Source organism: Rhizobium favelukesii (assembly GCF_000577275.2).
GTDB lineage: Bacteria > Pseudomonadota > Alphaproteobacteria > Rhizobiales > Rhizobiaceae > Rhizobium > Rhizobium favelukesii.
Genome location: NZ_HG916854.1, coordinates 565,656 through 623,326 on the forward strand (window position 1 = coordinate 565,656; position 57,671 = coordinate 623,326).

Genomic DNA, 57,671 nt, shown 5'->3' on the forward strand with positions numbered 1-57,671 from the left:
AACGAGTATGACAGTGGGCGGCGAGGGGACCTGGTCTGCGGCGCGGACGGTAAGGTCAATATCGACTGTGTATTGCCGTCGTTGACCAACACTTTCGCAACGATTCGCGAACCTCGTTTTGCACCTTTCTCGCGCGGTGCTCCGTCAGCGCAGGCGACTGCGCACCTTGCCGGAGCTCATTCATCAGCTGTTGGCATGCCCTTTGGCGTCTGGGGGTGCGGCTACTTTACCTCTCCCACGCGGATTCTCGATTGGGCCCAGCGCGGGGGTATGCTTCAACAGGACGGTCAATTGCCGGGGACCAGGCCGACCGAGGGTCCGGACTATGTGACGACAGTCAAGCGGACATTCGGCGCCTCGATCAGCGACCCGCTTCTGGATCGTGACTTGTCTCCTCTTTCGGGCTGGCGCGGAACTGCAACGTGGACAGAAACAACGGTCTGGAACGGATCATTGCCAGGCGGCGGAGAGATCGGAACGGGAACCGCTCACTCTAAGGGCATCGGCATCCTTTCTGGCTCGGTTACCACACCGTTGGGCACGCAAACAACATTGGCGCAAAATGTGGCGGCCGCGGCGACGGCCGTCAACCCGATCGTGCTGGAAAACCAGAAACCCGGCAATCCGGAGAGTGAGTGGGGCATTGACGGCGCCGGCAGCTCGAATATCGAGGGCTTCGCCACCGATATCAGCGTCAATCGCGGCCAGACCGTCAGCTTCAAAATCAATACGAATTCCAGCAACTATCGCGTCGACATCTATCGCCTCGGCTATTACGGCGGCATGGGAGCTCGCAAGGTTGCCACGATTCAGCATACGGGCGTCCAGAACCAGCCTACGCCGTTGCGTGACAGCACCACCGGTTTGGTCGACGCCGGCAACTGGTCGGTTTCAGCGTCCTGGGCAATTCCGGCCGACGCAGTGTCGGGGATCTACTTCGCCAAGCTCGTGCGCCAGGACGGAACCGCCGGCGCAAACCACATCCCGTTCATCGTGCGCGACGACAGCAGCCACAGCGACGTCCTCTTCCAAACCTCGGATGAGACCTGGCAGGCCTACAACCCCTGGGGCGGGGCCAATCTGTACCAGGGCAACGGGCCGGCGACAGACTCCGCCCCAGGGCGCGCATACGCGGTTAGCTACAATCGACCGATCACCACGAGGGGCGGCGGCCTCGCGGCCGGGCCGCAGGATTATATCTTCGGTGCCGAGTACCCGGCCATCCGGTGGCTGGAGAAGAACGGCTATGACGTTTCCTATATGGCCGGAATGGACTCCGATCGCCTCGGCAGCCTGATCCAGAACCACAAGATGTTCCTGAGCGTCGGCCACGACGAGTATTGGTCGGGACAACAGCGCAGCAACGTCGAGGCAGCGCGGGATGCTGGCGTGAATCTCTGCTTTTGGAGCGGCAACGAGGTCTATTGGGAGACCCGCTTTGCTCCCAGCATCAGTTCTGGCGCCCAGGCGTATCGCACCCTGGTGTGCTACAAGGAGACCAGGGCCGGCCCCATTGATCCGGATAACCAATGGACTGGAACCTACCGGGATCCGCGGTTCGTCTCGCCGACTGCGGTCGGGGGAGGGCGGCCGGAGAATGCGCTGACTGGCACCATGTTCCAGGTCGACTCGTACCGAAGCGATGCGATCACCGTCCCGTATGACGACGCCAATCTGCGCTTCTGGCGCGATACCAGCGTGGCAAACCTGCAGCCGGGCCAGACGGCCACCCTCGAGCAGAACTATCTCGGATATGAATGGGATGAGTCACCCGACAATGGCTTGCGTCCCGCCGGACTCATCGAGTTATCCTCGACAACCTTGCCCGTCAACGAATATCTGCTGGACTACGGCACCAAGACCGGGACGGCCACCGCGACTCACAATCTGACGCTTTACCGAGCTCCTAGCGGCGCCTTGGTGTTCGGCGCCGGCACAGTTTACTGGGCGTGGGGGCTCGATGAGAACCATGATCTCGAGGCCACCCCGGTCGACCCCCGGGTCAAGCAGGCTATGGTCAACCTGCTGGCCGACATGGGTATCCAGCCTGGCACCTTGGAGGCCGGACTGGTATCAGAAACCCAGTCGACGGATGCCACAAAGCCGGTGTCATCGATCACCGCGCCGAATGACGGGACCGCCCTGAAGGTAGGCAATGCCGTCACCGTCAGCGGAACCGCTTCCGATATCGGCGGCGTCATCGCTGCGGTCGAGGTCTCGACGGATGGCGGCACCACGTGGCACCGGGCGGTTGGAGACGAGACCTGGACATACAGCTGGGTCGCGCCGAGAGCCGGCACGTTCACCATCAAGACTCGGGCAGTGGACGACAGCCTCAATCTGGAGACACCCGGTAGCGGCCGCACTGTGACGGTGACCGGCAACAACTTCTTTCCCGCTTCGGCCATACCGCCCACCGTGCCGGATGCCGATGCCAACTCGATTGAAGTGGGAATGAAGTTCCAATCGTCAGTGGCCGGCACCGTAACGGGCGTACGGTACTACAAGAGCGACTTGAACATCGGGCCACATTCGGGCTCGCTGTGGTCGAGCACGGGAACCAGGCTGGCGACGGTCACCTTCACCAACGAGTCAGGGGTAGGCTGGCAGGCGGCGAGCTTTTCCAACCCGGTCGCGATCACCGCTGGCACGACATATGTGGTCTCGTATCACACCAACTACGGACACTATACCGCAACGGGAAACTATTTCGCGACCCCCGTGACAAATGGACCACTTACGGCGCCGACGAATGCCGGTGTCTACACCTACAATTCGGCCAGCGTCTTCCCGAGCAGCACCTTCAACGGCGAGAACTACTGGGTCGATGTTTTATTCAACCCGACGACCTCGGGCAACACGACGCCGACGGCGGTTGCCGACGTAGGGGACGCGACCGAGAAGGGCGGCGTCGCCAATGGCTCGGGCGGCGTGGCCGCCAGCGGCAACGTGCTCACCAACGACACCGATCCGGATGCCGGTGACACCAAGACCGTCACGGCGGTCAGCTTCGGCGCGACGGCCGGCACGCTCGGCTCGGCGCTGAACGGCACGTACGGCAGTCTCGTGCTCAATGCATCGGGCACCTACACCTATGCCGTCAACGAGAACAATGCCGCCGTGCAGGCGCTGCGGCAGTCCACCAACACGCTGAACGATGCCTTCAGCTACACCATGCGTGACACCGCCGGTGCCACCGCCACGGCAAGCCTCACCGTCACCATCCACGGCGCCAACGATGCGCCGGTGCTCGCGGCGCAGACTGCCACCCAGAACGCCACCGTCGGCACTGCTTTTTCGTTTGTGCTGCCGGCCAACACCTTCACCGATGTCGACAGCGGCGAAACCTTCACTTACGCGGCAACCGCCGCCGACGGTTCGTCGCTTCCGGCCTGGCTGAGCTTCAACGCCACGACGCGGACCTTCAGCGGCACGCCGACGACAGCCGGCACGTACGGCGTCAAGGTAACGGCAACCGACCTCGGCGGCCTGGCTGCCAACGAGACCTTCAACATCGCCGCGTCGACGACGCCGAACACGACGCCGACGGCGGTTGCCGACGCGGGGGATGCGACCGAGAAGGGCGGCGTCGCCAACGGCTCGGGCGGCGTGGCCGCCAGCGGCAACGTGCTCACCAACGACACCGATCCGGATGCCGGTGACACCAAGACCGTCACGGCGGTCAGCTTCGGCGCGACGGCCGGCACGCTCGGCTCGGCGCTGAACGGCACGTACGGCAGTCTCGTGCTCAATGCATCGGGCACCTATACCTATGCCGTCAACGAGAATAATGCCGCCGTGCAGGCGCTGCGGCAGTCCACCAACACGCTGAACGATGCCTTCAGCTACACCATGCGTGACACCGCCGGTGCCACCGCCACGGCAAGCCTCACCGTCACCATCCACGGCGCCAACGATGCGCCGGTGCTCGCGGCGCAGACTGCCACCCAGAACGCCACCGTCGGCACTGCTTTTTCGTTTGTGCTGCCGGCCAACACCTTCACCGATGTCGACAGCGGCGAAACCTTCACTTACGCGGCAACCGCCGCCGACGGTTCGTCGCTTCCGGCCTGGCTGAGCTTCAACGCCACGACGCGGACCTTCAGCGGCACGCCGACGACAGCCGGCACGTACGGCGTCCAAGTAACGGCGACCGACCTTGGCGGCCTGGCTGCCAACGAGACCTTCAACATCGCCGCGTCGACGGCCCCCACGACCTATAGCCTATTCAGCGCCTCCAACACGCCGGCCCAGACGAACCTCAACGATGGTCAGCAACTCGAGCTCGGCGTCAAGTTCCAGTCGAACGTTGTCGGTGATATTACGGGCATCAAGTTCTACCGCAGCGCCAACGACAACGGCCAGAACGTCGTCGACCTGTGGACCACCGCAGGCACCAAGCTCGCCACCGCCACCTTCACCAACACCTCGGCGAGTGGTTGGCAGACGGTGAACTTTGCGACGGCTGTCTCCATCGCCGCCAACACCACCTATATCGCGTCGTATCACACGACCGGTGCCTACGTGGCGACCGATGGCTTCTTCACCAGTCCCGTCACCAATGGCCCGCTGACGGCCCTGTCAAGCGCCGCCGCCGGTGGCAACGGCGTCTACCGCTATGGCGGATCCGCCACTACAGGCATTTTCCCGAATGCCACCTACAACGCTGCCAACTATTGGGCCGATGTGGTCTTCCGGCCGCAGCTCGCCGCGTGAAGCATGGCCTGCAGAGTGACGATCAGGACCGGCGGACGCTCATTGACCTCTTGGTCGACCAGATCGAATTTTGCCGATATTGTCGTGATCGACAAGATCTCGGATCGGACGCGACAGAGGGGATCCGCGCGGAAGTCCGCAAGGTGGAGACGGATTTCGGCAAGGTTCCTCTTGCAACCCTCCTCAATACCGCTCTCTTCAATGAAGCAAAAGCTGCCGCGCACCCGTTGTGGCACAAAGAACTGTACAACCCGGGCGCCCATGTTCCAGAGACAGAGGAATACGGGGCTCGAGCTTTGTCTATCGCACAAGGCGTCCCTTCGATCCGGTACGGTTTCGCGCATTTCTGGACGGGCCTTGGCCGGGGGTAATCCGTGCCAAGGGCCACTTCTGGCTTGCCAGGCGCCCGCGTCACGTGGGTCTAATGTCGGCTGCCGGGGTGCAACGGCACTGCGAACCCATGGGGCTTTGGTGGGCGGCCGTTCCCCGGCAAGATTGGCTGGGCCATCCGCAGTTTCGTCAGCATCCGTGCTGCGTTGGACGACTGTCTGGCCAGCTCGGATCCGCGGGACTGGTCGCTCTCGAAGATCCGTTTCCAGCCTGGTAGCATGCCGGCGGAGTTGTAATGTTTGCGACACGAATTCTCTGATGCGAGATAGCCGTCCGGCACCCGTCTACCTTGCGGCTTCGCGATAACGCAGAGGCGGTCTCTTCGCAGTTGATCGCGATCGAAGATGTTCATTTGGAATAATGCCGTTGGGAGGTGGGCGAGGGCACTTTCGTCGAGGTTCTCCCGAGTTGGTGGTGGGATTGGTTGCATTCGTCATCGAACTGTTTCGTGATGACGGGGCGGCTCTTCAAGGAACAAGCGAAAGCGGCGATTTGAGTTCACCCGCAGAACCGCGCTTGCGCTCTCATTCCGGCAAACCCTATTGTCATGAACTAGATATTCACACATTACCGGACGCAACATGACGGCCAACCGCCCGACGCCCGAAGAGACGGGTATCCTTGAATTTCTTTCCATCTGTAACAGCGTCTATTCGGACGATGCGGTATCGCAATCGATTGAAGCCCAGCGGGCCCAATATGACGCGCTTTGTGCCCGTTTCAGCCCGCCGATTCCCGCTGGCCTGACTTTCGCTGATAGTCCGATGCGGACTGTGCCGACAAGGCGCTACAGGCCACGGCATGTGACGAGCGAGACCTTGCTGCTCTATCTGCATGGCGGCGGTTTCGTCGTTGGCTCGCTTGAGAGCCACCACGCGATCTGTGCGGAAATCGCTGACTTTGCGGGTGCGGAACTGGTCGCCGTCGACTACCGGCTGGCACCAGAACATTGCTGGCCGGCGCAGACCGACGATGGCTTCGCTGTGCTTTCCGAGCTTGCCTCGAGCGGCCACAGGATCGTTCTCATCGGCGACAGTGCCGGCGGCAATCTCGCAGCGGGGCTTGCCATGCGGGCAAACCAGGCAGGCGTTTCCAACATCGCCGGTCAGGTTCTGATTTATCCGGCGCTGGGCGGTGATCTGACGGCCGGATCCTATGTCGAGATGAGCGAAGCGCCAGGACTGACGACGGCCGATGTGGCCTATTACCGGGGGATTCTGCAGGCACCGCAAGACGATCCGGTAGCAGCACCGCTCAAGTCTGTCTCTGTTGGTGGACTGCCTCCAGCCTTTATCACCGGCGCGGCCTTCGACCCCCTGCGGGATGACTCTCGACAGTATGCCGCTCGGCTGGCGCAAGCCGGTGTCGAAGTCTGGTTCCGCGAGGAACCGCAGATGGTGCACGCCTGGTTGCGCGCGCGCCATATGAGCGACGGCGCGGGTGCAGGTTTCCTCGCTGTCTGCGAGGCGGTGCGCCGTTTTGCAGCGGCGTGACGCTCACATCAGGTCGCGGGGGATGCGCTTCTCCACGAAAGCCTTCTCGAAAATCTGAACGTCGTCTTCATAGGCCGTTACCAGGGCATTGATGACCCAGTCGGTCTTCGTACAAGCGATCTTCGCCGTCGCAATGGTTCGCACGAACCAGCCGGGGCGGCGCATGTCGCAGGTCCAGGTGGAGTTGCCTGTCATCGATAGCGGATCGCCGGGTGAGATCGACCAGACCTCCTCGCGGAGTTGCCGCGTCGAAAGGCGGGTTTCAGGATGCTCGTAGAGGCCGGTATCCTCGTGGATGCGATAGTCCGTGCGATTGGCCGCAAGATCGCGCACGACCTGCCGCGTGGTCGCTGCAGGCGCATGTTCGATATATTTCGGCAGGGGATCGGGGTTGGCCGGTTCGGGAATATCGATTCGCTGATGCTCGCCGAGCATTGGTAGCGCCAGGCCAAGCGAGGCGATATCGATCTCCACGCCACGGTCTTCCGGCGGCGGCAGGATCATCGGCCAGTATGCAGTGGACAGCGACAAGCGGATGCGATGTCCCTTGCGGAAGCGGTAGCCACAGGCATCGAGCACGAGGCGGATCGAGATTTTTTCGCCGGGTGGAAGCGGAGCGGGTTCGGCGTTGCCGTGACGATGGGTGAGATTGATGACGCCGAAGGCGACGCGTGTCGCCGTTCCGTCCGGATGGATATCGACGAGGCGGGCGCAAAGATTGCCCGTGAGGGCTTCCGATCGGAGCGAAATAGTAAGGACCGGGCGGCCGAGATAGTCATGGTCTGCGGCAAGCGGCGTGGTATCGAACGTGAGCGAACCGGCGTCGTCGGCGCGTTGATCGATCGCCATCTCCGCATCGGGCTTCAGCGTGAAATATTCGCCCGATCCGGTGCCAGTATCCAACGGCGAACGCAGATAAGCTATGTGTTCTGGTGCCTGCGGTATCGGCATGCCCTCAGTCAGCTTGCCGAATTGCTCCACATAGAAACATTGCATTTCCGGCGGCTTCGAACCATCCTTGGCGACCCAGAAACCCGGATCGAACTCGCGCCGTGGAACCGGGCGGACGGCGTCAAGAATATAGGCACGGACCTGCGGCAGGTTTTCGATGCCGTTGTCCTCGCCAAGCAGCCACTTGTTCCACCAGGCGATTGCCTCACCGTGAAAGTCGGTCCGCGGCTTCGGCCAGGCGAAATGCGGGTATTTGTGAACCCACGGTCCGATCAGGGCTCTCGCTTTCTCCCCCAGCCCTTCGACGGCCATCAGAGGGGTATTGCGATAGCCGTCCGCCCAGCCGGCGATCACCAGCGCGGGAATCTTGACGTTCGAAAAGTCCTCTGAGATCGAGCCGTGGCGCCAGAACGCGTCTCGGCGCTGATGCGTCAGCCACTCTTCCATGAAGAAAGGTTCGTGCTCCAGCCGCTCCAGCCACATCTCTTTCCAGCGTTCGCCGACCAGAGCCGGGTCGGGCGAACGGGATTGATAGCCAAGCATGGTGGCTGCCCAGGAGAGTTGCGCGGAGAGATGGCAGCCATTCTTATAGTGGATATCGTCATTGTAGCGGTCGACGGTGGAGGCGATCGAGATGACGGCCTTCAGCGCAGGCGGCCGGAGCGCTGCCACCTGCAGGCTGTTGAAGCCGCCCCAGGAAATGCCCATCATGCCGACAGAGCGATTCGACCAGGGCTGGGCGGCAATCCAGGCGATCAGTTCGCAGGCGTTGGCAAGTTCCAGTTCTGTATATTCGCCGTCGATCACGCCATCGGATTCGCCGGAGCCGCGGATATCGACGCGGACGCCGGCAATGCCTGCAGCTGCGAAGACCGGATAGGTGGATTCGTCGCGAAGGCTTGTTCCGTCCCGCTTTCGATAGGGCAGGAATTCAAAGACGGCAGGCACGGGATCGTTCTGCGCACCATCCGGCATCCAGATACGGGCCGCAAGCCGCGTGCCGTCCTTAAGCGTGATCCATTGATTTTCGATGGTGATGAAGCCGCGCGAGGTCATGCCTGTTCCTTGATGCAATTGTCATGACGCGAGGCGGAGCCTGCCCACCTCGCGTTGTCTCAGTTACCGGCGCTTTCCATGCGCCGTGTTGCGAGTACGCACTCGAGCCAGCCGATCTCCATCTCCGGCACGGACTTGAGCAGCAGGTCGATATAGTCGTCAAACGGCGGTGACAGCGCCTTGGATTTCGGTCCGAACCGCACCAACTTACCGCGATGCATCACCGCGACGCTATCGGCAATCGCCCTGACGATTGCGAGATCGTGGGTGATGAAGATGTAAGAGAGCTGCTCCTCCTCCTGCAGACGCAGGAAAAGCTTGAGGATACCTTCGGCCACCAGCGGGTCGAGAGCCGAGGTCGGCTCGTCGCAGAGGATGAGCTCGGGCTTTGCCGCCAGCGCCCTTGCGATCGCCACGCGCTGCTTCTGGCCGCCTGAGAGTTCCGCCGGGTAGCGGTCGATGAAACCGTTGCCCATTTCGATCTGGTCCAGCAGTTCCTTCACCCGCGCCGTTTTCTGGGCACCCCTCAGGCCGTAGTAGAAGGTGAGAGGGCGGCCAATAATGTCGCGGATGGTTTGGCGCGGGTTCATAGCCGTGTCGGCCATCTGGAAAATCAGCTGGATACGACGTAGATCGTCGTTCGGCCGGTTTCTTAAGCTCGGCGTCAGCGCCTTGCCGCCAAACACCACACGGCCTTCGTTTGGCGGGAGCAGGCCGGTGATGACCCGGGCGAGCGTCGACTTTCCCGAACCTGACTCTCCGACGACCGCAAGCGTCTGTCCCTTCGGCACATGCAGAGAAACGTCGTGAAGGACCTTGAAGCCATTGGAATATTCGGCGCTGATGTTCTCGACCTTGAGAAGCGCGCCCGACTGATCGGGCGCCTCCTCGCGTGACGCTTGCCTGACATTCACCAGGGCACGCGTGTAGTCCTGTCGCGGTGCCTCGGTGATCTGCTGAACGCTGCCGTATTCTACTGTCTTGCCATGCCGAAGAACCATGATGTCGTCGGAAATCTGGGCGACCACCGCAAGATCATGGGTGATGTAGAGAGCAGCCGTATGCGTTGCCTCGATCGCGTGCTTGATCGCTGCCAGCACATCGATCTGGGTTGTGACGTCGAGCGCCGTCGTCGGTTCGTCGAAAACGATCAGCGACGGATTGGAGCAGAGTGCCATGGCGGTCATGGCGCGCTGAAGCTGTCCACCGGAGACCTGATGCGGGTAGCGGTCGCCGAATGTCTCCGGGCTCGGCAAACCGAGCACCTGGAAGAGGTAGAGCGCGCGCTTGCGGGCCTCCTCCTTGCTCATCAGTCCGTGCTTGACGGAGGCCTCGGTCACCTGGTCGCCGAGCTTGTGCGCCGGGTTGAAGGCGGCAGCCGCCGACTGCGCGACGTAGCAGACGCGGACGCCGCGTATCTGCCGGATGCCACCCTTGCCAAGCGTCAGGATGTCGGTGCCATCGAGGAGCACTTCGCCGCCGGTGATCTCGGCCCCGCCGCGGCCGTAAGCGAGGGCGGAGAGGCCGATGGTCGACTTGCCGGCGCCGGACTCGCCGATTAGACCGAGGACCTTGCCCTTCTGCAGGTCGAAGGAGACGCCATCGACGATCGTCACCCGCTTCGGCAGTTCGCCGGGCGGATAGCTGGTCGCTTCGATCTTGAGGTTGCGAACGGAAAGAAGCTCAGGCATCGCCGCGCCCTCCCTTGAGGCTGGATGTTCGTTTCAAAAGCCAGTCGACGACGAGATTGACGCAGACCGCGAGTGCGGCAATCGCCGAACCCGGCACCAGCGCCGCCGAGATGCCGAAGATGATCCCGTCCTTGTTGTCCTTCACCATGCCGCCCCAGTCGGCCGCCGGCGGCTGGATGCCGAGGCCGAGGAAGGACAGGGTAGAGAGGAACAAGATGGAGAAGGCAAAACGCAAGCCGAACTCGGCCAGCAATGGCGAGAGCGTATTTGGCAGGATCTCGCGGAAGATGATCCAGACCTTGCCTTCACCGCGCAGCTTGGCCGCCTCGACGAATTCCATGACTGCAACGTCGAGCGCCACGGCGCGGCCGAGGCGATAGACGCGGGTGGAATCGAGGATCGCCATGACGAGGATCAGGATGATGATGTTCTGCGGCAGGACCGCAAGAACGACCAGCGCGAAGATCAGCGTCGGGATCGACATCATCAGATCGTTAAAGCGGGAGAAGACCATATCGATGATGCCGCGCGAGACGGCGGCCGTGAAGCTGAGTAGAATGCCCAGCGAGAACGATATAAGCGTCGCGCCGAGCGCCACGAAGAGCGTCGTGCGGGCACCATAGATCAGCCGCGAAAGGATATCGCGGCCGAGGTTGTCGAGGCCGAAGAAATACTGATTGTCCGGTATCTGCCAGACATTGCCGACGACTTCGGTTTCGCCGTAGGGCGCAAGCCAAGGGGCAAAGATTGCGAAGATGAAGGCGATCGCGATGCCGATGATGCCCAACCAGGCAGTGATGGGGATATCTCTCAATCTCATCGCGGGTGCCTCAGTCTTGGATTGGCAACGATGGCCAGGATGTCGGCGATCATGTTCAGGAAGATGTAGACGGCGGCAAAGATCAGGCCGCAAGCCTGCACCACCGGCATGTCGCGCACCGTCACGGCATCCACCATGTATTGGCCCATGCCTGGATAGACGAAGACCACCTCGACGACGACGACACCGACGACGAGATAGGCGAGATTGAGCGCCACGACGTTGATGATCGGGGCGAGCGCGTTGGGTGCTGCATGCTTGACGATCGAGCGGAAGGCGCCGAGGCCCTTGAGCTCGGCCGTTTCCATATAGGCCGACGACATCACCGAGAGGATCGCTGCACGGGTCATGCGCATCATGTGGGCCAGAACGACAAGCACCAGCGTTGCCGTCGGTAGAGCGATCGCGTTGAGCCGCTCGGCAAAGCCCATGCTGCTGTAGACCGTTGCCGGAAAGGTCGCGACACCGAGTTTCACGGCAAAGACGAGGATGAGCAGGTAGCCGACGAAGAACTCGGGCAGGGAGATCGCTGCGAGCGAGATCACGTTGATGATCTTATCGGGCATGCGGTTCCTGAAATGCACCGACAGCATACCGAGGGCAATTGCCAGCGGGACCGAGATCAGCGCCGCGAAGCCGGCCAGAAAGAGCGAGTTTCCGAGACGTTTGCCGATCTGTTCGCTGACAGAATTCTTGCTCGCCCATGACGTTCCGAAATCGCCCTGGACGGCATTGCCGAGCCACTCTAAGTAGCGCGTCGTCACCGGCCTATTGAGGCCGAGATCCTCGCGGATATTGGCAACCGCCTGCGGCGTGGCCGACTGGCCGAGATAGGTCGTGGCAAAATCGCCCGGCAGGGCTTCGAGCCCGCCAAAGATCAGGATGGACACCGCAAAAAGCAGGACGAGCGAGAGCACGAAGCGCTCGATGATGAGGGCAAGCAGCGGAAAACGCTTTCTGAATCTCAGACCCGGCAATGGGGTGCCGGTCGATGGATTGGACATGGCGAAGCCTCGCGCTGAAACGTCAGGGGGACCGCAAGGCTTCATCTTGCGGTCCTGGTCCAGTCTGAGATGGCGGGGAGGTCCCCAACACCGTCAGGCATCAAGCCAGACGCGGGTCGCGACGTAGCCGTTCGACATGTCGTTGCCGATATCGTGGACATAGCCCTTCACCTGTTTGGTGCAGGCATTCACGAAGTCGTTGAACATCGGCAGGATGAGGCCGCCCTCGTCGCGCACCATCATCGCCATGGTCCGGTAGATGTCCTTGCGCTTAGTTTCGTCGAGTTCCGAGCGCGCTTCGAGCAGCAGCTTGTCGAAATCCGGACGCTTGAAGCGCGTGTCGTTCCAGTCGGCCGTCGAGAGATAGGCCGTGGAATACATCTGATCCTGCGTCGGACGCCCGCCCCAATAAGAGGTCGAGAAAGGCTGGACATTCCAGACATTGGACCAGTAGCCGTCGCCCGGCTCGCGCTTGACCTCGATCTCGATGCCGGCCTTCTTGCAGCTTTCCTGATAGAGAACCGCCGCATCGACGCCACCGGGGAAGGCGACTTCGGACGTACGCAGCAGCACAGAACCGCTATGGCCGGACTTCTTGTAATGGAAGGCGGCCTTGTCCGGATCGTAGTTGCGCTGCTCGATCCCTTCCGGGAAGAGCGCGTAGGTGTTGTTGATTGGGAAGTCGTTGCCGACCTTGCCGTAGCCGCCGAGGATCTTCTTGACCATCGTTTCGCGGTCCATGGCGTATTTCAGCGCGAGGCGAAGGTCGTTGTTGTCGAACGGCGCCTTGTCGCAATGCATGATGAAGACGTAGTGGCCGCGGCCAGAGGTCGAAAGGATTTCGACTGTCGGAGCGCGCTTGAGGAGATTGACGGTCTTCGGATCGACACGGTTGATGTAGTGAACCTGGCCGGAAGACAGCGCCGCGATTCGGGCCGTAGCGTCGTTCATGCCGATGATTTCGATCGAGTCGACGTAACCGCGGTCAGAACGCCAGTCGTCGGCATTCTTCTCGAAGGTTGCGCGTACACCGGCTTCGAAGCTTGTCAGCTTGTAGGGGCCGGTACCGATGGAGGCGAGGGGATCGTCATTGCCGCCGTTCGGCTGGATCACCAGGTGGTAGTCGGTGAGCAGCAGCGGCATGTCCGCATTGCCCTCGGTGAGCGTCAGCACGAGGTTGTCGCCGTCTGCCTTGATATCTTTGATCGACCCGAGAACCCCGAGCGCACCGGATTCCGACTTTTTGTCGGTGTGGCGCTTCAAGGTTGCGACCACGTCGTTGATGGTCAGTTCCTTGCCATCGTGGAACTTCACACCCTTACGGATCTTGAAGGTCCAGGTCGCAGCGTCCTTAGACGGCTCCCAGGATTCGGCGAGCGCCGGGACGGCGGCACCAGTCAGCGGATCGGATTCGACCAGCATGTCCCCCCAGCAACGGCCGACACAGAACATGAATTGCGACAGGAATTTTGCCGGGTCCTTGGAGTCGGTGGCAGCACCGCCTTCCAGGCCGAGCTTCAGATGACCACCGCGCTTGGGTTCGGCAGCCTCGGCACTTTCGGCGAAGAGTTTGTCGGCGACGGCGAGCGTCAGGCCCGCGGCCATCGCACGTCCCAGGAATTCGCGGCGGTTCAGGTCGCCTGCCGTCACGCGGCTTGCAAGATATTTCGTGTAGTCGTTCATTCCCCTGTTCCTTCTCGTTTCAATTGAAGAATAGGCAAGTGGACCGCAGAACCGGTTTCCTCTTCCGGTGCCAGGTCCGCGTTAATTCGGGAAAACGTCGCGGTTGCCGCCGCCTCTATCTTCCTTTCTCGATATGACGATGGTGCGTGAGCATTGGCCCGCTCTTTGCGGCGGGACGATTGGGAGCGCCGGCTGTTTTTATTGCCTGGCTGTTTTCAAGAAGGTAGAACGCGCGCACGGCGGCGGCCTTCAGAAGGTGCGGGCGAGAGTTTTCGCCAAGCCTCCGAAGGCATGCCGAGACCAGCTCTAAATTTGACCGGCGGAGTGAGGTCAACCCATGTGCGTTCAACTAGGCTACCTCCGCGTTTTGATCGCATAGCCGGCATCGGCTTCACGAACTTCGAAAATGGATGAATTAGTGGCCAATTTCCGCCGTCGCGGGGCCGGTGAAGCGACATCATCTACGTCGTATGCGACATATGGGTCGTCCTGCCGCAAACCGTGCGGCGTGGTAGGAATGGGCGGCTTGCCTACATCGCCGTGGCTGGAATGAATGGATGGTCTGCTTTCGATGGCTGGATGGATTGCTCCGCATCCCAGCCGCCGACGGCGCGCCGGTTCTCTGGAAGCCCTCGGCTGAGGTCGAGCAATTCTTGAGCCCATCATGCCGTCTCAACCCGCGGTTTTTGCCCAACATGGCGCCCGGCACCGTCCGGCAATGGCAGCGACGCGTGAGCTTCTATGATCGCCCGGGCCTTGGCCAAAACATCAGGTGCAGCTGGGCTCGATTTTCCCGCTTTCGAATCCACATGAAGCAGCATCTGCTCGGCGGTCGCGAGCGTCTCGCCGCTTATGGCGTCAGACATCGTGTGGAAGATATGAAGCCGTTTGTCATCGACTGACAGCAGCTGACAAGCTGAAGAAATCGCCTGCCCAAGCTTGGCTTCGCCCAGATGGCGGATATGGGTTTCGACGGTGTAATAGCTGTGCCCCGCCTCGACATAAGCGAGATCGGCACCGATCAGCCGCAACAGGGCGTCCGTCGTGTCGCCGAAGACCTGCAAGTATCGATGCTCGGTCATGTGGCCGTTATAGTCGACCCAGGCCGGGCTGACCCTGGCTTCCACGAGCTTCAGCGGTACCGCATGATCGGCGGGTGCGGTTTGCTTGGCGCCGGCCCAAAGCGAGTGTTCGAAATCCTTGAGCAGCTCGCCTGCGCCCCAGCCCTGGCCGCCATTGCCGGCTTTAAGAGCCTGAAGGATGCCGGCCAGGTTTTCGTCGCGGATGCGCTCGAGATCGCGGATGGAAAGGCCGTCGGCCTGTTCGTCGGATTGCTGGCCAATCTTTTCGACTAGCGCATCGTCAAGATCGACGACGTCGGTGAGCTTCGTCCAGGGCCAGGCGAGACAGGGGCCGAACTGTGCCAGAAAATGGCGCATTCCCGCTTCGCCGCCAGCGATGCGATAGGTCTGGAACAACCCCATCTGCGCCCAGCGCAGGCCGAAGGAATAGCGGATCACGTCGTCCAGCGTTTCGACGGAGCAGATGTCGTCATGGATCAGCCACAACGCCTCGCGCCAAAGAGCCTCCAGCAGGCGATCGCCGACGAAGGCCTCGATTTCCTTGGTGATGTGCACGCCCTTCATGCCGATCGGCGGCAGTTTCTCGATCGCTGCCTTGATGGTCGCGTGGCTGGTCTTTTCGCCACCAACGATCTCGACGAGCGGCAGGAGATAGACGGGGTTATAGGGATGCGCCACGAACAGGCGTTCCGGAAACTGCATGTCGCGCTGCAGGTCGCTCGGAAGCAGGCCCGACGTGGAGGAACCGATCAGCGCGTCCGGGCGGCAAGCCGCATCGATCTCCATCAACACGTTGCGTTTGAGATCCAGCCTTTCCGGCACGCTCTCCTGGATCCAGTCGGCATCGACGACCGCTTCTTCAAGAGTTTTGCAAAAAGTGAGCTTGCCGCGCGGCGGCAAAGGCGCTCCGGTCAGCATGGCGTAGGCACGCTCGGCATTGGCGATGACTTCGCCGACGATGCGGCCCGCCTCCGGATGCGGGTCGAAGACGTCGACATCTATGCCTGCAAGCAGAAAGCGGGCGATCCATCCGCCACCGATGACGCCGCCACCAACACAAGCTGCCTTGTTGATCTTGATCATGCGGCCCTCAGCGCTTCGTCAGCTTCAGTTTCTTGCGCACGTCTTCCGGTCCAATGATGCGCGCGCCCATGCCTTCGATCACCTGCACAGCCTTTTCGACCAGCCTTGTGTTCGTCGCGAGCATGCCCTTTCCGGCATAGAGATTGTCTTCAAGGCCGACGCGGACGTTGCCACCGGCAAGCACCGCCGCAGCCGGGTAAGCCACCGCGTTGCGGCCGATCGAGAAGGCGGAGAAGGTCCAGCTGCTGGGAACATTGTTCACCATCGCCATGAAAGTATTCAGGTCATCAGGTGCCCCCCACGGAATGCCCATGCAGAGCTGGATCAGCACCGGGTCCTCGATCAGGCCCTCTTCTGCAAGTTGTTTGGCAAACCACACATGACCCGTATCGAAGGCCTCGATTTCCGGACGTACGCCAAGATCCGTCATCTTCTTCGCCATCGCCCGGAGCATCGCCGGCGTGTTGGTCATGACGTAGTCGCCGAGGCTGAAGTTCATCGTGCCGCAATCCAGCGTGCAGATTTCCGGCAGGCACTCGACGATGTGGGAAACGCGCTCCGTCGCACCTGCCATGTCGGTGCCTTGCGGATTGAGCGGTAGCGGCCGTTCGATATCACCGAAGATCAGATCACCGCCCATACCGGCGGTCAGGTTCAACACGACGTCGATATCGGCAGAGCGAATACGCTCAGTAACTTCCTTGTAGAGGTCGTTGCGGCGGCTCGCGGCACCCGTTTCCGGATCGCGGACGTGACAGTGGACAACTGCCGCCCCAGCCTTGGCGGCGTCGATCGCGGAATCTGCGATCTGCTTGGGAGTGATGGGAACGTGGCTGGATTTCGAAACAGTATCGCCGGCACCGGTGACGGCACAGGTGATGAAGACATCGCGGTTCATCGCAAGAGGCATTTTGTTCTCCCTCGTGTTAGGCCATTACGGGGGAAGATGGCTCATCATGCTTTGCATTAACGGAAGCATTTGATACTTTATCGGAAGTGATGGAGGCCTAATGCTGACGCGATCCAACGATCGGCTGGATGTCGATCTTCTTGTCATGCCGGAGACGAACCTCATTCTGCTCGCGTCGGTCATCGAGCCCATGCGCGGTGCCAACCGGATTTCCGGCAGCGAGCTTTACAGATGGCGGCTTTTGACGCCCGATGGCTCGCATGTGCTGACCACCAGCGGCATTCCCGTGCCCGCCGCCGGTGGTTTTGGGATGGAACAGGAAGAGACACCGCTCTTCGTGCTTGCAAGCTATAATTGGCGCCGCAGCTCGACGCCGGCGTTGAAGATGCGCCTTTCTCGGGCAGCGCGTTACCGAAGCATAATCGCGGGCATCGAATCCGGAACATGGCTGCTTGCCGAAGCCAGCCTTCTCGATAGGCTATCGGCGACCATTCACTGGGAAGATTTCGACGACTTCTCCCTTGCCTATCCGCACGTGCGGGCGGTCAAGGACCGTTTCGTCATCACAAGCAAGCGCATCACCACGGCGGGTTCGCTCCCGACCGTTGACCTGATGCTGGAGATCATAAGGCAAAGGCAGGGATACACGCTGGCGCTTGAGGTTAGCCGGCTCTTCAGCTACGAGCAGGACTCCGTCCATAGCGAGACCCAGCTTTCACCTTCGGGGACCGGTCTGCACATGCGCGATCCGCGCGTGGTCCAGGCAGTACGGCTGATGGAGGAAAATATCGAGCAGCCCATCGTGCTGACGCGGCTGGCCCGCAGGGTGGGCATCAGTGCGCGCCACCTGCAGGGCCTCTTCCAGCAGAGCACCGGCGCCCCGCCGCACGTCCACTATCTGGCACTGCGGCTGAACGCAGCGCGGCGAAAGGTGATCGAAACCAAGGCGCCTTTCGCCGATATCGCGGCCGCGACCGGCTTCAATTCGGCTTCAGCATTTACGAGAAGCTATCGCGCCAGTTTCTCTGAAAGCCCCTCCGACACAAGGCGTCGCCTCCGGAGGCCGGTCACAGCATCGGAGGAACAGCCATAGGCTGAAATGCGTCCCGTACCATATCGGCGAGTTCGCGCACGGCTTCGCTGGAATGATAAGGATTTCGGCGCAGCACCACCCTGGATGCATCGACCGGTGGAAATCCTTCCTCTGCAGTCAGTTCGCGGCAGCCCGAAGGGATGTTGCTGCGCGAGAGCGTGGTGACGGCAAGGCCCGCGGAGGCTGCGTTCTTAAGCCCGGAACTGGTATCGGCAACGAAGGCGACACGGTACTTCCGCCCCTGCAATTCCAGTGATCGGAAGGCGAAATCCCGCGCCCAGGTGGAATTGCGGTAGACGGCGATCGGAAGCGGCTCGAGGTCGTGGAGCCGATGAACCTGGGACGTGACCCACACTGTCGGATCGATACAGAGGATTTCGCCCGCCGCCTGATTGCTCCAGTCGAAGACGACGGCGAGATCCAACTCGTCGCGCTCCAGGGCCGCGAGATTGCGCGCCGTATAATCGCAGGAGACCGTAACCTCCACGGCTGGATGGCGGACGGCGAAGGCGGCAAGTGCGGCAGGTAGCACGGTCTGGCTGTATTCCTCGGGTATCCCGATGCGCACCGGGCCATCGAGCGGTTTGGTCCGTATGGTCGCGGCCGCTTCATCCAGCAGGTCAATCACACGGCGCGCATAGGGAAGCAGTTGCAGGCCGAGGCGTGTTGGAATTACCCCCCGCGCGCCGCGCTCGAAAAGGGTCTCCCCGATCGTTTCCTCAAGCTTCTTGATCTGCGCGCTGACAGCCGATTGTGTCCGGCCGATGGCCTGTGCAGCGGCAGAGAAATTTGATGTCTCGACGACAACGAGAAATGTACGCAGCAGATCGCTTTCGATGGGTTGACGCATGCGAGCCACAAAAAAATCCGATGGCAGCTATCTCAACTATTCGTTTGTCTGATGTCAAGAACAGGCGCAAACAGAGGCATCAGACCTCTGGTTCGGGAAAACCAATGTCATTCCAAACAGGCACCCGCCCGCTCGGCTTCAGCGAGCATGAGAAGGGCGTGATCCTTGTCGTCGCCGCGACGCTCGCTTGGAGCGCGAGCGGCGTCTACTCCCGCCTGCTGACGACCGATGCCTGGACGGCGATCGCGTGGCGGTCGTTGTTCGGGGGACTGTTCCTTCTCATTCCGAGCTTCTTCCTCGAGGGCGGAATGTCGAAGCGACAGTGGCGCTCCGTCGTGCACCCGTCGGGTCTCGCGATGATTGCCTGTCAAACCGTCAGCCAGGCATGTTTCATCGGCGCGCTTTACACAACGAGCGTGGCGAATGTCGCGGTCATTTACGCGACAGCTCCGTTCATCGCGGCCCTTCTCGGCTGGCTCTTGCTGGCGGAGCGCGCCGCAAGGCGCACGATGGCGGCAGGCGGCGTGTGCCTGCTTGGCGTGATCATCATCGTCGCCTCATCGATCGGAGGCGGTGCTGGCCTTGGCGATCTGCTGGCGCTGGGCATGACGGCCTCTTTTGCAATGATCATCGTCATCCCTAGGATCAGTCCAGGAGTGCCGAGCCTCCCTCCCACCATCGTCAGTGCTTTTCTGACTCTCACGATCTTTGCACCCTTCGGCTCGGTCGGCTCCCTCGATCTCCACAACTGGATCGTACTCGCTGCCTTTGGCGCAACCAATTTCTCCATCGCTCTCGTACTCTTCCTCGCCGGCGCAAGACGCATGCCTCCCGCGAAAGCTGCGCTTATCGGAACGTTGGAGATCGTCCTCACTCCGATGTGGGTTTGGCTCTTCTTCGCGGAACGTCCGCCTGCAGCGACTTTTGCCGGTGGCACACTTATCTTGGCCGCTGTGGTTTGGCATACTCTGGTGGAAGCTAGACATGGTGCGCATTAGATTCAAACATCCTAAACTAGACCCCGAAGTTTTCTCCGACCGATGAGCACACTGACCTTGCAGCGAGCGTAGATGACGCATTCTGAGGAGGCGTCGTCGTTCCCCTCATCGCGCAGCAACTGTTCGATCTGTCCGGCAACTTCTCCGCTCTGACCGACCGCGATCTGGAATTCAAGCTGCCGAATGGCAGGGAGACGAGTTCGCGCATGGAGGTGGTCCGGATCCGCGTGATCGGCCGAAGCTATCTCCGGTGCAACCTCGGGACATGTTCGTCCCGGCTCTTCACATCGATACCTTGAAAGTCCGGTCCAGAATTTCCACTGAATGCGACTTGGCGACCCTTCATTCAGCCCGCTGTTCCGCCGGTCCCTCCGCTCGGGAGAGATTGAGCGCACTGTTGATCAGTCCGACATGACTGAAGGCTTGAGGGAAGTTTCCAACCATCCGCTCGGCGTGAGGATCGTACTCCTCCGCCAGGAGGCCGACGTCGTTGCAAAGTGACAGCAACCTTTCGAAGAGGCGCTGAGCGTCGTCCCTTCGGCCGATCAAGACAAGCGCGTCGGCCAGCCAAAAGCTGCATGCAAGGAATGCACCTTCCCCAGGTGGCAGTCCGTCGTCCACTTCACGAGTCTCGTACCGGAGCACGAGGCCGTCGCGCAGGAGCTTGTGTTGGATGGCCTCGACGGTGGCGATGTAGCGCGGGTCCTCGGGAGGAAGGAATCCGACCATACCAATGTGCAGCAGGCTGGCGTCGAGAGCCTTGGAGCCATAGGCCTGAACGAAGCAGCCAAGCTCGGCGTCGAATGCCTTTCGGCAGACCTCTTCGTGAATTTGATCGGCCACCGCTTGCCAATGCAAGGTAGCCTCTGGATTGGCTTCCTCTCGCGCAGTCGTCGCCGCACGGTCGAAGGCCACCCATGCCATGACCTTCGAATATGTGAAATGCTGGCGTTGACCGCGCACCTCCCAAATCCCTTCGTCCGGTTCTGTCCATATCTTCTCCAGAAAGGGAAGAATTGCGGCTGCGAGCTCGCGCCCGCGGCGGTGAGGCGGCAGTCCTCCCTTGCGCGCTTGCAGCATCGCGTCGGCGACTTCGCCATAGACGTCGAGCTGAACCTGTTCTGAGGCTGCGTTGCCGATCCGGACCGGGCGAGATCCTTCGTAACCCGGAAGCCAAGGGACCTCCCATTCGAGCAGGTTCCGTTCGCCCGCGACACCGTACATGATCTGCATCTGCGCAGGGGCGCCCGCGACAGCTCGCAAAAGCCAATCGCGCCATGCGCCGGCTTCCTCGTAGTAGCCGAGCTTCATGAGCGCGAGAAGCGTCAGCGTGGCGTCACGAAGCCAGCAATATCTGTAGTCCCAGTTGCGCGGTCCGCCGAGTTGTTCGGGGAGTGAGGTTGTCGCAGCGGCAACAATGCCGCCTGTGGGCATGTATGTCAGCGCCTTCAGCGTAATCAGAGATCGTTTGACCTGCGCCGTCCATCCGCCCACCTGCGGGCAGTTCTTCGCGAATGATCTCCAATAGGATTCGGTGTCCTGTAAGGCAGTATCGATGGACTTCGCGGCTGGCCGAGCCAAGTGCGATGGGTTCCATGTCAGCGTAAATGACTGCTGTTGCCCAGCGGAGACGGAAAACGTGCCCACGGTTCGCATCTCGTCCCCGTGCAGAGGAACAGACGACGTCAGGGTCAGCCTGTCAGGTCCGGCAATCGCTGTGATAGTGCCGTCCTCGCTGCTGGTTACCCATGGCACGGTTCGGCCGTAGTCGAAGCGAAGGACGAATTCCAGGTCGAACGTCACGGTGCCGCTCTTACCCTCGACGAGACGCATCAGATCGCTTGTACTATCGCGCAAGGGCATGAAGTCGCAAACCACCGCGGTACCGGTTTCGGTCTTGAACTCCGTCTCGAGAACGAGCGTGTCCTCCCTATAATGGCGTTTCACCGCATGGTTCTCGCTCGCAGGTCTGATCGACCAGTGACCATGGCCTTCGTTGCCAAGGAGGGCGGCGAAGCAGGCAGGAGAGTCGAAGCGCGGAAAGCAAAGCCAGTCGATCGATCCATCCTTCGACACAAGCGCGGCGGTCTCGCAATCCCCTATGAGCGCGTAGTCCTCAATGCGACCCGGCAAGTCGACCTCCTTTGCTCGTCGGTCTTGTCTAAGTAGAGACTGAGAAGATGGGTCATGCGTTTCGGATGACCAGAGGATGGTTAAAATGGGCGGATGACTGCGTCTCGTCGAGCGACCGCTTTGGGCGGCTGATAGCGGAAGGCGGCCTTGGCCGGATTGCGTGCCAAAAAGGGGACGTTGCCGCCGTCGCAAAACGTCTGGGGTTCGCTAATTTACTCCGTGAACATAGCGAGTCGTGCTGTGGCGTGTTAGGTGTTGGACTGGGATCAAGCCCAGCATTCACCTGAACACCTGGCAAAGGACAGATGCCATGGGAGACCAGATACGCCCGCTGCAACCAGGGGAATACGCACCCGCATTCGCGCTTCCCTCGGCAAATCAAGAAGGCACGGTTTCTCTCGCCAGCCTCCACGGTCACCCGTTTCTGATCGCCTTCTTCCGCGGGTTGCACTGCCCGTTCTGCCGGCGTCAAGTGGGACAGCTCGGTGGCTTACAGCCTGCCCTGCGCGCGGCGGGGGTGGAAACTGTTGCCGTAATCAACACGCCGGTGGAGCGCGCCCGCATGTATTTTGGGCACCGGCCGACGCCGGCCTTGCTCCTATGTGACCAGGATTGCTCCACGCACCGGGCCTTCGGCGTACCGCGCGCCGAGTTCCTGCCCGAGGACAGCCGCGAGCAGCCTGCATGGCCCTATCGGGCAAGCATGGCGCAATTCGAAGCAGCTCGCATTAACCCGACGGGCGAATTGCCGGAAGCGCTACATCCAATGGCGGCCAATCCCGTGCTCAACGCCAAGGACGGCTTCGAGCTTAATGAAGCCGATCATGCGATCATCGCTCGCCACCCCACACAACTTGTCGGACACTTCCTTATCGACGCCGACGGCATCGTTCGCTGGGTGCAAATTGAAGCGCGCGACGGGCCCAACAGCCTCTCCATCTTTCCAAACGCGGCGGAGATGCTCGCCGCTGCCGGCAGCTTGCGACACTGAAGGCGTCGCATCTTGCGTTTTGAAACATGACCTAGCCGGCACGCTGCCTGACATTCGTCAGGCGTGTTTTCACGTCATCAGGCGGGGATGACTTTGATGGCTGATGGCAAGGATTACAGTATGGGGCACCTACGTCGACATGGCGGAATGGCGGCGAAACGCCGTCGATCCAAGCACCGGGCGTCGCCCAATCGCCGATTGGAATCTTCTCGCCGAGCGTAAGAGCGAGCTTACACTTCCGTTTGCGGATAACCCCTCGTGGCACGGCGTTGAATCCTGCCATCCGCCGCGTTTCGACAGCGATCACCAAGAAACTGAGCGTGATGGCGTTACCCGGGAGTATTCAGGGCGAAACGGTTGCGAATATCGCGAAGATGTCGACCGGCCGTTGCGGGCGCAGCCGTATTATTTCGATATCAACAGCACGCAGGACGGGACTATGGAACGGCACTAATTCGACCTGAGGCATTGAGACGCTGCGAAGCGTCCTTCAGCTAAAAGAAGCGCTCGACGGACTTGACAATTGCGTCGAGAGATTCGGCCTCAAAGCTCACGCCGGTGGCCGCGACAAAACTCGCCAAGTGAATGAGCTTCTCGCGGGCCTCCGGTTCGTTCCTTGGTGACCAGGCAAGGATGTCAGCCCTCAGCCGTTGCTCTTCGTTGCTGAGCTCGCCGATATCCGTGCGTATGCGGTCTCGCAGCGATGCCTGGCGCGCGATAGGGCCAAGCACGACGACGAGGGCGCGATGACGCGAAATCAGATTGGCGAGCTGCGGTCGAATATCGTCTGCCATTTCTTGACCTGTGCTCCTGTTTCCGATGTCCGTCGCACGCAGATGGTTGGCAGCCGTCCACGGTAGCCAGATGCGGTAAGGGTGATGTAAGAGGGAGGTAGGACAATGATAGGCTGCCTTTTATGACGACAAAATTTGACAAGTACGTCGAGGACAAACGTCTCGTTGAGACGACCGATCCGGAGATCGATAAAGCCATCTATCGTTGTCCCGGCTTCGAGGGATCACCCGAACTTGGCGAGCTCGATCGCCGCATTTCCGAAGCGCTCCGGGAGGCACGCGACAGGACCGGGTTGACCAGGGCTGAGGTGGCGCCGTTTCTCGGCCTGCACGAGCAAGTCTATGGCCGCTACGAGCGCAATGAGACGAAGATGCACGTCACCCGGCTCATCCACCTGAGCGAAGTTCTGGATTTTTCACCAATTGACTTGATCATGGCAGCTGCTCCTTATCGCTTTGGAAAGACACCCGCCGAGGCGGACAAGCGCCGAAAGCTCATCAAGGTGGTTGAATCGCTTCCCACTGACGCGGTGGAGTCACTTTTGGCGCTCGTAGAAGCCATGACAAAACTCCGGCCGCACGAAGAATAGAGCGTCGCCCCCCGGTGCTTTGCGGAAGATACCGGAACAGTGAATTCGCTTCTTGGCGGTTATACCGTCCTATACCATGACCGATCGCGATCGATGGCTTTTTCGAATTAGTCGTTGGCCTCAAAACTGGCCAAAAGCGCGATGAATTTCGGCCTCGTCTTTTTCGGAACAGACAAGAAGGCATCGACGAGGCGCTGACCCTCCTCGGTGGCGACAAATTCCTCGCGCAGGAGCGCCTTCTGGCTCAGTGCTGCATTATCTGTGCAGGATGCTGTGGGCAGGCTCTCGAAGAAATACGCAATCGGAACGCCGAGTATGTGCGCGACCTGGTAGAGAACCGAGGAACTGACCCGATTGGTGCCGCGCTCGTACTTCTGGATCTGCTGAAACGAAACGCCGACTGCAACGCCGAGGGCAGTTTGGGAGATTCGGAGTTGCTGCCGCCGCTTCTTGATCCGCTTCCCGACTTCGATATCGACGATATGCCCGCCGCTAGTTTTGTCCTTCGTATCCGCACCGAACCCGTTGGTCCTGACCGAAACAATATGCTGCATAAAAGCGCTCCCGCTGGCCAGATCGTCTGGCAACCAGAAGCCGGGGAGTTCGAAATGCCGTTGATTACCAGCCCCCGTGGACTTTAGCGCGAACGCCTCTTGCATACTCCACAGGCTCCCCGACCGATAATGGTCGCGAAGTCGTCGCCTAAAGCGCACAACAATCAATATGGGGTTTCGACGCCCCAAGACGGATATCCGTCTAAGTTGTATCCTATCAAGCTATTTCACGTTTGCAAAGAACTTTAAGACGATGTCTTAACATGCGCGCGGTTTGAGCCGCTTAGTCCAGCCGGTGTCGTCGCGTTTCCAACACGACCATTCGCAAAAGATACCGGACGAAATAGAGGTCATCGTTCGGTGGGTAACGGCGGCAAATTTCCTCGACAGCTTTGAGCAAAGCGGACGTTTCATTGTGCACCGTCGTTAGAACAAAGCGATGGGCGTCGGCTGCACCCATTAGCGATTTGCTGCGACGGGCCATAGTCGGCCCTCCTTTTATGCCGCGGCCGGGGACCGTCCCGCGATCGATCCATGCGGGCCGCTCCACGAAAGCAGCGTGCCGCACACCCCGTAGGTTTTCCGGTGTAGGTGAAGAAGGTCAGTCGAGATGTCGGCCGACGCCAGCGTTACAGGTCTATCGCGCTCGAGCGGCAGGCTTGCTAGGGGGCGCACCAAATAGCCTCTGCGCCTCATCATTGCGACAAGCGGCGTATAGGTCACAAACAAGATTTGTCGTGCGCCCAGATGAAGCAGGCATTCCAGCACGCCGGTCATCAATAGGTCTGATGCGTCAACGCCCGCGATTGAGGGCGCATCGAGGGCCGTTGCGCATCGTGTCCATTCGTATACTTGCGGCCCCTTGGGAAGGTCGATGCCAAGCGCGCCAGCCACTTCGGCGGCGAAGTTTGGAGCGATTGTCGGGACGAGTCTCGAATAACCAATGACTTCGCCGTGAAGCGCTAGAACGGCATGTACCACCGAAGGCGTATCGAAGCGGTCGCGTTCGCGGTGATCTTGGCGGCGCAGTTCCTCCCACCCTAACTGTTCGACAAACCGCAGATGCCGGAACGCCCAAATGCGCTCCGTGAGATCGGGATCCTCGTGCTCGAATAGTATCCGCAACATATGACTACCTCCGTCTGCATACCCAAAGGATGCAACCGGTGATCAGCGAAATCTATTCGTAAAATGTCGTAATTTTAGCGTTGCAAACCGTGGCGAAACGCTTCGGCAATGAGTTGAGCCCTATTCACGGCTGAGAGCTTTTTTTGAAGGTTCCGGATATGAGCCTGCACTGTACGCTGCGATCGCCCGGTGAACTCGCCGATCTCCCGGTCAGTTTTTCCCGCCGCACACAAGCTCAGGAATTCGCTTTCGCGTTTTGTGATGAAGATTTCCGGCAGAATACGATGGGAGGGCGCTGTCCATCCGAGCAAACGTGCGTGAGCAGTGGAAGCTACAATCGAAAAAAGCTGGACTTCCAGCGGTGTCATAGGTTCGCGCGTACCGGCGACGGAAAAAAGTCCATTAACACCAACTCGCGAATACAGAGGAATGGTGAGCCCATCGACCAAGCCAAATTCTCCAGCCTCACTCATAATTTTCCTTGCTTTAGTACTCAGTACACGGTTGTCGAGCGCCTTAGACCACACAGCCGGCTGGCCGGTTTGCCGCACATAGTGGGCAACAGGATCGGCGTGGAAATAGTTCAGCGCAAGATACCGTTCGAACCAGCCGCGGGGCCACCGCTCCCATACGAAGTAGGAGTCAAGGCGCTCGTGAGCCAGGGGCAGAAACGCCATGGCAAAATGATCCATTCCCAAATGACAGGTCACCCGTTCGACGGCTCCAGCGAGCTCGGCTTTGTCGCGAGCTTTTTCGCCAGCAACCAGAAACTCAAAAAGGATGTTCATCAGGAACTGTTCCACGAAAGCAATCCTTCTCTGAAAGAGCACTACCCACCGCGATCGGTGGCGTATTGCCGACCGCGGGCGACCATTGATAAGGCTCGATGGTTGTAAAGACAATAGCTACTACCCAGATTTGCATACGGCGGCCGGGTCTGAGTAGAGGTGTGGGCTCGCAAGATGCGGCGTTCGTCCATATTCCAACTGGCAAAACAGCGCGCTATTCCATCGTGTTGAGACCACGGGCAACAGGTCTCTGTCGCAAATAGTCATGACATGGATCGGCTGTCGTCTTTCCATCCGGCGCGACGAGCGCGCGCACCGCAATCGTGACGCCCGCCTTCACGCATGCCTCGCGGCATCGTGGCGGCGGCAGAAACTCGGCCAAAGAGCATGACGGCCTGCCTTTGTCAGCCAGATGAAGCAGCGCCGTCTCGCCGCTCGGCGTTGGATCGCACTACAATATCCGCCAGCGTCCCGGAGTATCCGCCCAAGGTTCTTCTGCGCATGCGGAACTGGATGGACCACGTGTTTCCTGAGCACCGAGCCAAGTGGCAGGTGTGACCGGGAAATATCGATTGGATGCGAGCCAATGGAGCTTGCTCGCCTCGGACTGAATTGTGCTCCGGTGATGGAGGAGAACGTGATAAGTATCGGAATACGGGTATTGGGGGAGGCAATGGTTCAAGATCGTCGGGACGACCTCACGCGCATAACGCTAGCGGTGCTGTTCATCGGTAGCCTTCTCGTTGCCAGTTTTTGGTTGATGCAGCCGTTTCTTCCGGCAATCGTCTGGGCCATGACCTTGGTGATTGCTACGTTCCCTCTGATGCTCTGGGTGCAGCGCCACGTGGGCGGAAGCAGGGGGCTTGCCACATTTATCATGACATTGGTCTTGCTGCTGGTGCTGATCGTGCCGTTTTGGCTGGCTGTCAGCGTCATTGTCACCAACATCGATGAATTCGGCGGCATGATCCGCACTCTTCTGTCCATGCAGGCGCCGCCGCCGCCCACTTGGTTGGCCGACGTGCCGTTGGTTGGCGCACGCGCAACCGAGGCGTGGGCAAAACTCGCGTCGACCCGGCTGCAGGAACTGGTCCCGAGGCTGATGCCCTACGCTGGTGCGGCGACTCAATGGTTCGCGTCCGCCGCCGGCGGTTTAGGCACGATGCTCCTGCATTTCCTGCTGACCACGGCGATAGCGGCCATCATGTATATGGGCGGCGAGAAAGCTGCTGCCACGGCGGTCCGTTTCGGCCGGCGTCTCGCGGGCGATCGAGGAGAAATGGCCGTACGCTTGGCCGGGCAGGCGATCCGCAGCGTCGCTCTCGGTGTTGTGGTGACCGCGGTGGCGCAGACTGCTGTGGGCGGGATCGGCCTCATGGTGGTCGGCGTGCCCTTCGCGGCGTTATTGACCGCAGCGATCTTCATCCTGTGTTTGATTCAGATTGGCCCGGGCCTGGTGATGGTGCCGGTGGTGATATGGATGTACTATTCCAGCGATGCCGTGTGGGCGACCGTGATGCTGGTCTTCACCATTGTGGCGGGAACGATGGACCAGTTCATCCGGCCGGTCTTGATACGCAAGGGGGCGGATCTTCCTATTTTGCTCATCCTTGCTGGCGTCATCGGTGGTCTGATTGCCTTTGGCGTCCTCGGAATTTTCATTGGGCCCACGGTCCTTGCGATCGCTTACACCTTGCTGAATGCCTGGATGACGGATAGCGATCAGGAGGTCGTGCGACAGTAGAGAAACGAGCAAGCAGGGGCCTTGCTCTATCAGCATGGAAATCCCTGTGCGAAAACGCGGGCCGCAGGGAAAGCTTTCCGTGGCGACCAGCACGCAGCCGTTCGTCGTCAATGCGTAAACGATATCGTAAAAGCGTTAGTCTGAGATGCGATCGCAAAGTCACGGATCATCACGACAGCGGATCGCTGTTCGCAGGAGACTTCAGCATGGCAAGCAAGCTGCGCGAAGACCTTTCGCAGCAAGATTCGACCTGGTCAGCCGAAGTGACTTACCGGTTCGCGTTTGACGCTGCTCACAGGCCGCTACCGTCCGATGCAAACGCTGCCCGGCAACGGCTCGAGGGCGGAAACCGAGCCTTCGCCGAACTCCTTGGTCGGGTGGGGCCCTCTAAACCGGCAAGGTTGAGCATCGATGTTGACCCGCATGATGTCGGCCTTCTCCACGGGCACAGCGCAGCGCCCAAACAACAGCCGTTTGCAGCCATTGTCGGTTGCGCTGATGCGCGCGTTCCGGTGGAGCTTATCTTTTCAGAAGGGCCGAACGACCTCTTCGTTGTCAGGGCTGCCGGCAATGGTTTGGGCGACGACGTCATGGGCAGTCTCAGCTATGCGGTTGACCATCTGAAGGACAGCCTGCGCACCATCGTCGTTCTCGGCCACAGTCGGTGCGGTGCGGTTTCGGCAGCGGTCGACGTCCACCTGGAACCCGCCAAATACATGAAAATCATGACGCTGAAGGATCTGCGTCACATCGTGGACCGCACGCTGGTCGTGGTCCAGCTGGGCGCAACCTGGCTGGAGCGCGTGCATGGGACGGAAGTCATACGCCGGCCGGGCTATCGAGCGACCCTGATTGAGGTGGCGATCGTGCTAAACGCGGCATTGACCGCCTATGGCATGCGTCCGGGTCTGAGCCTGGGCGCCGGCGGGGGCATTGACGTCGTCTACGGCGTCTATCTTCTGGAGGAGCGGCTGGTGTGGGCGCCAAGACGTGAGGCGTCGGACTGGTTCGGTCTGGCGCCTGCGCCGTGCGACCCGAATGAATTCGTCATGCTGTGTGATCTTCTGGCATCGTGCGAGCGGGTGCAAACCTTACTCAATGGACCTTGAAGGTTCTTTGCTATTTGAAGTGCCGCGAGGTGACCGCAGGTTTTCGAGTGGTCGGCAAATGATCAATGCGCTGTGGCCGTCAGGATATGTACCGCCGGCGCGAAACAGAAGATGCATTGCAGTTCATCGAATGTCATAGCGCAGTTTTTCCTAAATACCGTCGGCGCCGCCTGTCCGGCGCGCTGATTGGAAGGGCCCCTGGCTCTACAAAGACCAGAGCCCTGGTGGTTCTCCAAAGGACTGTATTGCTCATGACGCGGATGAGGCGGAACGTGATCTTCACGTCGGTGCATTCAGGTAGGCGCCTGACGCGCGAACAGAAAACGACATTGCCGGGCACCTGAGCGCTGGGTGGGATCCGAGGGGGGAAGAGGATCAAATGAGCTGGAACAAGCTTTACGCGCTCAGGAGCTATCTGCGATCATCATTGTGGATCGTGCCCTTCTTCGCACTCGTTCTTCAACAGATACTCTTTCGCACGGCGCTAGTGCTTGAGGAGTGGACGACGTGGGTCCCGCGTTGGCCCCTTGGTACCGAAGGCACCGTCGCGGCGATGCAAGCCATCATCAGCCTGGCGCTATCCTTCATTGTCTTCACCTTCGGCTCACTTCTCGTGGCCATACAGATTGCAAGTGGGCAGCTTACGCCCCGGATCATAGCGACCACGCTTCTGCGCGACAATGTCATCCGCTTCACGGTGGGCTTGTTCATCTTCACGCTGCTCTTTGCGATCGGCGTGATAAGTCGCGTAAACACGTCCGCTCCGTCATTCATCGTATGGTTTTCAGGCATTCTTGGCGTGGCATCGCTGGCCGCCTTTCTCTATTTCATCGACTACTCAGCCCGGCTGCTTCGACCCGTCAGCATCATCCATCGCGTCGCCGAGCAAGGCTTCGAGGTGCTAAACCTCGTCTACCCTGCTCCCCTAGCGAAGCACGAGGAGGGATCTCCGCCGCACCATCGGCTCGGAGAGCCTGCTCGCATCGTCGCGCATCTTGCTTCTTCGGCCATCATTCTTGCCGTCGACGTGAAGGCGCTAACGGCCCGCGCGCAGCGGGCCGACGGCATCATCGAACTCTCGGCGCGCATCGGTGATTTTGTGTCGCAACGCCAGCCGCTGTTCCGCCTCCACGGCGGTGCCGCGGCGGTCCCCGACCACGACCTTCGCCGTACTGTCGCTTTCGGGCGAGAGCGGACCATCGAGCAGGATCCAACCTTCGCTTTCAGGGTGATTGTCGACATCGCCTCCAAAGCCCTTTCGAAGGCGATAAACGACCCGACGACGGCCGTACTCGCGATCGATCAACTGCATCGGCTGCTGCGCAGCGTCGGCCGACGCCAACTCGGCAACGAATACATACGTGATGCCGAGGGGTGCCTGCGCGTCGTGCTTCCGACGCCAGACTGGGAAGATTTCGTGCAACTGACCTGCCGCGAGATCAGGATCTACGGAACGGAAAATCTTCAAATCGCTCGGAGGCTACGCGCTATGATCGAAAATCTGGACGCGGTCCTGCCGGAAACCCGGAAGCCGGCGTTGCGACTGGAACGGGATCTACTCGATCGGATGATCGAAAAGGTTTATCTATTGCCTGAGGACGCAGCACTTGCACGTATCGCAGATACGCAGGGACTTGGTGGTTCGGCAGAGAAACAGCATCTCGCCCGATGTCGCGGGGACAGCGGCGAATTCGAGCGATGAGTCGGGCTCCCCGCCGCGCGGGTCGGAATTGAATGATGACGGGCGCAGGTCGTGAAAGGAATGACTACCGAAGCGACCTGTGTCGAAAAGCCGTTTACCATCATTCCGCTGGTCGTGACCGAGGTGCAGGATGTGATCGCCGCCGAGGTTTAAGTCCGGCACCTTCCTTGTCGCGTCGAGTGTTGGGTTAGGCTGATCGCGATCCTACGAGCGTGGTCACCACAGCTATCCAATTCCTTGGTCGATTGGTAAGCCGCAACAACCTCAGCAGCGCGAAAGTACTCCCAACGGCGCAAAAAAACATAGATTTTTGCTAATATTACGAGTAGTAGTTGCTAATATGAGGTCAACGTAGAGTTTCGGCAGGCAGGCTTACTTTTCCAGCGATGATTTTTTCGGCGGAGGTAATTATGTCGCAGGATCCGAAGCATAAAGTTAGCCGGATAGACCAATTCTTCTCAGGACCGAATGCCAGGGCCGATCGTTGGCGCGACCTCGCAGATTCCGCCGAGGCGTGGCTTGCCGGCTCTCTTGATCGAACTGAGCTCGAAGAAGAGCTCGCAGAACTGGCGATCACGGAAGCCTATTTCGCTTATCCGGGCGGACAGCTGCTGTCCGCGCTGCGGGAAAATGCGGTGGCGGACAATGCCGCTGCCATGGCGCACCTTGTCAACCGCATTGTCCGGGCCCTGATGACGCGCTCGTTCCGGCAGGACGCAAACGACTGGGATGCAGGCGAGGATATCCGCGACAACTTTCCAGAGCTCGTGCCATCGTCGTTGACCACACGGGAACATCACCGGCCGTATTTCGAAACGTTGATTGTCACAGGGGTGCCCGCATCGACCTGGCCGGCGCTGTGCACCGAATGGCGCAAACTTCGCCGCCCGCTGGATACGTTCATCTACGAGCCCATCTTCGTCGGCAGTCTCGAAGATGCGTTCTGCGCGACAATTCTCAATCCCAGTATCGCAGCCACCGTCATCAACGAGGGGTTTGCCCTGCGCTCGCGGCAGGACGCGCCGGTGCTGCGGTCGCTGATCGCGTCTCTCGACTCTAAGGAAGCGAATACCGCGTCGCCCCTAGGGTTGGCCAAGATTCTCAAGCGCGTTCGTCCGGAACTCGACTTGTACCTGATGGTGAACAGGCGGGTCGAGGAACTGGCTGGCCAGGCCGATGCTGGAGTGGCCCGCCGGACCTTCTATTCGGTCGAGGAACTGCTCGAACTTCATCTGGCTATCCTCGAGGGCGTGCAAGCGCGGTATGAGACGCCCTTCTTCGACAATCTCAAGAAGTATGCGCAGCGACCGGTTGGCACGTTTCATGCACTTCCGATCGCAAGGGGCAAGTCGATCTTCAAGTCCGACTGGATCCGCGACATGGGCGAGTTCTACGGGCCGACGCTCTTTCTGGCCGAAAGCAGTGCGACCACCGGGGGCCTCGACAGCCTGTTGGAGCCGACGGGTAACATCAAGAAGGCGCAGGAACTCGCGGCAAGGGCGTTCGGCGCCGACCACGTCTTCTTCGTGACCAACGGAACGTCGACGTCGAACAAGATGGCGGTTCAGGCGCTGCTGGGGCCGGGCGATATCGCGATCGTCGATCGCAACTGCCACAAGTCCCACCATTACGGAATGGTGCTCGCGGGTGCGCAACCGCTCTATGTCGAGGCGTTTCCGATGACGGAATACTCGATGTACGGAGCGGTTCCCCTTCGCACCATCAAGCAGGCGCTGTTGAACCTGAAGGCTGACGGAAGGCTGAACCGCGCCAAGATGGTCGATCTCACTAACTGCACCTTCGACGGCCATATCTACAATACGCGTCGGGTGATGGAAGAGTGCCTGGCGATCAAGCCGGATCTGATCTTCCTGTGGGATGAAGCGTGGTTCGGATTTGCGCGGTTCTCGCCGTTCTTGCGTCCTCGCACGGCGATGGGTGCGGCCGACGATATCGAGGCGTGGATCCACGATCCGGAGTCGGTTGTCGCTTACGAGAAACAACAGGCGGAGCTTGGTGCGAGCCCGTCCGACGATACGCTGCTGAACACGCATTTGCTTGCCGACCCGCGAGAGGTCAAGCTGCGCGTCTATCAGACGAATTCCACCCACAAGTCGATGTCGGCCCTACGCCAGGGCTCGATGCTGCTGGTCAAGGATGTCGAGTTCCACACGGTGGAAGCACAATTCCACGAAGCGGTGTTCACCCACGCTTCCACGAGCCCGAACCAGCAATTGATTGCCAGTCTCGACGTGGCGCGCAGGCAGATGGAACTGGAGGGATATGGCCTCGTCCACAATGCGATCGAGATCGCGCTGGCAATCCGCCAAGCGATCGGACGACACCCCTTGATCTCCAAATATTTCCACGTTCTTGGCTCCGACAAAATGGTGCCGGATCAGTTCCGCGAGAGTGGGTTCACCGATTTCCTTGACCCCAAATCGAACTGGGTGGCCGCGTGGCGCAGCTTCAAGGACGATGAATTCTGCCTCGACCCGACGCGCATGACGCTCGTTTGCGGCACCGCGGGACTTGACGGCACGCAATTCAAGAAACTCCTGGCGGATCGTTACAACATACAGCTCAACAAGACGTCCCGAAATTCCGTCCTCTTGCAGTCGAACATCAACAATACGCGCAGCGATGTCGCTCATCTTATCCGCGTCCTGGTCGAGATCAGCAGCGAGATCGCTCAGCGTCTGGTCGAAAGCGGTCCCAACGTTCGCAAGGAATTCGATGCGCGGGTGAAAAGCCTCATGACGGATGTGCCGGACCTGCCGAACTTTTCGCATTTCCATGATGCCTTCCGGGCGGATGCCGGCCAACGGACGAACGAAGGCGACATTCGCGGCGGTTTCTATTCCGCCTACAATGCCGACGGATGCGAATATATCCGGCTTGCGGATCGGGAGATTGACCGGCGGCTGAAAGAGGGCCCCGATCTCGTCTCCGCGAATTTCGTCATTCCCTACCCGCCCGGGTTTCCGATCATGGTGCCGGGGCAGGTGATCACCCAAGAGACGATCGATTTCATGCGCAAGCTCGACGTGAAGGAAATCCATGGCTACGACGCTGCCGAAGGCCTGAGGCTGGTGCGTGCAGAAGCACTCGCGAAACGCACCGGTAAGTCGGCGAAGCGCGCCGCCTGAGTAATGGACCAGAGCATAGGGCAGGAGGATTTTAGGCCAGGTCGACCTTAAATCTGAAACCGCCAATACATAAAAAAGAAGAGCATGCTGCCGAAAATCGCTTACGCGTTTCGGCACATGCTCTGTCACAGGGATGGGTGACGTCATGATCGATTGGTTCTTTCAGACGCTGCGAAACTATCCGGAGATCGCCATTTTCCTGGCGCTCGCTTTCGGTTACTACTTCGGCTCGTTCACCTACAAGGGCTTAGGCCTCGGCGCAGTCACTGCAACGCTCATTGCCGCTGTGATCATCGGACAGATCGGAATTACGGTTTCGGGTCCGCTTAAGCCGACCTTTTTCCTGATGTTCCTGTTCGCCATTGGCTACGGGGTTGGGCCGCAGTTCGTCCGCGGCATTTCGCAGGACGGAATTCCGCAGGCCCTGTTCTCCGTGGTGGTCTGCTTGTTCTGCCTGGCCGCCGCCTACATCGGCGCAAGGCTGGCAGGCTATGGCATAGGTTCAGCGGCTGGACTCTATGCCGGTTCGACAACGATCTCGGCGTCGATGGGACTCGCGACCGACGCCATCAACCGCCTCAATCTTCCACCGGAGGAAACCAAGGCGCTGCTGGACGCCATGCCGGTCGCCTATGCCGTCACCTACATCTTCGGCACGATGGGTTCCGCGATCATTCTTTCCATCATCGGGCCGGCACTCCTTGGCATCGATCTGCCGGCCGCGTGCAAGCGTTACGAGGAGAAGCATGGCGGAAAGAAGGAATTGGGCGGTCCTGGAACGGCCTGGCACCGATTTGAATTGCGGGCTTTTCGCGTCCGCGAAGGGATGCCGATAGTCGGCAAGACCGCGCATGAAGCGGAAGCAATGCTGCCCGAACAGCGCGTGTTCATCGAGGGCATCCGCCGTGGCCAACAGATCATCGACGCCACTGCCGATACCCTCATCCAGGCTGACGATGTCGTGGCCGTGGCCGGCCGCCGGGAGGTGTTGGTCAATCTGATCGGAACGACGGCGGAAGAAGTCGACGACCGCAAGCTCTTGGCGATGCCGATAGAAGGTGTCGATGTCTACGTCACCAGCAAAGAGGTCGATGGCATGACACTGGCCGAGCTGGCCAAAGCCCAAGGCGCTCGCGGCGTTTTCCTACGAAAGATCACCCGCGGAGCGACCGCGACGGATATTCCGATTTTTGCAGACACCAAGCTGCACCGGGGCGATATCGTCAACCTCGTCGGGCGCACGCAGGACATAGCGGCCGCGACCAAGATGCTGGGCCATCCGGACCGCGCGACCGATGTCGCGGATGTGGCGTTCATCGGCGCGGCAATAGCAATCGGGGCTCTGCTCGGCGCATTTGTCTACAGAGTTGGGAGCGTGCCGTTGACGCTGTCCACATCCGGGGGCGCGCTCGCTTCCGGCCTGTTCTTCGGATGGCTCCGCTCGGTACACCCGACCTTTGGTCGGATTCCGTCGTCGACCGTGTGGTTCATGAATTCCATCGGGTTGAACATATTCATAGCCGTGGTCGGCATCTCGTCGGGGCCAGGCTTTGTCGCAGGCCTGCGGGAGCTTGGCTTCAGCCTTTTTCTCTGGGGCGTCTTTGTGACGACCATGCCGCTGGTTCTTGCAATGTATGTCGGGAAATACGTATTTCGCTTCGATGAAGCGATACTGCTTGGTTGCTGCGCCGGCGCGCGCACGACGACGGCGGCCCTTGGCATGATTAACGACCGCGCCGGCAGCCAGATTCCCGGGCTCGGCTACACGGTTACCTACGCTGTCGGAAACATATTGCTGACGACCTGGGGCATGGTCCTCGTGATGTTGATGACATAACCGCGAAAGGCTGACCTTTCGCGCAATTCCTACAGCAGGAGCAGGTCATGGCTGACGCCCTTACGCTACACAAGTTCGAGGCTCTAAGTCCTTTCGAGATTAAGGATGAGCTGATCCAGCTCGCCCGGAACACCTCAAAGACCACCCAGTCGGCGTTCCTGAATGCCGGCCGCGGCAATCCCAACTGGGTCGCCACCACGCCGCGTGAGGGCTTTTTTCTGCTTGGGCAGTTCGCCGTCACCGAATGCAGGCGGGTGATGGAGCATCCGGCGGGACTCGCCGGGATGCCGCAGGCGAAAGATATCGCGGCGCGGCTGGAGTCGTGGCTGACAAAGCATGCCGACATGCCGGGTGCCGGCTTCCTGTCTTCGATGCTGCAGTTCGCAACCAGGACCTTCAGCTTCGACCCGGACGCCTTCGTGCACGAACTCGTCGATTCCATCATCGGCGACAACTATCCGGTGCCGGACAGAATGCTCGTCCACAACGAGCGGATCGTGCACGAATATCTGATGTGGGCGATGTGTGGCAAGCCGCGGCCGCCCGGCAAGTTCGATCTTTACGCCGTCGAAGGCGGCACGGCTGCGATGTGCTACATCTTCAAGACTTTGAAGGCCAATCGCCTGCTGCATCCTGGCGATACCATCGCGCTCGGGACGCCCATTTTCACTCCTTATCTGGAGATGACGCACCTGGAGGACTACGACCTCAAGGTCGTGCATATCAGAGCACCGCAGGAAAATCGGTTCCAGTTTACGGACGAAGAGATCAAGAAACTGGAGGACCCGACGATTAAGGCGCTCTTCATCGTCAATCCCGGCAATCCCACCGGCATGGCGCTGAGCAAGGAGACCATTGGCAAACTAACGAAACTGGTGAAGACCAAGCGCACGGATCTGATGCTTTTGACGGACGATGTGTACGGCACCTTCGTCGACGATTTCCGCTCCTTGCTCGGTGAGCTTCCGCAGAACACGATCGGCGTCTACTCGTATTCGAAGTACTTCGGCTGCACCGGGTGGCGGCTTGGCGTCATCGCCGTCCACGAGGATAACATCTTCGACACGATGATCGCCAAATTGGCAGACGCAGATTTGAAGGCGCTGGACAAGCGGTACGGCGCGCTCACGCTCGAGCCGCGCAAAGTCAAATTCATCGATCGCATCGTCGCCGACAGTCGCGACGTGGCCCTCAACCATACGGCGGGGCTCTCGCTTCCACAGCAGGTGATGATGAGCCTCTTTTCCCTCTGCGAGATGATGGACGGAGAAAAGCATTATCAGGCCGCCTGCAAGGAGATTGTCCATCGGCGCGCCCGGACCATGATAGACAGTATGGTTCTCAAGGTCGACGCGAACCCGAACTTCGACGCCTACTACGGCCTCATCGACTTTGAGTTCTGGGCTCGCAAGAATATCGGCGATGAAGCGGTCGAATACCTCAAGAAGAATATCCACCCGCTCGATCTTGCTTTCCGCTTGGCCGAGGCACATGGGATCGTGCTTTTGAACGGCGGCGGCTTTGAGGCGCCGAACTGGTCGTTGCGCGTGTCCTTGGCGAACCTGCCCGACGAAGCGTACGAAGACATCGGGCGCGGCGTGCGCACGATTGCCCGCGGCTACAGGGACGCATTCGAAGCGTCGAAAACCGCACCCAAGAAGTGAAAGACTAGTGTCATGCGAAAGGCGGCACGTCTGGGGAGGTTCTGGTCCAGATTGTCTCGGTTCGAGGCCGCGCAGCCGCACTATTGTGCCTTGCGGGCCGGCCGCCTGCTGCTGGAATTGGACCAAGCCCGATTTGAAACCGGCTGTGAGAAGCAGGCCATCGTTATCAGTCAATAACAAGCGGAGGGAGGCGTACTTCCATGAGAAGGATAATGCAAAAAGTCATGTGGTCGACTGCGGCTGCGCGTTTATCGGCGCTGGCGCTGATCTGTGTTTTGGGAGCACCGCCGGACGCCGGCGCCGGCGAGGCGGAAGCCAAGGGCCTGCTCAAGGCGATGTCGGATTATCTGGATGCGCAGGAGACCATTTCATTCGGATACGACAGCAATCTCGAGGTCGTCACCAAGGACCACCAGAAAATCTTGCTTGCGAGCTCGGGCAAGATTAAAATCGAGCGGCCCGACAAGATCCGAGTCGCGCGGACCGGCGGGTTTGCCGATGTCGAGATGATTTTCGACGGAAAGACGCTCAGTGTGCTCGGCAAGAACCTCAATCTCTACACTCAGGTGGAGGTGCCCGGTACGGTTGAACATCTGGTCGACGAATTGAGGGAAAAGCTTCACAAACCCATTCCCGGCGCCGACCTATTGCTTCCCAAAGTGTACGACGAACTGATCGCCGACGTGGTCGATGTGAAGGATCTCGGCAGCGGCGTGATCGGCGGCACCGAATGCGATCATCTCGCGTTCCGCGCCAAGGAGGTCGATTGGCAGATATGGATCGCCCAAGGCGAGCACCCCTATCCCTGCCGGTATGTGATCACTGCCAATAAGGTCGATCAGGCACCGCAGTACAGCATCCAGATCAGAGATTGGAAAACAGGCACTGGGGTTACCGCTGATGATTTCGTCTTCGATAATGCAATCGGTGCCAAGAAGGCCGACCTCGCGGAGCTGAAGGATATAGACGAACTACCCGCACACTTTTCCGTAGGAGGTGGCCAATGAGCCTATTGAGGAAACTGGGAATTCTGCTGGTGGCTGCGGGCACGGGCTTTACCGTGCTCGACGCGGGCGAGGGACTTTCGATCCTCGGCGTCCATGGATTTGTCTCGACGGCGGAGGCAAGGGTAGGGCGTCCGCTGACGCCGGTCAGCGTCGCTGGCGTGGCCCGGCGCTCGGCACGCCGTTGTGCGTCCGGAGTGTATAACTGCTGAGCTAGCCGAAGCAGCCATAGTCGACTGCGTTTGTCGTATTGGAGTCGTCTCACCGTTGGCCGACGTCTAGGGCGTTATCGGTCCTGCGGCTCGTTGAGTAGCCCAAAGCTACTGCGACATTTCGGTGTTGCAGGGAAGCGACGAACTCGAACGATGGGGCGTATCTTCCCGAAGTCCTGACCCCAGCTCACCTGAGGGAGGAAAGCACTCTCGTCAGGCCTAACGTTGATGCAGCGGATAACCCGTAGCCTTGCGAAAACTTTATAAAAAACGCGCATCCTCGCCCGCATCGTGCTATTATTAGTTGTTTCTAAACTGTCGGTTCCTGCCGTGATCGGTCCTGATCGTGGCTCGGTGCGGTTTCCAAACAAAACTCCACACATGCACGAGCACTCGTCCTGGCCAAGGGCGAGGCTGTTTGGGAGGACGACAGTACCATGAGACGGTTTGTGTCAATCGCAATCGCAGCTGCAGGTCTTTGCTTGGCTAGCCAGGCGCTGGCTGCAGACGTGGACATGTCAAAGCCCACCTGCAAGGAAGTCGGTGCCATGCCTGCAGCCAAGACTATTGGCGTGGCCATGTGGGTGAACGGATATGTCCATGGCAAAGCTGGAGATGGCATGGTGGACGGTGACAAAGCCCATGCAAATGCGCAAAAGATTGCCGACTATTGCAAGAACAACGCCAGTTCTACGGTGGCCGGCGCAATAGAAGCAGTCTCTAAAATGTAGCAGACGGTATGACGGTGGCGGCATGAGGCCGCCACCATGGGCATGAGGCCACAATCGTGGCCGCTTCAACGGGAGGACGAACAATGTTCGGATTCAAGCCTCTATTCAGTGCCTTGATGGCTACGATATTCCTCGCAGGCGCGCCAGCTATGTCCTTGGCAACAGAGCAAGGACAACAGCGCAAGGCTGCGCGTGATGTCCGCCAAGACACCCGCCAGGGTGCGCGCGATACAAAGCAGGCGTGCCGCTCCGCTAACGACAAAAGCAACGCCGCGTGCCGACAGGACAAACGGAACGCTAAGCAAACGGGGCGTCAGACGGGCAGAGACATCAAGTATTGAGCGCATACGACTTGCGGCACAAAGCAACCCCGTTAGGTGCCGCAAGACAGTGACTTCAAGCCTTTCAGATCGGTTTGAGGTCCGGCTCAGGCGCGCCCTTTAGCCCCGGGTGGATGTTTTCGGATAGCCACCGGCCCCGCCGAACAACCATTCGGTCCCTCAACTTCAGGCAGAGGGTGCGTCAGAGTGCCTAGCTTTTTGCTGAATTCAGCAAAAGCACCACGATGGCGGCAAAGCAACCACAGTTCCGACCGCTGTTCAGTTGACCGGAAAAGGAACCGCTGCAATCCAAACGAAGAGAGACTGCTGGGCTCCGTATGCGAGCAACCCGACCGAGGGCATCCAGTTGCATATCTGGAGCGTGCTCGGCAAGGTACCGGCGAAACCTCATTGCCGAGGTTTCGCAGCTAGAGGCGGGTTACGTCATACTGACCAAACAGTGCACCCCCTAGACCAATTCGATATTAATAGCTTTCGGTCCCTTGCCCGTCCGATCCGGTTCCATATCGAATGAAACCTTCTGGCCATCACGAATGGCTTGAATTCCAGACGCTTGCAGCGCCGAAATGTGAACAAACACATCCTTGGCTCCTCCGTCAGGGCTGATAAACCCGAAGCCTTTGTCTGCATTGAAGAACTTTACCGTACCTGTCGCCATGAATTTTCTCTCAAAGTTAAATAGCATCTCAACATGCAACCAGTACGGTTCTTTGGCAAGTGGTGTTAGCAAAACGCTAGGTTACATAGATTATTAATAATACATGATTTGCGCTCGATTATGTTTTGGATTGCTAATTGAGTATGGCTTCAGGCATTCAGCGAAACTAATTCCTCCGTGAGGCTCAGGATACGCAACAGGCCAAGAATTGGCCAATTGGAAAAGACGAACGCAGGCTGGGCGACCTTTCCTTTGTTTCGCGCCTATTCCGCCATTCTGGCGAGCACATTGGACATGTCATTCGCCAGCGACGTTATCGCGTCTTTGATCGATCTTGCATTTGCCGACGAAATCAGCTCGCACCGTCGCCAATCATCATCAATCGATCGAGCGCATTGCGGTTGCGACAGACAGCAGCTTATCTGAAGACAATTCCGGACCCCGCCGGCTCTTTCGATCACCCCAAAATCCGCGTTTTTCGGTCTCGGGGAACCAGAACGAGGCGCTCGCATGGCTTGAAAAGAGAAGTTGATGAGGCTGGTCGCGCGCTTCAATCGCTGAATAGGTGTTGAAAGATCCCGAGAACGAAGCGTGCCATGGGACGTAGGTCAGGTCCATTGCCCAGCCCTCATTTGCTTTAAATTTCCCTCAAAGTATCGCAACGACGGCCTTGGCGAGGTCATCGAGCCGGTCTTCCTTGAGGCCCGCGACGTTGAAGCGGGAATCGCCGACCATGTAGATGCCGAACTCGTCTCGCAGGCGGTCGACCTGCGCTTCGGTCAGGCCGAGGCGCGAGAACATGCCGCGGTGGTCGGCGATGAAGTCGAAGCGCGAGGAGTTGGACTGGCGACGGAGCGCCTCGGCAAAGCCCTTGCGCAGGTTGAGCATGCGAAGCCGCATGGCTTCGAGTTCGGACTTCCAGTCGGCGCACAGCGCGTCGTCTTCGAGGATGATGCGGACGGCGGCGGCGGCATGGTCCGGCGGCATGGAATACAGCACGCGGGTCGTGGCGAGCGCCTGGCTGCCGGCGATCTTTGCGCCTTCTGCGTCCTTGCCCATCAAGATGACGGCGCCGACGCGATCGCGGTAGACCGAAAAGTTCTTTGAGCAGGATGTGGCGACAGCCATTTCCGGCACCTTGCTCGCGAGCAGGCGAACGGCGGCGGCGTCTTCCTCCAGACCATCGCCGAAGCCCTGATAGGCAAGATCGACGAAGGGGAAGAGGTCGCGTTCGACGAGAAGATCCACGACCGGAGCCCACTGCTGGATCGTCAGATTGGCGCCGGTCGGGTTGTGGCAGCAGCCGTGCAGCAGAGTGATGTCACCGGCCTTCGCCTGCTTCAATCCCTCTAGCATCGCATCGGCCTTCACCGTGCCGCTTGCGGGATCGAAATAGGGATAGGTCGCGGTTTTGAAGCCTGCAGCCTTCAGGATCGGCACATGGTTCGCCCAGGTCGGATCGGAGAGCCAGATGGTTGCGTCAGGCCGGGCCTTTGCGAGCAAGTCGGCGATCGTGCGCAGCGCGCCCGAGCCACCCGCCGTCTGGCAGGCGAACATGCGCGACAGATCGGCCTTCTTGCCAAAGACCAGCTGCAGCATGGCCTTGTTGAAACCCTCATCGCCTGCCATGCCGACATAGGTCTTCGTCGTCTGGCTTTCATAAAGGCGCTTCTCGGCCTCGCGCACGGCCCGCATGATGACGGTCGCACCCTGCGAATTCTTGTAGACGCCGACGCCGAGATCCATTTTCGTCGGCCGCGCATCGTTCTTGTACAGAATCGAGAGGTTGAGGATCTTGTCCGGCGGGGCGGCGGAGAGGGTCTCGAACATGGCTTTTCCTTTGGATTAAGATCAAGTGCCGATATGCTTTTCGCCGCGCGCCTCGGTGCGTTTCGCCTGCAGTTCACGCTCGCGGAAGCGGTCGTCCTCGCTGCGAACTTCATAGCATTGCGGACTAATGGCGCCTTCGCAAGAGTCGCAAAACCGTCGCGGAGCGTGTCAAAACTCTTCCGATAAGGATTATAAAAAGATGAGCTGATCTCAAGGATTTTGCTAGCTCCGTATGATGGATGATTGTGCGACAATCGCACACCAAGGACTATTTGGTCTGGAAGGACCACGGAACCACCGGCAGATCCTCAAGAGACGCGTCAACGGTCCATCATGATACAAAACGAGCGTCCGCTGCAGCATAGCTGTTCCACGGTTAGCCTTATTGCAACATTTTACTGCACGTATCGAACGCAGGCAGCTCATCCCCTTGTCGATGGCCATCGCGCACCTAGATCACCACAATATAAGGTTGCATTAACTTTACGCTGGCCTCGCATAAGTTCCTTGCGGTTGATAATTTTCGGAATTGCAAATGATCTGGAACCATCGCATCACCCGTATTCTGGTCGGCATATCCCTGTTCGCGCTTGCGATCGTTCTTCTGCTGCCCGGCCTGACTGGCTTTACAAGCCTCGACGGTACAGTCAATGCGCGATTTGCAATCGTGAATGCTCCTATCGACGGCGAGGTCGCAGAAACGCCCCCAAAAGTTGGCGCGCGCGTGTTGCCGGGAGAGCCGCTCGCCTTGCTACACAACACCCGCGTCAACCGCGCAATACTGAGTTCGCTGCAGGCCGACCACATGACTGCCGTTGAACATGCTACGGCGCTAAAACGGGAACGCGATGAGCTTGTACGGCTTCGTGATCAGTTGGCTGCACGCATGGAAGTCTTTACGCGCACAACCATTGCCGACTTGGAGCGGCAAGTTGAGATTCTAAACAAACGGGTCAAGGTTTCCGAGGCGCAGGACAACGTCGCGCAAGTCGACTTTGACCGGCGGCTGGCGCTTGAGGCGAAGGGTGTCCTGTCCACCAAGATGGTCGAGTCCGCCCGAGCCGTCTGGGAAGCGGCGGGGGGCGAACTCGAAATCAGTGGCTTGACCGTAGCGCAGCTCGAACAAAAGCTGGAAGCCGTTCGCCAGGGTGTTTTCGTTCTCGGTGACGGCCAGAACGACGTGCCCTATTCCCGCCAGCGACAGGATGAGGTGATCGTTCGTATCAACGATCTCAACACACGCATCGCCGAAAACGAAACACGGGCCGCACAGGTGCAAAAGCAGCTGATTGAGGAGGAAAACCGCGTCCGCAGTCTCACTTCGGCATCAGTTCCATCGCCTTTCGATGGGGTCGTGTGGAGTAGCAACATCGTCAACGGCTCGAACGTCATCCTCAATACCGAGCTGATGCGCATTCTCGATTGCAGCGATTTGTTCGTCGATATCCTTGTTCCGGAAGTCGACTACCAAGAGATTTATCCTGGCCTTACTGCAGAGGTGCGCTTGTTAGGCGCAGGCGACGTCTTCAAAGGCGTGGTCCTATCGGTAAGAGGCAGCTCCGCGGTCGCCGAGAAGGACACGCTGGCAGCCAATCAGCCCGAAACAACCAAACGCAACGATCGAATACGCGTGGGCCTGGCTCCATCCGCTCTCAATACGGATTTTCCGAACTTTTGCCAGGTGGGGCGTTCTGTACAGGTGCGCCTGCCCAAACCTAACATCGGCATATGGCACTGGGTGGAAGGCCTGTGGTTCAGTATCTTATAGCATTGGCGCCGACGTTTTCGGTTTTGGGGTTCTTTTTGCTTGGACCTTTCAACTGGTCGCGTAACGAGAGCTGGACGCGCGCAATCACATGCGCTGTCGTTGGCGCCATCGCATTGCGCTATATACTCTGGCGATTATTCGAGACGGTACTCCCTTATCCCAACGATGGACTCAACTTCTATTGGGTCTGGTTTCTGTTCATCGTAGAAATTCTCGCGTTCTTTGAAGTCGTCCTCTTCCTGGTCTTGATGAGTCGATACGTGGACCGGAGCGCAGAAGCGGACGGGCTCGCGCGGGACTTCTTTAGAGGTGACGAGGATGAATTGCCCACGGTGGATGTGTTCATTCCTACCTACAACGAGCCGCTCGACGTCCTGGAACGGACGATCATAGGGGCGCTTGCGCTCGATTATCCCCAAGACAAGCTGAGAGTCTACGTGCTCGATGATCAGCGTCGTGATTGGCTCAAGGCGTACTGCAAGGAGAGGGGAGCAATCCACGTCACACGCCCCGACAACAGCCATGCCAAAGCCGGCAACATGAACAACGGTCTGAAGGTCAGCTCCGGCGACTTCATCGCGATATTCGATGCTGACTTCGTGCCCTATCGTCACTTCCTGCGCCGCACGCTTCCCTTCTTTTCCGATGCGAGCATCGGCATCGTCCAAACGCCACAGCATTTCTTCAATACCGATCCGGTACAGTCAAATCTCGGTCTCGAAAATATCTGGCCGGACGAGCAGCGTTTGTTCTTTGATGAGATTGCACCGAGCCGAGATATCTGGGACGTCAGTTTCTGCTGTGGCTCATGCTCGATCGCGCGACGCAAGGCGATCGATGAGATTGGGGGTTTCCCGACGGAATCCATCACAGAGGATCTGTTGACCACCCTTTCCATGCTCAACAAGGGTTACAAAACCCGTTACCTGAATGAGCGCCTGTCGATGGGTTTGGCCGCTGAGAATTTGACTGGCTATTTCGTACAGCGCGAGCGCTGGTGCCAGGGGGGAATTCAAACACTCTATCTCCACAACGGCCCACTGCGCGGCCCCGGTCTGTCACTTTTTCAACGCATCATGTTCCTTCCGCTGTCGTGGTTGGTGCAGTATCTGGTGCGCTTTACGATATTGATCATCCCGATCATATATCTCTGGTTCGGCTTGTTGCCGCTCTACTTCACCAATGCTGCGGACTATATCTCCAATCAGGTGCCGTTGCTGACGGCCTATTTCCTTTTGATGCTCTGGATAACACCGACGCGATATTTGCCCGTCGTATCGAGTGCAGTCGGAGCTTTTGCGACGTTTCGGATGTTGCCAACTGTCATTTCCAGTGTGGTACGTCCCTTCGGCAAACCGTTCAGGGTGACCCCGAAGGGCAGCGGCAACCATGCGATTGGATATGATGCATACAGCCTTGCCTGGATAGCGGTGTTGATATCGGCGACGGCCATCGGTCTTGTCGTCAATATCGTGCCTGAGACCTCGCATGTCGAGGCGCAGTTCTCACCGATTGCGGCTTGCTGGTCGGGCATCAACATTCTCGTTCTCGCTATCGCGTCCTTGATCTGCTTCGAGAAACCGCGGCGGCTCTTCGATGCGTTCAAACTTGATGAAGCGGTTCACGTCGACGGCGTTCCCGGCCGCATGGTCAGTCTGGCGCTCGACAAGGCAGTCGTTGCCGTGCCGCCGGAGACGCGCTTTGCATCCGCCGATGTCACGCTGTCGCTCGAGGGTTTTTCGCCTTTCAAAACGGAATTAAGGATGGTCACCCAAAGACGAAGGAGCATTGCTCGCGTAGGCGACACGGAGGCCTTTTACCTGCACCTTCATTTCGATCTTAGCGGTTCGGCCCGCGATAAGATGATCGTCAAGCTTTATACCGGACGTTACTCCCAGGACGTTCGTGACATTGACAAAGTCGCGGTCTCGATCAACCTTCTGCTTCGGACTTTCGGTCGAACCCGGACGCTTTGAGCGAGGTGTCTCCCGGCCCTGCGCATACACAAAATTTAGTGGGATCGGACAGCGGAAATGGCTGCTTAGCCCCATTAAACCTTTGCTGCCGGGAAGGCGAGGAATGACCGTGCCGATACGGCCGGCGCGCGGCGACATAGCCAGTCATCCGGATGGTCGTTCGGCTGAATCAAACGCACATGTGTGGCACGGTCAAGTCGGCTTCCCATCATGCGTCGGCACAGTCCTGGGATCTTGACGCAGGCCTGCGTTCGTTCGGCCCTAACAGTTAAAGGTGTCATCATTGGCCTGGCTATCAACGCCAAACGGGCGCTAGCCACGCCCGATTCTAGTCTTGCCCCAGCGTCTGCGGCTAGCGGCCAATCCCAAACCTAAGTTTGGATTACAGGCGTTTGAGGGGTTATGTGCGTCAAGTTCAGCAAATTGAGCGGTCATGCGGCTTGGCGCATAGCGAGCTTTTTGTGCTCCCGTAGATCGTCCATGTTGATGTAACGGTTGGCCTCCATCCAATTTTCGTGGGTTTCAACAGCGAGCGCTCTGACGAGGCGTAAGCAGCTCTGTGCATTTGGAAAGATCCGCACCACGTAGGTCCTGCGTCTGATTTCCTCGTTAAGGCGTTCGAGCATGTTGGTCGATTTCAGATGTTTGTGATGCTGGCGTGGCAATCGCAAGAAGGTCAGTGTCTGTTCGATTGTCTCCTCGACCCAACTGGTCAAGCGCGGATAGCGTGCCGACCACTTGGCGAGCCAGGCAGAGAGATCGGCCTTGGCTTCGTCGAGGTCGCGCCGGTCGTAGAGCCATCGCAGTTCCTGCAGGCAGTCGTCGCCATGCTTTCGTGGCAGGTGATCAAGGGCGTTGCGCAGAAAGTGTACGTAGCAGCGTTGCCAGGCGGCCTCTGGCAGCGCCTCCGCGATCGCCGCCACGAGGCCGGCATGATCGTCTGAGACCACCAGTTCCACACCCCGTAGACCGCGGCCTTTCAGCTTGATGAGAAAGTCCTTCCACGCCGAACGGCTCTCGCGGGATGCCATTTCGACAGCCAGAATCTGCCGCCGTCCGTCCCAATCGATGCCAACGGCAACCAGCACCGCCTGACTCATCACCACACCAGCCTCGCGAACCTTCTCATACCGGGCATCGAGGATCAGGTAGGCAAAGGGCTCAAGAAGCGGGCGTTCAGCAAACGCCTTCAGGCTTTCGTCCAATCGCTTGTTGATCGCCGAGATTGAAGATGCCGAGAAAGCATGACCGCAGAGCTCTTCGGTGATCGCCTTGACCTTTCTGGTCGACACCCCGCACATACATCTCTGCCAAGGTCGCCACCAATGCGCGCTCGGAGCGCTGATACCGCTCAAACAGTTCGGTGGAAAAGTGTCCCGAGCGATCTTGCGGAACACGCAGCTCAAGCTTGCCAACGCGGGTGATCAACGTTCGGCCGTAGTGGCCTGAGCGGTACCCGAGCCGGTCCGGCGTGCGCTCGCTTTTGCCAGCCCCAAGAGCCTCGTCCATCTCCGCTTCCAGCACTTCCTGCATCACTGCGCGGATCACTTCACGTAGGCCGTCAGGGTTCGATAGCAAAATCTCTTTCACTGCAGCACTGGCTGACTTACCATCGGTCTTGGTCATGGTGGCTTTCCCTCCGGGAAATAGGTGACGTTGAACATCACCAGTCTGCCATGGCCGCCCTCTTTAGGGAATTTGCAGAACCTTCAGCACTCTACCGGTTTGAGGGTGGTTGTAGGGTTGCTGGAGCCGCCACCAAGGAGCACTCGAAAGCGACACTTTCAGAAACATAGGTTCGAGCGCCGGATCCGTGACGGTATGCGACATCAGCGTCCTGCCGGGTGGAGAGTGACAGGCTAGTCTTCACGCAAAACAGGAGCGCGTCATGTCGCAGGCAGAAACAAAACCCCGTATGAATCCGCAGCAGCCAAATAGCAGCTTGGAAAAAACCTTTCATCTCGGCAAGCCAGGAACTGGCGAGTTGGTTCCATCGCGCTACGCGCTGCGGATCGGCGAAATCGATGTCCTGGTGGTCAGCGACGGGGTGTTGCCGCTGCCAACCAAGATGTTGGGACACAATGCCGACGCCGCGGACCGGGCTGCCTGGCTGGACGACATGTTCCTGCCGCCGGACGCTTATGATTGGGCGCTGAACGTGGTCGTGGTGCGCAGCGACGAGCAGACCATACTCATCGACGCTGGGCTAGGATTGGACCCGGACCTGAACTTGCCGCGGGCCGGTCAGTTGATCAAGCGGCTGGAGGCCGCCGGCATCGATCTTGCGTCCGTGACCGACGTGGTGCTTACCCACTTGCACATGGACCACATCGGCGGGCTGCTCATCGACGGGGTGAAGGACAGCCTGCGTCCGGACCTGCGCATCCACGTGGCGGCCGCCGAAATCAAGTTCTGGGAAGCTCCCGATTTTTCTCACGTCTCCATGCCGCCGGGGTTCCCGGATGCGCTTCGGGCGGCCGCCAAGCAGTTCTCGAAGGAATACCGTGGTCAGCTACGGCTATTCGATGAGGAATACGAGGTGGCACCGGGGTAGTCGTCCATCGCACCGGCGGCCACACCCCAGGGCACAGCGTGGTCCGCCTGGCGTCCGGCGGCGAACGACTGACCTTCGCCGGCGACGCCGTGTTCGCGGTCGGGTTCGAACACCCCGACTGGTACAATGGCTTCGAACATGACCCCGAGGAGGCAGCCCGCGTCCGGGTGCGTCTCTTGCAGGAGTTGGCGGCGAACGGGGAACTGCTGGTGGCCACTCATCTGCCGTTCCCCTGCGTCGGCCATGTGGCGGTCACCGGCGATCGCTTTCGTTGGGTGCCAGTCTTCTGGGACTACTGACCGTTATTGGGTTAGGGCCGACCAGACGACTGCATGCGTTTGAACAGCTAGTCGATCGCTGCCTCACCGCCTGTATCGTCGCCGACGTAGACCTCGGTTTTCAGTACCGTTAGGAGGTCGGATCATCTCGCGCCCGCGCCGGCCCGGCTTGTGCTCCGGCAGCGCGGGTGCATCTGTTCGACATCAGCCAGCCTTTAGACGACGGCCCTTTTTATCAGCCTGGTTCGGCCGCGCGCCCAAATTCGTCCGGGCCGGTGATCAACGAAAATCAAATAGTGGCGCGCGTCCTCAGCCTCGGCCGAGCAGAAGAGATCAGAAGATTATCCACTCTGAGCGGATAATCTTTAAAGTGATAGGGGAATTATCAACGGCTGCGACATAGGGCACTTAAGACCTGAGAGATTGCTCGCGAGCGATGATCGCAGGAGATTGCAATGGTTGAACTACCCCGCAAGGAAGAATTCGAGTCCACGAATCCCGGCATAAACGGAGACGATCCCGCCGAACAGATCTCGTCCGCGCCTGTTGCCGCTCCCCGCCGGAAATCTGCCATCAAGAAGGGTGTGCTTGCCGTGGTCCTGCTAGCCGGAGGGGCGTATGGCGTCCACTTCGGGCACCACTACTGGACCGTCGGCCGGTTTATCGAGTCCACCGATAACGCCTATGTAAAGGCAGACTACACGACGGTTGCTCCGAAGGTGGCCGGCTACGTCAAGGAGGTGCTCGTTAATGACAACGACGCCGTAACCGCAGGGCAGGTTCTTGCGCGGATCGACGATCGTGACTTCCAGGCGGCACTTAACCAGGCGCGGGCTGAAGTAAAGGCTTCTGATGCCGCTATCACGAATATCGACGCGCAGATCGAACTACAAAAATCGGTCATCGGCCAGGCGCAGGCTTCGGTCGATGCATCGAATGCCTCGCTCGTCTTCGCCAAATCCGAGGCCAACAGAAACACGCGCCTGATCAGCACCGGGGCGGGCACGCAATCGCGTGCGGAACAGAGCCGGTCACTGATGGATCAGGCGACCGCCGCAGTCCAACGCGACCAGGCTGTGTTGATTGCCGCGCACGACAGGGTGCCGGTTCTAAAGAGCGAGAGCGACCAGGCGGTCGCTCAACGGGAACGAGCCGCCGCGGCCGCACAACAGGCCGAACTGAACCTCTCTTACACGAATATCGTCGCGGCGGTCGACGGAACAGTCGGCGCACGCTCGATCCGCGTTGGACAGTATGTCACCGCTGGCACGCAGTTGATGGCGGTGGTGCCCCTGCATTCAGTCTATGTCGTTGCCAACTTCAAGGAAACGCAACTCACCTACGTTCGGGCGGGGCAGCCGGTAGACATCAAGGTGGATAGCTTTCCAGGCCTCGAAGTGAAAGGGCACGTGGACAGCGTCTCGCCAGCGAGCGGCCTCGAGTTCTCCCTGCTTCCCCCGGACAATGCGACGGGCAACTTCACAAAGATCGTCCAGCGAATCCCGGTGAAGATCATCATCGATGACGAAGCCCGCGCGGCTCAGCTCCGGTCCGGAATGTCCGTAGAGCCGGAAATCAACACAAGACTCGCGCGGCTCTCGGAAGCGAAGTAACGGGCGCTGGCGGGTAACCCTCTGTCTTTTCCGATCACAGAAATACCGTGGTGAAGATTCCGCGACTGCGGAAGGAGCAATGTCATGGCTACACTTAAGCTCGTAGCGAACAACAAAGAGCCGCCGCAGGCCGCATCGTCTCAATCCGCCAAAACCGGGATGAGCCCTCTCCGAACGTGGTGCGCGGTCGTCGGATCGACCTTGGGCGCATTCATGGCCGTCCTCAATATCCAGATCGTCAACGCGTCGCTCGCAGACATTCAGGGCGCGATCGGGGCGGGCAAGGATGACGGCGGCTGGATCTCGACTTCATATCTCATTGCGGAAATCGTGGTCATCCCCCTCAGCGGCTGGCTCGCGCAGGTCTTCTCCCTCCGGAAGTATCTCCTGACCAACGCCATTTTGTTTCTGGTCTTTTCCGTTGCTTGTGCGTTCGCCACAAACCTCGAACAGATGATCGTGCTCCGTGCCATCCAGGGCTTTGCTGGTGGAGTCCTGATCCCCATGGCCTTCACGATCATCATCACGCTGCTGCCAAAGCCGAAGCAACCGATCGGACTGGCGCTCTTTGCGCTTTCGGCCACGTTCGCTCCAGCGATCGGGCCGACCATTGGCGGATACCTGACAGAGAATTACGGCTGGGAATTCATCTTCTACGTGAACCTCGTCCCCGGCTTGCTGATGGTCGCTCTGCTCTGGGCCTCACTCGACGAAGCTCCGATGAACCTGGGCTTGCTTGCCAAGGGGGACTGGCCTGGCATCGCCACTTTGGCGATCGGCCTTGCCGCCCTTCAAACGGTGCTGGAGGAGGGCAACAAGGAAGATTGGTTCGGATCCGAGTTCGTCGTCAAGCTCTCGATCGTCGCCGGAGTCTCTCTGACGCTTTTCCTGATCATCGAGTTCAAGACCGCTAACCCACTTCTGAATCTGAGGCTCCTCGCGCGCCGTAACTTCGGGTTCGGTATCTTGGCGAACACTATGCTCGGCATCGCGCTCTATGGGTCTGCGTTCGTGCTGCCGATCTATCTGGCTAGAATCCAGGGCTACAATTCCGAACAGATCGGCATGGTGCTTGCCTGGACCGGTATCCCGCAGCTTATTCTCATTCCACTCGTTCCCAAGCTGATGAAGCTGATCGATGTCCGGTTGTTGATCGCCGTGGGCTTCGCACTGTTCGCTTCCTCGAATTTCATGAACGTCCACATGACCGGAGACTATGCAGCCGACCAGCTTTTCTGGCCGAATGTCATCCGTGCCATCGGACAAGCCCTTGTCTTCGCGCCGCTCTCGGTCGTTGCGACTGCTGGCATCGAACAGGAGAATGCAGGCTCCGCATCGGCGTTGTTCAACATGATGCGCAACCTCGGTGGCGCGGTCGGGATCGCATCGCTTCAGACCTTCATATCGAAGCGTGAGCAGTTCCATTCGAACATCCTCACGAACTCGATCAGCATCTTCGAAGAAGCCACACGAAATCGCGTCGCCAAACTGACAAAGTACTTCATGAATCACGGCGTCAGCGACCAGGCCACAGCCACCCATAAAGCCATTGTCGCCATTGCATCCAGCGTGCGTAGGCAGGCCAACGTCATGGCTTTCAGCGATGCGTTCTTTCTGCTTGGCGCGGGCCTCGTCGTTGCTTTGTTCGCAACGCTTCTCCTCAAAAAGCCAAGCGGCCAGATGTCTGGCGGCGGCGCACACTGAACAGCAATTCTCAAGGAGATCACAATGAACACGATCACACGAGAACCGATTTCCCGGAGACACCGCGGGAGCGTCGGCCCCAATGTCGATCCTGGCTCCATCCTTGCCATCCTGGAATGGCTCGCCGGCGACGAGTGCCATTCGATCGACGAAGCCGGCTTGGTTGCGGGTCTGGGTCTCAGGCTACGGCAGATCGGCCTCCTTATCGACAGACTTACGCTCCATCTGATGACCCTTCATCCCGAGATCCTCGGCCGAACGGTCGCATGGGCTCCATCCGAACCCGTCGAGATCCATGACAGGGATCACGGGATCAAGGTCGAGTTCGCCTCAAGCCCACTGGTCAAGGTGATGGAGTCACGTGAGCCGATGATCGTTGATGCGGGCGACCGACAGTCTCCATGGCAGCATATCGACGTGTTTGCGGGACGGAATTTGGTCCAGCTCATGATTGCGCCGCTCTGCAACGTCGACGGACCGGTGAGTGCGGCGGGATTTGGGACGAAGCGGCCAGGCGGTTTCACGCTGTCCGAAATCCGTGTCATCGAGCGGATCCTGCCTTCGTTGCGCAATACCTGCGAAATGCGGGTCATGCGTCACGCCGAGCTGTCCTTGCTCGATACGTACATCGGGCCGATGACGGCTCAACGAATCCTCGCCGGCAAAATCCGTCAGGGCGAGATCGAGACGATGCAGGCAGCACTTCTGCTTTGCGACATGAAGGGGTTCACCGAACTCTCGAATCGCCTGCCTGACGAAAAGGTGCTGCAACTTCTCAACGCCTACTTCGATGCGGTGATCCCTGCGATCACGAGCAACGGCGGGGAAGTGCTGAAGTTCATGGGGGATGCGGCACTTGCATTCTTCCCGACATCCGACGCTGTGGTTGCGTGTCGACGCGCGTTGGCAGCAACCGCGGAGATCTTCGCCAATCTTGCTGGATTCGAACAGAACGGTGCCCGCGTCGAAGCAACAGTGGGATTGCACTATGGCAAGGTGAGCTATGGGAACATCGGCTCCGGACGGAGGCTGGATTTCACGGTCATCGGTTCGGACGTCAATCTGCTCAGCAGGATACAGACTGCCTGCGGGGGGCTCGGAAAGTCGCTTCTCATGTCGGACATGTTCCGTCGTAGCTCCGGAGCCGACAACATTCTCTCCACCAAATTTCACCGCCTGAAGGGTTTTGCCGATCCGATCGAGCTATTCACGATTGCGGAATAGAGAAGGCCTCCCTTCAACCGGTCTTGACTGCCAGCACGGAGGCCGACTGTCCGGCCTGCCCCTCGCTCAACGGGTGCGGGATCGGCAACCCATACCGTATGCGGATCAGCCGGACGTCTGTTTTGTCCGGAGACGTTAGGCATAGTTGGCGTCCAGGTGGCCGACGCTGACCAAAAGGCGTCTCTCAAGACCCTCGCGAAGCTCGGTTTCGTCCAGTGAGCGCTGCGTGATTGATCGCGTTCGTGCGCACGGTCGAAGTTGGATCGTTCAGTGCGGCTGCTCGGGATCTGAAGACATCACCCTCCGCGATTTCGAAGAGCGTCGGTGGGTTGGAAAAGCTGGTCGGATCCCGTCTTTTTCTCAGGTCGACGCGGGCCCTTATACTGACCCCCGACGGGCAGATGCTGTTCGAGCGGATCGGTCCACTGCTGCGGGAACTCGATGCATCGGACGATGGGCTATCAAGTAGCGGCGGACTAACCGGACGATTGCGATTCAGTATGCCCGTCGAAATGTCAGAGCTGTTTCTCGGGGCGATCTTCACCAAGTTTGCCGAGGAATACCCTGACCTAACGCTGGACGTCGGGTTGACAGACAGGTTCGTCGACATCATCCGGGACGATTACGATGTCGTCTTCAGGGTCGGGGAGGTCGTGCAACCCGATCTGGTTGTTCGGCATCTCGCGGATCTCGACATGGTTCTCGTTGCAGCCCCGTCGCTTCTATCGAAACGGGGCGTGCCGAGGACAATCGATGCCTTTCAGAGCATGCCCTTTGCGCGGTACTCCGTTGGCAGCCGACCGGCACACATCGCCTTTGCCGACGGGTCCAGGATCCTCCCAACCGGGCGAATAGACTGCGACAGCGGCATCGCTCTACATACGGCAGCGCGGCACGGTCTCGGAGTAGCCTTGCTCTTGCGTTGTGTGGTGGTAGACGACTTGGATTCGGGAATATTGATCGATGTGACACCTGCAGGTGCGCTCAAGCCGATGCGCTTCAGCGCTGTTCACGCGCTTGGTCGGACCGTGCCGTCACGCGTCAAACTGCTTTCCGATTTCGTAGCGCTTGAGGCTCAGAAACTCACTATTCGTGCTCAGTCACCTGGAGATGCCGCTGCGGCGAGGGATTGACGCTGCGGGCGTACCTTCCGCCCTCAGTTTCTCCCTTGTCGCGCTGCCATGTCCAGAGATAAGGACAGCGGATGGTCGAACCATTGGCCGGAGTATCAGCCATTGCGTTTCAGTCTCGTTCCGTGGAATCGGCATACTGTCGTTCTACTTCAAGGAGCGCATGTTACGATACATGCAAGTTATGATTGTTATGTCAAAGCTGATTAGAGATGCGGCGTCGCCAGCCAGTTAGAAACGCGACACTGGCACCGACAATCAGCCCCCGATCCGACCGGCTGGGCCGGGTTGAGAGGGAGGAGCGGGGGCGGGTGAGACGCACCCCTTCGGCTTTAGCTTTCTCACTAGCAATTGTTCTTTTACCGCTCGATACTCGCTGGCACTTGCATGGCGCAGTTGGGGATCAAAGCCGCACGATGCTTCCGGAAATCAACCTGCAAGGTGACGTCGACATCGCCGCGCTGTCACCACTTCTTCGCGGCATGCTTCTTTCGGTTGCCTATGCCGACGGTGAGGGTGGCATAGGATTGACGGCGACCGGCGCCATGAACCGCAAATTCGTGCATTGGGCCGCTGTGCACTTCCTCTGGCCAGGATTCACAGCCGAGGACCTCTACAGCATGAACAAAGTACTCAATGAAAGCGACATGCCGCCGCTTTGGGTCGTGCGCGACATGGCCCGTCATCTGAAGCTTCTTCGCCGGAAAAAGGATGTGCTGCTGCCAACCAGACGCGGCCGGGAGTTTTTGGGAAACCCGCAAGCCTTCTTCGATCTGGTCGCCACGGATTATCTCTATTCGTATGTCCACGCCACCGAGCGGGAAGAGGAGGTCCGAGCGCGCTTACGCTGGTGGCGCATGTTCCTCAATCTTCTCAATATCAAGGCCAGAGAAGGTTGCACGCCAATGGACGTTGTGAAGATCCTCTATCCAGACCTGGCGCCTCTGTCGGACACCGAAATGACCATAGAAGCTTGGGAGTTGAAATCCGACCTTCAGTATGGCGTCTTCCAACGCTTATGCTGGCTCGGCTTGCTCTATGAGGCACGAGAGGGGCTCACTCTTCTGCAGGACGGATCCTTCCACAAGACGCCACTTTGGGCAGCTTGCCTGCAGTTGGAATCGGATACGCAAAGCGACATCGGCGTGCATTGACGATCTTTATTCCGCCGCTGGCTGCCTCAATAACGCTTTCTCTCGCCGCGCAATCACCGCAGGATCATTCATGAAATCCGTCCTCGGCCCCGGCTTGCGGCCACGCTTCTGGTAGCCGTTGGCTGTGCTGCCGTCGCGAATGCCGAACATATGATCCTTCTGCCCGGTGCGTCGGGGGCCGCTCTTGCTGCGCTGCTGTTCTCTGCCGGCCTGCAACTCGGCGACGATCGACAGCATGTCGTCCAGCCGCTTGTTGTCGACGACCTCGGCACGATGCACCGAGCGCAACGTATCGAAGGTCCTGTAGGGCAGGGCAAAGCTCTCGTGCATGATCTCGAGCCGACCGTCCGGATAATCGCAGACAATCACCTTCTGGCCCGCCAATGGCTTGGAAATCTCGGTTGGATCGAGAATGAACAGCACCTTGTCGTAGCGCAGCGTCAGCGATTGCGACAGCGTGCGCACTTCCTTGCGGCACATGGCACCATCGAGGTTCTCATGGTCGGCCAGCGGCCGGTGCATGTCTTTCGGATTGCGTGGCGGCTTGCCGAAACGAGTGTTGAAATCTGTAATGAACTCAGGCGCATAGGCATTGGCAGCTTCGATCGTATCGATGCCGCGAAGCCGCATCTCCTTGACCAGCCGATCCTGCAATGTCTGGTTGGCACGTTCCACCCGACCCTTCTTTCAAGTCCAGGACTGCAGCTCGTGCAACTAGCCAAGCGCGCATAGAGTTTGAAGTAACGCACCCCTTTCATCCCTGGCGTGGCCAGCGTTTCGTTCTGGCGACGCGCAAGCAGAATTGGGGCGAAGACCGCGTCATGTTCTATGACGTTCAAGGACGACTGCGTTCGCTGCCGGCCTCGTGGACGGATGTCGATGAGATCGACGCATTCCGCCAGATAGCCGCAGGTCGGTCCTTCTCGCGCCCAGACGATCTGTCGGCGCTGGCGTCATTGATTGCTCACATCAAGGACCACCATGGAGATTGAAGATGCGTCAAGTAAATTACGCCGCAAATGTCAAGGTAATTATGCCGCGACTACGATGTTTGCGACGGCTTCCTTATGTGAAGTATCATTATAATGCAAGCGCTTTGGCTAATAGCTCGATATAATTCAATTGACACTAAAGTCGGCAGCGGCATATTTTACGTTACATGCAGGAGGCGCCTATGACCAAAGAAAGCAAGCCCGATCGCCTGCGCCAGATGGGCGCTCTCAACCCCAGACCCGAGGGCGTCCACGCGTCCTGGTTCCGGGAAGCAGGTTTCTTTGATCCGCTCGATCTCGTGCAAGTGAAGTACGAGATGCTTCGTCACGCCCGCCAAGACGGCACTAACAAAGCCGATGCGGCCGCGCTTTTCGGGCTGTCCCGGCAGACCTATTATCAAGCGGAGGCCGCGTTCGAGCGCGATGGCATTGCCGGCCTCTTGCCGCGCACCCGCGGGCCGAAGTCAGCCCACAAGCTTACTGGCGAGGTCATGCGTCT

At 59.3% G+C, this 57,671-nt stretch carries 41 protein-coding genes and 5 pseudogenes (2 of these 46 cut by a window edge); 29 read left to right on the top strand and 17 right to left on the bottom strand.

Features of this window, described 5'->3' with window-relative positions; translation table 11 throughout:
- The 3 genes and pseudogenes from LPU83_RS62760 to LPU83_RS62770 form a co-directional block, all read left to right on the top strand.
- Positions 1-4,716 carry the 3' portion of a N,N-dimethylformamidase beta subunit family domain-containing protein gene (locus tag LPU83_RS62760; protein WP_040680819.1) on the top strand. 207 nt of this gene lie to the left of the window's left edge, so the window shows 4,716 of its 4,923 coding nt (coding positions 208-4,923); the start codon falls outside the window, past its left edge; it ends in the stop codon at positions 4,714-4,716.
- 5 nt (positions 4,717-4,721) lie between these two features.
- Positions 4,722-5,323 (top strand): annotated as a pseudogene (locus LPU83_RS62765) (GTP-binding protein); the annotation flags it as partial.
- A gap of 364 nt (positions 5,324-5,687) precedes the next feature.
- Positions 5,688-6,599, top strand: coding sequence for an alpha/beta hydrolase (locus tag LPU83_RS62770; protein WP_024317723.1), 912 nt, complete (start codon positions 5,688-5,690; stop codon positions 6,597-6,599).
- Positions 6,600-6,602: 3 nt separating this feature from the next.
- On the opposite strand, the gene LPU83_RS62775 is transcribed toward LPU83_RS62770, so the two are convergent.
- From LPU83_RS62775 to bcoG, 7 genes are all read right to left on the bottom strand, one after another.
- Positions 6,603-8,606 carry a CocE/NonD family hydrolase gene (locus LPU83_RS62775; protein ID WP_024317722.1) on the bottom strand — a complete coding sequence of 668 codons (2,004 nt, stop codon included), beginning with the start codon at positions 8,604-8,606 and terminating at the stop codon, positions 6,603-6,605.
- Between the two features lie 59 nt (positions 8,607-8,665).
- The gene (locus LPU83_RS62780; protein ID WP_024317721.1) at positions 8,666-10,297 is read right to left on the bottom strand and encodes an ABC transporter ATP-binding protein; all 1,632 of its coding nucleotides are present in this window, start codon (positions 10,295-10,297) and stop codon (positions 8,666-8,668) included.
- On the bottom strand, positions 10,290-11,117 hold the full coding sequence (locus tag LPU83_RS62785; protein ID WP_024317720.1) for an ABC transporter permease: 828 nt from the start codon (positions 11,115-11,117) through the stop codon (positions 10,290-10,292). The genes LPU83_RS62780 and LPU83_RS62785 overlap by 8 nt, the downstream gene beginning before the upstream one ends.
- On the bottom strand, positions 11,114-12,121 hold the full coding sequence (locus tag LPU83_RS62790) for an ABC transporter permease (RefSeq protein ID WP_024317719.1): 1,008 nt from the start codon (positions 12,119-12,121) through the stop codon (positions 11,114-11,116). The genes LPU83_RS62785 and LPU83_RS62790 overlap by 4 nt, the downstream gene beginning before the upstream one ends.
- 93 nt (positions 12,122-12,214) lie before the next feature.
- Positions 12,215-13,804 carry an ABC transporter substrate-binding protein gene (locus LPU83_RS62795; protein WP_024317718.1) on the bottom strand — a complete coding sequence of 530 codons (1,590 nt, stop codon included), beginning with the start codon at positions 13,802-13,804 and terminating at the stop codon, positions 12,215-12,217.
- Between the two features lie 662 nt (positions 13,805-14,466).
- Positions 14,467-15,969 carry a carnitine 3-dehydrogenase gene (locus LPU83_RS62800; RefSeq protein ID WP_024317717.1) on the bottom strand — a complete coding sequence of 501 codons (1,503 nt, stop codon included), beginning with the start codon at positions 15,967-15,969 and terminating at the stop codon, positions 14,467-14,469.
- 7 nt (positions 15,970-15,976) lie between these two features.
- Positions 15,977-16,879: a 3-dehydrocarnitine:acetyl-CoA trimethylamine transferase BcoG gene (bcoG, locus tag LPU83_RS62805; protein WP_024317716.1), complete on the bottom strand. Its 903-nt coding sequence runs from the start codon at positions 16,877-16,879 to the stop codon at positions 15,977-15,979.
- Between the two features lie 100 nt (positions 16,880-16,979).
- Here bcoG and LPU83_RS62810 point away from each other — a divergent pair, with 100 nt between their 5' ends.
- On the top strand, positions 16,980-17,972 hold the full coding sequence (locus LPU83_RS62810) for a GlxA family transcriptional regulator (RefSeq protein ID WP_024317715.1): 993 nt from the start codon (positions 16,980-16,982) through the stop codon (positions 17,970-17,972).
- On the opposite strand, the gene LPU83_RS62815 is transcribed toward LPU83_RS62810, so the two are convergent.
- Positions 17,947-18,822 (bottom strand): LysR substrate-binding domain-containing protein, encoded by an 876-nt coding sequence (locus LPU83_RS62815; RefSeq protein WP_024317714.1) that lies wholly within the window; start codon positions 18,820-18,822, stop codon positions 17,947-17,949. The two genes, LPU83_RS62810 and LPU83_RS62815, sit on opposite strands and share 26 nt — an antisense overlap.
- A 104-nt stretch (positions 18,823-18,926) precedes the next feature.
- Between LPU83_RS62815 and LPU83_RS62820 the strand changes: the two genes are divergently transcribed.
- Both LPU83_RS62820 and LPU83_RS74530 read left to right on the top strand, forming a co-directional pair.
- Positions 18,927-19,820, top strand: coding sequence for a DMT family transporter (locus LPU83_RS62820; protein ID WP_024317713.1), 894 nt, complete (start codon positions 18,927-18,929; stop codon positions 19,818-19,820).
- A gap of 89 nt (positions 19,821-19,909) precedes the next feature.
- Positions 19,910-20,235, top strand: a pseudogene (locus LPU83_RS74530) (hypothetical protein); the annotation flags it as partial.
- Here the strand turns inward: LPU83_RS74530 and LPU83_RS62825 are convergent.
- The gene (locus LPU83_RS62825; protein WP_024317712.1) at positions 20,163-21,953 is read right to left on the bottom strand and encodes a glycoside hydrolase family 15 protein; all 1,791 of its coding nucleotides are present in this window, start codon (positions 21,951-21,953) and stop codon (positions 20,163-20,165) included. The pseudogene LPU83_RS74530 and the gene LPU83_RS62825 sit on opposite strands and share 73 nt — an antisense overlap.
- 310 nt (positions 21,954-22,263) lie before the next feature.
- Between LPU83_RS62825 and LPU83_RS62830 the strand changes: the two genes are divergently transcribed.
- Together LPU83_RS62830 and LPU83_RS62835 are read left to right on the top strand one after the other, a co-directional pair.
- Positions 22,264-22,944, top strand: coding sequence for a peroxiredoxin-like family protein (locus tag LPU83_RS62830; RefSeq protein WP_024317711.1), 681 nt, complete (start codon positions 22,264-22,266; stop codon positions 22,942-22,944).
- A gap of 103 nt (positions 22,945-23,047) precedes the next feature.
- Entirely contained in the window at positions 23,048-23,398 is a 351-nt protein-coding gene (locus LPU83_RS62835; protein ID WP_040680820.1) for a hypothetical protein, read from the top strand.
- Positions 23,399-23,438: 40 nt separating this feature from the next.
- Here LPU83_RS62835 and LPU83_RS62840 read toward each other — a convergent pair whose 3' ends face one another.
- On the bottom strand, positions 23,439-23,738 hold the full coding sequence (locus LPU83_RS62840) for a hypothetical protein (RefSeq protein WP_024317709.1): 300 nt from the start codon (positions 23,736-23,738) through the stop codon (positions 23,439-23,441).
- 122 nt (positions 23,739-23,860) lie between these two features.
- Here LPU83_RS62840 and LPU83_RS62845 point away from each other — a divergent pair, with 122 nt between their 5' ends.
- Complete coding sequence (locus LPU83_RS62845; protein WP_024317708.1) at positions 23,861-24,328, top strand: helix-turn-helix domain-containing protein; 468 nt, start codon at positions 23,861-23,863, stop codon at positions 24,326-24,328.
- Between the two features lie 107 nt (positions 24,329-24,435).
- Here LPU83_RS62845 and LPU83_RS62850 read toward each other — a convergent pair whose 3' ends face one another.
- The 3 genes from LPU83_RS62850 to LPU83_RS62860 form a co-directional block, all read right to left on the bottom strand.
- A complete protein-coding gene (locus tag LPU83_RS62850; RefSeq protein ID WP_244656159.1) occupies positions 24,436-25,041 on the bottom strand; it encodes a helix-turn-helix domain-containing protein in 606 nt (201 codons plus the stop codon).
- A gap of 339 nt (positions 25,042-25,380) precedes the next feature.
- The gene (locus LPU83_RS62855) at positions 25,381-26,010 is read right to left on the bottom strand and encodes an acyl-homoserine-lactone synthase (protein WP_024317705.1); all 630 of its coding nucleotides are present in this window, start codon (positions 26,008-26,010) and stop codon (positions 25,381-25,383) included.
- A 74-nt stretch (positions 26,011-26,084) separates the two neighbouring features.
- Positions 26,085-26,813: a helix-turn-helix transcriptional regulator gene (locus LPU83_RS62860; protein WP_024317704.1), complete on the bottom strand. Its 729-nt coding sequence runs from the start codon at positions 26,811-26,813 to the stop codon at positions 26,085-26,087.
- A 571-nt stretch (positions 26,814-27,384) separates the two neighbouring features.
- Here LPU83_RS62860 and ydiK point away from each other — a divergent pair.
- The 10 genes from ydiK (at position 27,385) to LPU83_RS74535 (ending at position 40,291) form a co-directional block, all read left to right on the top strand.
- Positions 27,385-28,542 (top strand): AI-2E family transporter YdiK, encoded by a 1,158-nt coding sequence (gene ydiK / locus LPU83_RS62865; RefSeq protein ID WP_225040487.1) that lies wholly within the window; start codon positions 27,385-27,387, stop codon positions 28,540-28,542.
- A gap of 206 nt (positions 28,543-28,748) precedes the next feature.
- Entirely contained in the window at positions 28,749-29,651 is a 903-nt protein-coding gene (locus LPU83_RS62870; RefSeq protein WP_024317702.1) for a carbonic anhydrase, read from the top strand.
- A 379-nt stretch (positions 29,652-30,030) separates the two neighbouring features.
- A complete protein-coding gene (locus LPU83_RS62875; RefSeq protein WP_024317701.1) occupies positions 30,031-31,353 on the top strand; it encodes a DUF2254 domain-containing protein in 1,323 nt (440 codons plus the stop codon).
- Positions 31,354-31,763: 410 nt separating this feature from the next.
- Positions 31,764-34,502 (top strand): decarboxylase, encoded by a 2,739-nt coding sequence (locus LPU83_RS62880; RefSeq protein ID WP_024317700.1) that lies wholly within the window; start codon positions 31,764-31,766, stop codon positions 34,500-34,502.
- A gap of 145 nt (positions 34,503-34,647) precedes the next feature.
- Positions 34,648-36,339 carry an aspartate-alanine antiporter gene (aspT, locus tag LPU83_RS62885; RefSeq protein ID WP_024317699.1) on the top strand — a complete coding sequence of 564 codons (1,692 nt, stop codon included), beginning with the start codon at positions 34,648-34,650 and terminating at the stop codon, positions 36,337-36,339.
- Positions 36,340-36,386: 47 nt separating this feature from the next.
- Positions 36,387-38,003 (top strand): aspartate 4-decarboxylase, encoded by a 1,617-nt coding sequence (aspD, locus tag LPU83_RS62890; protein WP_024317698.1) that lies wholly within the window; start codon positions 36,387-36,389, stop codon positions 38,001-38,003.
- A gap of 212 nt (positions 38,004-38,215) precedes the next feature.
- Positions 38,216-39,010, top strand: coding sequence for a DUF2092 domain-containing protein (locus LPU83_RS62895; protein WP_231052436.1), 795 nt, complete (start codon positions 38,216-38,218; stop codon positions 39,008-39,010).
- Entirely contained in the window at positions 39,007-39,219 is a 213-nt protein-coding gene (locus LPU83_RS62900) for a hypothetical protein (RefSeq protein WP_024317696.1), read from the top strand. Before LPU83_RS62895 ends, LPU83_RS62900 begins: the two co-directional genes overlap by 4 nt.
- A gap of 437 nt (positions 39,220-39,656) precedes the next feature.
- Complete coding sequence (locus LPU83_RS62905; RefSeq protein ID WP_024317695.1) at positions 39,657-39,950, top strand: HdeA/HdeB family chaperone; 294 nt, start codon at positions 39,657-39,659, stop codon at positions 39,948-39,950.
- A 116-nt stretch (positions 39,951-40,066) separates the two neighbouring features.
- Positions 40,067-40,291 (top strand): hypothetical protein, encoded by a 225-nt coding sequence (locus tag LPU83_RS74535; protein WP_231052461.1) that lies wholly within the window; start codon positions 40,067-40,069, stop codon positions 40,289-40,291.
- Between the two features lie 448 nt (positions 40,292-40,739).
- Here the strand turns inward: LPU83_RS74535 and LPU83_RS62910 are convergent, their stop codons facing one another.
- Both LPU83_RS62910 and LPU83_RS62915 read right to left on the bottom strand, forming a co-directional pair.
- Positions 40,740-40,949, bottom strand: coding sequence for a cold-shock protein (locus tag LPU83_RS62910; RefSeq protein WP_024317693.1), 210 nt, complete (start codon positions 40,947-40,949; stop codon positions 40,740-40,742).
- 648 nt (positions 40,950-41,597) lie between these two features.
- Complete coding sequence (locus LPU83_RS62915) at positions 41,598-42,779, bottom strand: amino acid aminotransferase (RefSeq protein ID WP_040680821.1); 1,182 nt, start codon at positions 42,777-42,779, stop codon at positions 41,598-41,600.
- Positions 42,780-43,314: 535 nt separating this feature from the next.
- On the opposite strand from LPU83_RS62915, the gene LPU83_RS62920 reads away from it, so the two are divergent.
- Positions 43,315-44,547, top strand: coding sequence for an HlyD family secretion protein (locus LPU83_RS62920; protein WP_024319140.1), 1,233 nt, complete (start codon positions 43,315-43,317; stop codon positions 44,545-44,547).
- Positions 44,529-46,523 (top strand): glycosyltransferase, encoded by a 1,995-nt coding sequence (locus LPU83_RS62925; protein ID WP_024319141.1) that lies wholly within the window; start codon positions 44,529-44,531, stop codon positions 46,521-46,523. The genes LPU83_RS62920 and LPU83_RS62925 overlap by 19 nt, the downstream gene beginning before the upstream one ends.
- Before the next feature lie 431 nt (positions 46,524-46,954).
- Here LPU83_RS62925 and LPU83_RS62930 read toward each other — a convergent pair.
- Positions 46,955-48,149 (bottom strand): annotated as a pseudogene (locus tag LPU83_RS62930) (IS256 family transposase).
- A 289-nt stretch (positions 48,150-48,438) separates the two neighbouring features.
- Here LPU83_RS62930 and LPU83_RS62935 point away from each other — a divergent pair.
- From LPU83_RS62935 to LPU83_RS62960, 6 genes and pseudogenes are all read left to right on the top strand, one after another.
- Positions 48,439-49,376, top strand: a pseudogene (locus tag LPU83_RS62935) (MBL fold metallo-hydrolase).
- A 434-nt stretch (positions 49,377-49,810) separates the two neighbouring features.
- Positions 49,811-50,968 (top strand): HlyD family secretion protein, encoded by a 1,158-nt coding sequence (locus LPU83_RS62940; RefSeq protein ID WP_024318948.1) that lies wholly within the window; start codon positions 49,811-49,813, stop codon positions 50,966-50,968.
- 84 nt (positions 50,969-51,052) lie between these two features.
- Positions 51,053-52,672: an MDR family MFS transporter gene (locus LPU83_RS62945; protein ID WP_024318949.1), complete on the top strand. Its 1,620-nt coding sequence runs from the start codon at positions 51,053-51,055 to the stop codon at positions 52,670-52,672.
- A 24-nt stretch (positions 52,673-52,696) separates the two neighbouring features.
- Complete coding sequence (locus LPU83_RS62950; protein WP_024318950.1) at positions 52,697-53,896, top strand: adenylate/guanylate cyclase domain-containing protein; 1,200 nt, start codon at positions 52,697-52,699, stop codon at positions 53,894-53,896.
- Positions 53,897-54,138: 242 nt separating this feature from the next.
- A complete protein-coding gene (locus tag LPU83_RS62955) occupies positions 54,139-55,029 on the top strand; it encodes a LysR family transcriptional regulator (RefSeq protein WP_309475155.1) in 891 nt (296 codons plus the stop codon).
- Between the two features lie 413 nt (positions 55,030-55,442).
- Complete coding sequence (locus tag LPU83_RS62960; RefSeq protein ID WP_040680822.1) at positions 55,443-56,180, top strand: hypothetical protein; 738 nt, start codon at positions 55,443-55,445, stop codon at positions 56,178-56,180.
- Between the two features lie 6 nt (positions 56,181-56,186).
- Here LPU83_RS62960 and LPU83_RS62965 read toward each other — a convergent pair.
- Positions 56,187-56,864, bottom strand: a pseudogene (locus tag LPU83_RS62965) (transposase family protein); the annotation flags it as partial.
- A gap of 98 nt (positions 56,865-56,962) precedes the next feature.
- Here LPU83_RS62965 and LPU83_RS62970 point away from each other — a divergent pair.
- The gene (locus tag LPU83_RS62970) at positions 56,963-57,172 is read left to right on the top strand and encodes a DUF5372 family protein (RefSeq protein ID WP_231052163.1); all 210 of its coding nucleotides are present in this window, start codon (positions 56,963-56,965) and stop codon (positions 57,170-57,172) included.
- 182 nt (positions 57,173-57,354) lie between these two features.
- On the top strand, positions 57,355-57,671 hold the 5' portion of the coding sequence (locus LPU83_RS74540; protein WP_037068933.1) for a helix-turn-helix domain-containing protein. 133 nt of this gene lie beyond the right edge of the window; only the first 317 of its 450 coding nucleotides appear in the window; its start codon is at positions 57,355-57,357; its stop codon lies beyond the right edge, outside the window.

What these genes read in the sequence shown, in the direction of transcription:
- bcoG (WP_024317716.1), bottom strand. Translation starts at nt 16,879, where the DNA reads ATGCCTCTTGCGATGAACCGCGATGTCTTCATCACCTGTGCCGTCACC.
- LPU83_RS62880 (WP_024317700.1), top strand. Translation starts at nt 31,764, where the DNA reads ATGTCGCAGGATCCGAAGCATAAAGTTAGCCGGATAGACCAATTCTTC.
- ydiK (WP_225040487.1), top strand. Translation starts at nt 27,385, where the DNA reads ATGGAGCTTGCTCGCCTCGGACTGAATTGTGCTCCGGTGATGGAGGAG.
- LPU83_RS62800 (WP_024317717.1), bottom strand. Translation starts at nt 15,969, where the DNA reads ATGATCAAGATCAACAAGGCAGCTTGTGTTGGTGGCGGCGTCATCGGT.
- LPU83_RS62770 (WP_024317723.1), top strand. Translation starts at nt 5,688, where the DNA reads ATGACGGCCAACCGCCCGACGCCCGAAGAGACGGGTATCCTTGAATTT.
- aspD (WP_024317698.1), top strand. Translation starts at nt 36,387, where the DNA reads ATGGCTGACGCCCTTACGCTACACAAGTTCGAGGCTCTAAGTCCTTTC.
- LPU83_RS62950 (WP_024318950.1), top strand. Translation starts at nt 52,697, where the DNA reads ATGAACACGATCACACGAGAACCGATTTCCCGGAGACACCGCGGGAGC.
- LPU83_RS62940 (WP_024318948.1), top strand. Translation starts at nt 49,811, where the DNA reads ATGGTTGAACTACCCCGCAAGGAAGAATTCGAGTCCACGAATCCCGGC.
- LPU83_RS62780 (WP_024317721.1), bottom strand. Translation starts at nt 10,297, where the DNA reads ATGCCTGAGCTTCTTTCCGTTCGCAACCTCAAGATCGAAGCGACCAGC.
- LPU83_RS74535 (WP_231052461.1), top strand. Translation starts at nt 40,067, where the DNA reads ATGGCTACGATATTCCTCGCAGGCGCGCCAGCTATGTCCTTGGCAACA.
- LPU83_RS62945 (WP_024318949.1), top strand. Translation starts at nt 51,053, where the DNA reads ATGGCTACACTTAAGCTCGTAGCGAACAACAAAGAGCCGCCGCAGGCC.
- LPU83_RS62815 (WP_024317714.1), bottom strand. Translation starts at nt 18,822, where the DNA reads ATGCGTCAACCCATCGAAAGCGATCTGCTGCGTACATTTCTCGTTGTC.
- LPU83_RS62830 (WP_024317711.1), top strand. Translation starts at nt 22,264, where the DNA reads ATGGGAGACCAGATACGCCCGCTGCAACCAGGGGAATACGCACCCGCA.
- LPU83_RS62785 (WP_024317720.1), bottom strand. Translation starts at nt 11,117, where the DNA reads ATGAGATTGAGAGATATCCCCATCACTGCCTGGTTGGGCATCATCGGC.
- LPU83_RS62895 (WP_231052436.1), top strand. Translation starts at nt 38,216, where the DNA reads ATGCAAAAAGTCATGTGGTCGACTGCGGCTGCGCGTTTATCGGCGCTG.
- LPU83_RS62775 (WP_024317722.1), bottom strand. Translation starts at nt 8,606, where the DNA reads ATGACCTCGCGCGGCTTCATCACCATCGAAAATCAATGGATCACGCTT.
- LPU83_RS62845 (WP_024317708.1), top strand. Translation starts at nt 23,861, where the DNA reads ATGACGACAAAATTTGACAAGTACGTCGAGGACAAACGTCTCGTTGAG.
- LPU83_RS62900 (WP_024317696.1), top strand. Translation starts at nt 39,007, where the DNA reads ATGAGCCTATTGAGGAAACTGGGAATTCTGCTGGTGGCTGCGGGCACG.
- LPU83_RS62960 (WP_040680822.1), top strand. Translation starts at nt 55,443, where the DNA reads ATGCTTCCGGAAATCAACCTGCAAGGTGACGTCGACATCGCCGCGCTG.
- LPU83_RS62875 (WP_024317701.1), top strand. Translation starts at nt 30,031, where the DNA reads ATGAGCTGGAACAAGCTTTACGCGCTCAGGAGCTATCTGCGATCATCA.
- LPU83_RS62920 (WP_024319140.1), top strand. Translation starts at nt 43,315, where the DNA reads ATGATCTGGAACCATCGCATCACCCGTATTCTGGTCGGCATATCCCTG.
- LPU83_RS62795 (WP_024317718.1), bottom strand. Translation starts at nt 13,804, where the DNA reads ATGAACGACTACACGAAATATCTTGCAAGCCGCGTGACGGCAGGCGAC.
- aspT (WP_024317699.1), top strand. Translation starts at nt 34,648, where the DNA reads ATGATCGATTGGTTCTTTCAGACGCTGCGAAACTATCCGGAGATCGCC.
- LPU83_RS62870 (WP_024317702.1), top strand. Translation starts at nt 28,749, where the DNA reads ATGGCAAGCAAGCTGCGCGAAGACCTTTCGCAGCAAGATTCGACCTGG.
- LPU83_RS62835 (WP_040680820.1), top strand. Translation starts at nt 23,048, where the DNA reads ATGGCAAGGATTACAGTATGGGGCACCTACGTCGACATGGCGGAATGG.
- LPU83_RS62905 (WP_024317695.1), top strand. Translation starts at nt 39,657, where the DNA reads ATGAGACGGTTTGTGTCAATCGCAATCGCAGCTGCAGGTCTTTGCTTG.
- LPU83_RS62810 (WP_024317715.1), top strand. Translation starts at nt 16,980, where the DNA reads ATGCTGACGCGATCCAACGATCGGCTGGATGTCGATCTTCTTGTCATG.
- LPU83_RS62910 (WP_024317693.1), bottom strand. Translation starts at nt 40,949, where the DNA reads ATGGCGACAGGTACGGTAAAGTTCTTCAATGCAGACAAAGGCTTCGGG.
- LPU83_RS62855 (WP_024317705.1), bottom strand. Translation starts at nt 26,010, where the DNA reads ATGTTGCGGATACTATTCGAGCACGAGGATCCCGATCTCACGGAGCGC.
- LPU83_RS62840 (WP_024317709.1), bottom strand. Translation starts at nt 23,738, where the DNA reads ATGGCAGACGATATTCGACCGCAGCTCGCCAATCTGATTTCGCGTCAT.
- LPU83_RS62790 (WP_024317719.1), bottom strand. Translation starts at nt 12,121, where the DNA reads ATGTCCAATCCATCGACCGGCACCCCATTGCCGGGTCTGAGATTCAGA.
- LPU83_RS62820 (WP_024317713.1), top strand. Translation starts at nt 18,927, where the DNA reads ATGTCATTCCAAACAGGCACCCGCCCGCTCGGCTTCAGCGAGCATGAG.
- LPU83_RS62915 (WP_040680821.1), bottom strand. Translation starts at nt 42,779, where the DNA reads ATGTTCGAGACCCTCTCCGCCGCCCCGCCGGACAAGATCCTCAACCTC.